This is a genomic window from Streptomyces sp. NPDC029138, assembly GCF_055564375.1.
Window position 1 is genome coordinate 65,396 of sequence record NZ_JBVHWM010000016.1, and the last position, 55,925, is coordinate 121,320.

General features: G+C 72.6%; 51 protein-coding genes and 1 pseudogene (1 of these 52 cut by a window edge). 27 read left to right on the forward strand and 25 right to left on the reverse strand.

Features of this window, described 5'->3' with window-relative positions; translation table 11 throughout:
• Positions 1-117 precede the first annotated feature (117 nt).
• Positions 118-1,026: a GNAT family N-acetyltransferase gene (locus tag ACZ4WH_RS16365; RefSeq protein ID WP_468180819.1), complete on the reverse strand. Its 909-nt coding sequence runs from the start codon at positions 1,024-1,026 to the stop codon at positions 118-120.
• Between the two features lie 261 nt (positions 1,027-1,287).
• Between ACZ4WH_RS16365 and ACZ4WH_RS16370 the strand changes: the two genes are divergently transcribed.
• Positions 1,288-2,394: a PP2C family protein-serine/threonine phosphatase gene (locus tag ACZ4WH_RS16370; protein WP_468180821.1), complete on the forward strand. Its 1,107-nt coding sequence runs from the start codon at positions 1,288-1,290 to the stop codon at positions 2,392-2,394.
• A gap of 38 nt (positions 2,395-2,432) precedes the next feature.
• On the opposite strand, the gene ACZ4WH_RS16375 is transcribed toward ACZ4WH_RS16370, so the two are convergent.
• Both ACZ4WH_RS16375 and ACZ4WH_RS16380 read right to left on the reverse strand, forming a co-directional pair.
• Entirely contained in the window at positions 2,433-2,873 is a 441-nt protein-coding gene (locus ACZ4WH_RS16375) for an Lrp/AsnC family transcriptional regulator (protein ID WP_468180823.1), read from the reverse strand.
• A gap of 27 nt (positions 2,874-2,900) precedes the next feature.
• The gene (locus ACZ4WH_RS16380; protein WP_468180825.1) at positions 2,901-4,250 is read right to left on the reverse strand and encodes a transaminase; all 1,350 of its coding nucleotides are present in this window, start codon (positions 4,248-4,250) and stop codon (positions 2,901-2,903) included.
• A gap of 339 nt (positions 4,251-4,589) precedes the next feature.
• On the opposite strand from ACZ4WH_RS16380, the gene ACZ4WH_RS16385 reads away from it, so the two are divergent.
• The gene (locus ACZ4WH_RS16385; protein WP_468180827.1) at positions 4,590-5,057 is read left to right on the forward strand and encodes a hypothetical protein; all 468 of its coding nucleotides are present in this window, start codon (positions 4,590-4,592) and stop codon (positions 5,055-5,057) included.
• A gap of 4 nt (positions 5,058-5,061) precedes the next feature.
• Here ACZ4WH_RS16385 and ACZ4WH_RS16390 read toward each other — a convergent pair whose 3' ends face one another.
• Positions 5,062-5,271: a hypothetical protein gene (locus ACZ4WH_RS16390; RefSeq protein ID WP_468180829.1), complete on the reverse strand. Its 210-nt coding sequence runs from the start codon at positions 5,269-5,271 to the stop codon at positions 5,062-5,064.
• A gap of 263 nt (positions 5,272-5,534) precedes the next feature.
• Between ACZ4WH_RS16390 and ACZ4WH_RS16395 the strand changes: the two genes are divergently transcribed.
• Positions 5,535-6,776: a serine hydrolase domain-containing protein gene (locus ACZ4WH_RS16395; protein ID WP_468180831.1), complete on the forward strand. Its 1,242-nt coding sequence runs from the start codon at positions 5,535-5,537 to the stop codon at positions 6,774-6,776.
• A 377-nt stretch (positions 6,777-7,153) separates the two neighbouring features.
• On the opposite strand, the gene ACZ4WH_RS16400 is transcribed toward ACZ4WH_RS16395, so the two are convergent.
• Both ACZ4WH_RS16400 and ACZ4WH_RS16405 read right to left on the reverse strand, forming a co-directional pair.
• Positions 7,154-8,752: an MFS transporter gene (locus ACZ4WH_RS16400; protein WP_468180833.1), complete on the reverse strand. Its 1,599-nt coding sequence runs from the start codon at positions 8,750-8,752 to the stop codon at positions 7,154-7,156.
• A gap of 172 nt (positions 8,753-8,924) precedes the next feature.
• A complete protein-coding gene (locus ACZ4WH_RS16405; RefSeq protein ID WP_468180918.1) occupies positions 8,925-9,398 on the reverse strand; it encodes a MarR family winged helix-turn-helix transcriptional regulator in 474 nt (157 codons plus the stop codon).
• Between the two features lie 103 nt (positions 9,399-9,501).
• Between ACZ4WH_RS16405 and ACZ4WH_RS16410 the strand changes: the two genes are divergently transcribed.
• The 3 genes from ACZ4WH_RS16410 (at position 9,502) to ACZ4WH_RS16420 (ending at position 12,864) form a co-directional block, all read left to right on the forward strand.
• Positions 9,502-10,122, forward strand: a complete 621-nt coding sequence (locus ACZ4WH_RS16410) for an L-threonylcarbamoyladenylate synthase (RefSeq protein WP_468180835.1) — start codon at positions 9,502-9,504, stop codon at positions 10,120-10,122.
• A 621-nt stretch (positions 10,123-10,743) separates the two neighbouring features.
• On the forward strand, positions 10,744-11,499 hold the full coding sequence (locus ACZ4WH_RS16415; RefSeq protein WP_468180837.1) for a dienelactone hydrolase family protein: 756 nt from the start codon (positions 10,744-10,746) through the stop codon (positions 11,497-11,499).
• 150 nt (positions 11,500-11,649) lie between these two features.
• Entirely contained in the window at positions 11,650-12,864 is a 1,215-nt protein-coding gene (locus ACZ4WH_RS16420; RefSeq protein WP_468180839.1) for a glycoside hydrolase family 64 protein, read from the forward strand.
• Between the two features lie 59 nt (positions 12,865-12,923).
• On the opposite strand, the gene ACZ4WH_RS16425 is transcribed toward ACZ4WH_RS16420, so the two are convergent.
• Positions 12,924-15,326: a M4 family metallopeptidase gene (locus tag ACZ4WH_RS16425; RefSeq protein ID WP_468180841.1), complete on the reverse strand. Its 2,403-nt coding sequence runs from the start codon at positions 15,324-15,326 to the stop codon at positions 12,924-12,926.
• Between the two features lie 292 nt (positions 15,327-15,618).
• Here ACZ4WH_RS16425 and ACZ4WH_RS16430 point away from each other — a divergent pair.
• Positions 15,619-16,433, forward strand: a pseudogene (locus ACZ4WH_RS16430) (SAM-dependent methyltransferase).
• A 26-nt stretch (positions 16,434-16,459) separates the two neighbouring features.
• Here the strand turns inward: ACZ4WH_RS16430 and ACZ4WH_RS16435 are convergent.
• The gene (locus ACZ4WH_RS16435; protein WP_468180843.1) at positions 16,460-16,747 is read right to left on the reverse strand and encodes a DUF1905 domain-containing protein; all 288 of its coding nucleotides are present in this window, start codon (positions 16,745-16,747) and stop codon (positions 16,460-16,462) included.
• A 138-nt stretch (positions 16,748-16,885) separates the two neighbouring features.
• Here ACZ4WH_RS16435 and ACZ4WH_RS16440 point away from each other — a divergent pair, with 138 nt between their 5' ends.
• Complete coding sequence (locus ACZ4WH_RS16440; protein WP_468180845.1) at positions 16,886-18,397, forward strand: metallophosphoesterase family protein; 1,512 nt, start codon at positions 16,886-16,888, stop codon at positions 18,395-18,397.
• A gap of 87 nt (positions 18,398-18,484) precedes the next feature.
• Positions 18,485-19,513 (forward strand): LLM class flavin-dependent oxidoreductase, encoded by a 1,029-nt coding sequence (locus ACZ4WH_RS16445; protein WP_468180847.1) that lies wholly within the window; start codon positions 18,485-18,487, stop codon positions 19,511-19,513.
• Position 19,514: 1 nt separating this feature from the next.
• Here the strand turns inward: ACZ4WH_RS16445 and ACZ4WH_RS16450 are convergent, their stop codons facing one another.
• Positions 19,515-20,489: a TauD/TfdA dioxygenase family protein gene (locus ACZ4WH_RS16450; RefSeq protein ID WP_468180849.1), complete on the reverse strand. Its 975-nt coding sequence runs from the start codon at positions 20,487-20,489 to the stop codon at positions 19,515-19,517.
• A gap of 27 nt (positions 20,490-20,516) precedes the next feature.
• On the reverse strand, positions 20,517-22,097 hold the full coding sequence (locus ACZ4WH_RS16455; RefSeq protein ID WP_468180850.1) for a glycoside hydrolase family 32 protein: 1,581 nt from the start codon (positions 22,095-22,097) through the stop codon (positions 20,517-20,519).
• 153 nt (positions 22,098-22,250) lie between these two features.
• Between ACZ4WH_RS16455 and ACZ4WH_RS16460 the strand changes: the two genes are divergently transcribed.
• The 4 genes from ACZ4WH_RS16460 to ACZ4WH_RS16475 are packed head-to-tail and all read left to right on the forward strand — an operon-like array spanning position 22,251 to position 26,876.
• A complete protein-coding gene (locus ACZ4WH_RS16460) occupies positions 22,251-23,660 on the forward strand; it encodes an extracellular solute-binding protein (RefSeq protein ID WP_468180852.1) in 1,410 nt (469 codons plus the stop codon).
• Complete coding sequence (locus ACZ4WH_RS16465; protein WP_468180854.1) at positions 23,657-24,607, forward strand: carbohydrate ABC transporter permease; 951 nt, start codon at positions 23,657-23,659, stop codon at positions 24,605-24,607. The genes ACZ4WH_RS16460 and ACZ4WH_RS16465 overlap by 4 nt, the downstream gene beginning before the upstream one ends.
• A gap of 14 nt (positions 24,608-24,621) precedes the next feature.
• Positions 24,622-25,476 (forward strand): carbohydrate ABC transporter permease, encoded by an 855-nt coding sequence (locus tag ACZ4WH_RS16470; RefSeq protein ID WP_468180856.1) that lies wholly within the window; start codon positions 24,622-24,624, stop codon positions 25,474-25,476.
• Positions 25,473-26,876, forward strand: coding sequence for a glycoside hydrolase family 32 protein (locus ACZ4WH_RS16475; protein WP_468180858.1), 1,404 nt, complete (start codon positions 25,473-25,475; stop codon positions 26,874-26,876). The genes ACZ4WH_RS16470 and ACZ4WH_RS16475 overlap by 4 nt, the downstream gene beginning before the upstream one ends.
• On the opposite strand, the gene ACZ4WH_RS16480 is transcribed toward ACZ4WH_RS16475, so the two are convergent.
• Positions 26,839-27,903 carry a LacI family DNA-binding transcriptional regulator gene (locus tag ACZ4WH_RS16480; RefSeq protein WP_468180920.1) on the reverse strand — a complete coding sequence of 355 codons (1,065 nt, stop codon included), beginning with the start codon at positions 27,901-27,903 and terminating at the stop codon, positions 26,839-26,841. The two genes, ACZ4WH_RS16475 and ACZ4WH_RS16480, sit on opposite strands and share 38 nt — an antisense overlap.
• Before the next feature lie 103 nt (positions 27,904-28,006).
• Between ACZ4WH_RS16480 and ACZ4WH_RS16485 the strand changes: the two genes are divergently transcribed.
• Entirely contained in the window at positions 28,007-28,837 is an 831-nt protein-coding gene (locus ACZ4WH_RS16485) for an aldo/keto reductase (RefSeq protein WP_468180860.1), read from the forward strand.
• 1 nt (position 28,838) lies between these two features.
• Here the strand turns inward: ACZ4WH_RS16485 and ACZ4WH_RS16490 are convergent, their stop codons facing one another.
• The gene (locus ACZ4WH_RS16490) at positions 28,839-29,717 is read right to left on the reverse strand and encodes a helix-turn-helix domain-containing protein (RefSeq protein WP_468180861.1); all 879 of its coding nucleotides are present in this window, start codon (positions 29,715-29,717) and stop codon (positions 28,839-28,841) included.
• Between the two features lie 155 nt (positions 29,718-29,872).
• On the opposite strand from ACZ4WH_RS16490, the gene ACZ4WH_RS16495 reads away from it, so the two are divergent.
• The 3 genes from ACZ4WH_RS16495 to ACZ4WH_RS16505 all read left to right on the forward strand — a co-directional run bounded on the left by ACZ4WH_RS16495 (position 29,873) and on the right by ACZ4WH_RS16505 (position 31,991).
• Complete coding sequence (locus ACZ4WH_RS16495; protein WP_468180863.1) at positions 29,873-30,736, forward strand: oxidoreductase; 864 nt, start codon at positions 29,873-29,875, stop codon at positions 30,734-30,736.
• A gap of 67 nt (positions 30,737-30,803) precedes the next feature.
• On the forward strand, positions 30,804-31,412 hold the full coding sequence (locus ACZ4WH_RS16500; RefSeq protein ID WP_468180865.1) for a DNA polymerase ligase N-terminal domain-containing protein: 609 nt from the start codon (positions 30,804-30,806) through the stop codon (positions 31,410-31,412).
• Positions 31,413-31,556: 144 nt separating this feature from the next.
• Positions 31,557-31,991: a cupin domain-containing protein gene (locus ACZ4WH_RS16505; RefSeq protein WP_468180867.1), complete on the forward strand. Its 435-nt coding sequence runs from the start codon at positions 31,557-31,559 to the stop codon at positions 31,989-31,991.
• On the opposite strand, the gene ACZ4WH_RS16510 is transcribed toward ACZ4WH_RS16505, so the two are convergent.
• The 4 genes from ACZ4WH_RS16510 to ACZ4WH_RS16525 form a co-directional block, all read right to left on the reverse strand.
• Positions 31,992-34,322: a SpoIIE family protein phosphatase gene (locus ACZ4WH_RS16510; RefSeq protein ID WP_468180869.1), complete on the reverse strand. Its 2,331-nt coding sequence runs from the start codon at positions 34,320-34,322 to the stop codon at positions 31,992-31,994. It lies immediately after the preceding gene.
• A 54-nt stretch (positions 34,323-34,376) separates the two neighbouring features.
• Positions 34,377-34,844 (reverse strand): peroxiredoxin, encoded by a 468-nt coding sequence (locus ACZ4WH_RS16515; protein ID WP_468180871.1) that lies wholly within the window; start codon positions 34,842-34,844, stop codon positions 34,377-34,379.
• On the reverse strand, positions 34,841-35,221 hold the full coding sequence (locus ACZ4WH_RS16520) for a DoxX family protein (protein ID WP_468180873.1): 381 nt from the start codon (positions 35,219-35,221) through the stop codon (positions 34,841-34,843). The genes ACZ4WH_RS16515 and ACZ4WH_RS16520 overlap by 4 nt, the downstream gene beginning before the upstream one ends.
• A 231-nt stretch (positions 35,222-35,452) precedes the next feature.
• A complete protein-coding gene (locus ACZ4WH_RS16525; protein WP_468180875.1) occupies positions 35,453-36,310 on the reverse strand; it encodes a LysR family transcriptional regulator in 858 nt (285 codons plus the stop codon).
• Positions 36,311-36,457: 147 nt separating this feature from the next.
• On the opposite strand from ACZ4WH_RS16525, the gene ACZ4WH_RS16530 reads away from it, so the two are divergent.
• The 3 genes from ACZ4WH_RS16530 (at position 36,458) to ACZ4WH_RS16540 (ending at position 39,546) form a co-directional block, all read left to right on the forward strand.
• Complete coding sequence (locus ACZ4WH_RS16530; RefSeq protein WP_468180922.1) at positions 36,458-37,267, forward strand: EamA family transporter; 810 nt, start codon at positions 36,458-36,460, stop codon at positions 37,265-37,267.
• Between the two features lie 174 nt (positions 37,268-37,441).
• Positions 37,442-38,200: an IclR family transcriptional regulator gene (locus ACZ4WH_RS16535; RefSeq protein WP_468180877.1), complete on the forward strand. Its 759-nt coding sequence runs from the start codon at positions 37,442-37,444 to the stop codon at positions 38,198-38,200.
• Between the two features lie 98 nt (positions 38,201-38,298).
• Entirely contained in the window at positions 38,299-39,546 is a 1,248-nt protein-coding gene (locus ACZ4WH_RS16540; protein ID WP_468180879.1) for a PP2C family protein-serine/threonine phosphatase, read from the forward strand.
• Here ACZ4WH_RS16540 and ACZ4WH_RS16545 read toward each other — a convergent pair.
• Positions 39,477-39,914, reverse strand: coding sequence for an ATP-binding protein (locus ACZ4WH_RS16545; RefSeq protein ID WP_468180881.1), 438 nt, complete (start codon positions 39,912-39,914; stop codon positions 39,477-39,479). The genes ACZ4WH_RS16540 and ACZ4WH_RS16545 overlap by 70 nt on opposite strands.
• Positions 39,915-40,099: 185 nt before the next feature.
• On the opposite strand from ACZ4WH_RS16545, the gene ACZ4WH_RS16550 reads away from it, so the two are divergent.
• A complete protein-coding gene (locus ACZ4WH_RS16550) occupies positions 40,100-40,867 on the forward strand; it encodes an IclR family transcriptional regulator (RefSeq protein ID WP_468180883.1) in 768 nt (255 codons plus the stop codon).
• Between the two features lie 44 nt (positions 40,868-40,911).
• Positions 40,912-42,426 (forward strand): glycerol kinase GlpK, encoded by a 1,515-nt coding sequence (gene glpK, locus ACZ4WH_RS16555; RefSeq protein WP_468180885.1) that lies wholly within the window; start codon positions 40,912-40,914, stop codon positions 42,424-42,426.
• A 19-nt stretch (positions 42,427-42,445) separates the two neighbouring features.
• Here glpK and ACZ4WH_RS16560 read toward each other — a convergent pair whose 3' ends face one another.
• Positions 42,446-43,096, reverse strand: a complete 651-nt coding sequence (locus tag ACZ4WH_RS16560) for a TetR/AcrR family transcriptional regulator (RefSeq protein ID WP_468180888.1) — start codon at positions 43,094-43,096, stop codon at positions 42,446-42,448.
• A gap of 243 nt (positions 43,097-43,339) precedes the next feature.
• Between ACZ4WH_RS16560 and ACZ4WH_RS16565 the strand changes: the two genes are divergently transcribed.
• From ACZ4WH_RS16565 to hemC, 3 genes are all read left to right on the forward strand, one after another.
• Positions 43,340-44,812: an MFS transporter gene (locus ACZ4WH_RS16565; RefSeq protein ID WP_468180890.1), complete on the forward strand. Its 1,473-nt coding sequence runs from the start codon at positions 43,340-43,342 to the stop codon at positions 44,810-44,812.
• A 1,205-nt stretch (positions 44,813-46,017) separates the two neighbouring features.
• The gene (locus ACZ4WH_RS16570) at positions 46,018-46,998 is read left to right on the forward strand and encodes an ATP-dependent DNA ligase (protein WP_468180924.1); all 981 of its coding nucleotides are present in this window, start codon (positions 46,018-46,020) and stop codon (positions 46,996-46,998) included.
• An 18-nt stretch (positions 46,999-47,016) separates the two neighbouring features.
• Positions 47,017-47,958: a hydroxymethylbilane synthase gene (gene hemC / locus ACZ4WH_RS16575; protein WP_468180892.1), complete on the forward strand. Its 942-nt coding sequence runs from the start codon at positions 47,017-47,019 to the stop codon at positions 47,956-47,958.
• A gap of 31 nt (positions 47,959-47,989) precedes the next feature.
• Here hemC and ACZ4WH_RS16580 read toward each other — a convergent pair whose 3' ends face one another.
• The 4 genes from ACZ4WH_RS16580 to ACZ4WH_RS16595 all read right to left on the reverse strand — a co-directional run bounded on the left by ACZ4WH_RS16580 (position 47,990) and on the right by ACZ4WH_RS16595 (position 50,879).
• Positions 47,990-48,514 (reverse strand): hypothetical protein, encoded by a 525-nt coding sequence (locus tag ACZ4WH_RS16580; protein WP_392057156.1) that lies wholly within the window; start codon positions 48,512-48,514, stop codon positions 47,990-47,992.
• A gap of 190 nt (positions 48,515-48,704) precedes the next feature.
• A complete protein-coding gene (locus ACZ4WH_RS16585) occupies positions 48,705-49,565 on the reverse strand; it encodes an ABC transporter permease (RefSeq protein ID WP_468180895.1) in 861 nt (286 codons plus the stop codon).
• Positions 49,525-50,427, reverse strand: a complete 903-nt coding sequence (locus tag ACZ4WH_RS16590; RefSeq protein WP_468180897.1) for an ABC transporter ATP-binding protein — start codon at positions 50,425-50,427, stop codon at positions 49,525-49,527. Before ACZ4WH_RS16590 ends, ACZ4WH_RS16585 begins: the two co-directional genes overlap by 41 nt.
• Positions 50,424-50,879 (reverse strand): MarR family winged helix-turn-helix transcriptional regulator, encoded by a 456-nt coding sequence (locus ACZ4WH_RS16595; RefSeq protein ID WP_468180899.1) that lies wholly within the window; start codon positions 50,877-50,879, stop codon positions 50,424-50,426. Before ACZ4WH_RS16595 ends, ACZ4WH_RS16590 begins: the two co-directional genes overlap by 4 nt.
• A 274-nt stretch (positions 50,880-51,153) precedes the next feature.
• Between ACZ4WH_RS16595 and ACZ4WH_RS16600 the strand changes: the two genes are divergently transcribed.
• A complete protein-coding gene (locus ACZ4WH_RS16600; protein ID WP_468180901.1) occupies positions 51,154-51,951 on the forward strand; it encodes an RNA polymerase sigma factor SigF in 798 nt (265 codons plus the stop codon).
• A 68-nt stretch (positions 51,952-52,019) separates the two neighbouring features.
• Here the strand turns inward: ACZ4WH_RS16600 and ACZ4WH_RS16605 are convergent, their stop codons facing one another.
• Positions 52,020-52,334: an ANTAR domain-containing protein gene (locus ACZ4WH_RS16605; RefSeq protein WP_468180903.1), complete on the reverse strand. Its 315-nt coding sequence runs from the start codon at positions 52,332-52,334 to the stop codon at positions 52,020-52,022.
• A gap of 128 nt (positions 52,335-52,462) precedes the next feature.
• Between ACZ4WH_RS16605 and ACZ4WH_RS16610 the strand changes: the two genes are divergently transcribed.
• Positions 52,463-53,272: a VOC family protein gene (locus tag ACZ4WH_RS16610; protein ID WP_468180905.1), complete on the forward strand. Its 810-nt coding sequence runs from the start codon at positions 52,463-52,465 to the stop codon at positions 53,270-53,272.
• On the opposite strand, the gene glgX is transcribed toward ACZ4WH_RS16610, so the two are convergent.
• Positions 53,244-55,430: a glycogen debranching protein GlgX gene (gene glgX, locus ACZ4WH_RS16615; protein WP_468180907.1), complete on the reverse strand. Its 2,187-nt coding sequence runs from the start codon at positions 55,428-55,430 to the stop codon at positions 53,244-53,246. The two genes, ACZ4WH_RS16610 and glgX, sit on opposite strands and share 29 nt — an antisense overlap.
• Positions 55,427-55,925 carry the 3' portion of a pep a2 gene (locus ACZ4WH_RS16620; protein WP_468180909.1) on the reverse strand. Its footprint extends 14 nt past the window's final position, so the window shows 499 of its 513 coding nt (coding positions 15-513); its start codon lies off the right edge, out of view; it ends in the stop codon at positions 55,427-55,429. The genes glgX and ACZ4WH_RS16620 overlap by 4 nt, the downstream gene beginning before the upstream one ends.

Below are 55,925 nucleotides of genomic sequence, written 5' to 3' on the forward strand. Positions count from 1 at the left end.
CGTGGGGGGCGATGGCAGGCTCGCGCACCCGACCCCCCCCCCCCCCCCCCCCCTGCCCCCCCCCCCCCCCCCCCCCCCCCCCCCCCCCCCCCCGCCGGTCACCGCGCCGTCAGCGCGTCACCCGGCCGAGACCTCATGGTCGGTCCAGTAGTTGACGCGTTCCCGTACGACGGGATAGCCGGCCTTGGCGAAGTGCGCGGCCATCGGGACGTTTCCCTGGTCGGTGGCGGCGGCGATGAACTCGGCGCCCTGTTCGACCAGGAAGTGGGTGCACTCGACGAGCAGGTCGTAGGCGTAGCCGTGGCCCCGGTGTTCCGGGACCACGCCGATGAAGGCGACGCACGGCCCGCCGGGGTTGCGCGCCGGGATGTGGATGCCGACCGGGTCGCCCTCCGGTGTGCGGGCGACCTGCCACCACTCGCGCGGCGACGGGAACCAGTGCAGGATCTCCAGGTCCTCCCGCGCCGCCTGGTCCACGCCTCCTTGCTCGATGGCCCGGCGGGCGTGGGCGTCGAGCGTGCCGGAGTTGATGCGGCGCAGCAGGTCGAGGAACACGGCGTCGTCCGGTTCGGCGGTGAACAGGAGCCGCGCGGGCCGCGCGGGCAGTCCCCGGTCCGGGGTCCAGCGGTAGAGGAAGCGTTCCACCAGGGGGGTGTAGCCGGCCTGGCGCGCGGCACTCTCCCGGACGGCCACCGCGGCCCGCCGCAGCGGGTCCTCGCGCCAGCCGGTGGGCAGGTCGAGTTCGAGTTCGGGTGTCTTCCAGGGCGCCGTCCGCAGCAGTTCGGCGCCCGCCTCCTCCTCGCCCTCGGCGACGTCGAACCAGTTGATCACCAGGGGCTCGGGGTCCTCGGGCCGGCCCCACCAGGCGGCGCGCGCCACGGTGCGGCCGTCGCGCAGGGCGACGCGCTGCCAGTCGGGTCGGTAATGGGTGCCCCGGTGCTTGTCGCTCAGGGCGAGCGGGTCGGGCATGGTGCGGAAAAGGTGAGCACTGCTCTCGTCGAGCGTGCGGATGACCACGTCGGTCAAGGAATCCTCCGGGATGCGTACGGTGTGCGCGCTCCCGGTCTGCTCAGACGTGACACGCCCGCGGCACGGGGAGGGGGGAGCGCTGGATGGGGATGATCCACATGACACTCGCCTCCTTGTCCGTCCGTCTCGGGCGTGGTGATCACAGGCTAGGGGGCCGGCCGACCGAGGTCCACCCCTTTTCTGAGGAGTGTTTGCGCACGGCGTTCCGCGGGTTCTTCCGCGCGGCGCGGTACGCCGGGGGCGGCGTAACTTGGGGATGTGGAATCGGTGCGCGGCCGGTCGTCGCGCGGGGACCGGGAGGATCGCGGCTGGCTGCGGGGCGCGCCGCCGCCGTGGTGGGTGCGGGTGCTGCCCGTGCTGCTGCTCGCGGCCGTCGGCTCGGCCACGATGGTCACGACCCATGCGCGCGATCTCGGTTTCCTGCTGGGCGCGATCCCGCCGCTGGCGGTCCTGTCCTACGGCCCGCTGATGACCGGTCTGCTGGGTGTGGGCGCGATCCTGGTGCTGAACCTCCCGGCCACCCATCTGAACCTCCCCGGCAACACGGATGTGCTCACCATCGCGTTCGTGGCCGCGCTGAGCGTGTTCGTGTCCTTCGTGCGCAGCCACCGGGACGCCCAGCTGGACACCGAGCGGGCGATCGGCGAGGCGGTGCAGCGGGCCGTGCTGCCGCCGCTGCCGGACCGGGTCGGTCAGGTCGGGTGCGCGGCGTTCTACCGGGCCGCGCAGGACGGGACGCTGGTGGGCGGCGACTTCTTCGACGTACGGAAGGGGCCGTGCGGCGTGCGCGCGGTGATGGGTGACGTGCAGGGGCACGGGCTGGCGGCGGTCGCGACGGTGGTGTCGCTGCTGGGGGCGTTCCGGGAGGCCGCCCTGGACCAGCCGGACCTGGAGTCGGTGGCCGCCCGGCTGGACCGCCGGCTCGCGGTGGACTCGGCGGACGTCCGGGACGGGGAGTTGTTCGCGACGGCCCTGCTGCTGGAGTTCGTGGCGGACACGGCCGCGGTCCGGCTGGTGGCCTGCGGTCATCCGGCGCCGGTGCTGCTGCACGAGGGACAGGCCCGGGAGGTGACCGTCGCGCCCGGTCCGCCGCTGGGCATCGGGCTCCTCGGGGTCGATCCGCCGAAGGAGGTCACCGTGCCGCTCGGTCCCGGCGACCGGCTCTTCCTGGCCTCCGACGGTGTGTGGGAGGCACGGGACGGCACCGGCACCTTCTACCCGCTGCCGGAGCGGCTGGCCGCCCTGGCCGGCACCCCGTCCGCCGAGCTGCCCGGCGCGGTGTGGGCGGACCTGGCACGGCGGCACTACGCGATCCGCGACGACGTCACCATGCTGGTGCTGACGCCCGGGCAATCGGCCGCATGACCTGGTCGTTCTCCGTCGGTCAGCCCACGTCCCGTCGATCAGCCCACGTCCCACAGGAAGCGATGGGTGTGGATGCCGAAGTACGGGAAGGACCGGATCTCGCGGACGCCCTCGATGGGGCGCACCACGTCGTTGACGAAGTCCAGCAGCGCCTTCGGGCCGGGAGCGACCACCTCGGCGAAGAGGTCGAAGCCGCCCGAGGTGAGCACCGAGTAGACGACCTCGGGGCGCTCGGCGAGGGTGTCGGCGACGGTCCGGGGGTCGCCGTCGACGCCGATCCCGAGCAGGGCCATGGCCTGGCCGCCCATGGCCATCGGGTCGGTGACGCCGACCACCTGGACCGCCTTGGAGTCCAGCAGCCGCTGGAGGCGCTGCCGGGCCGCCGAGGCGGACAGCCCGACCTTCGGACCGAGGTCGGCGTAGGCGATACGGCCGTCGGTCTGCAGCTCACGCAGGATGGCCCGGTCGATGTCGTCCATGTCCTTCATCTCGTCCGGCTCTCTTCCTCAGGCGGCCAGTTCGGCGAGCGCGGCGGCGAACACCTCGGTGTGGGTGTCGACGTCCCGCTCGGTGGTGTCCGGGCACATCAGCGCCATGTTGTGGAACGGGGTCAGCAGGATGCCCCGGTTGGCGAGGTAGAGGTGCAGGAAGTCCTCCAGCTCCGGGTCGGAGGCCGCCGCGGACTCGGTGCCGGTGCGGGGGGCCGGGGAGGTGAAGCGGTACTCGGTGCGGGCGCCGAGCCGGGTGACCGACCAGGGCAGCCGGTGTGCCTCGATGCCGGCCCGGACGCCCGTCTCGAAACGCTCGGCGAGGGCGGCCATCCGTGCGAACGCCTCCGCGGTCAGCACGTGCTCCAGGGTGGCGCGGGTGGCCGCGACCGACAGCGCGTTGCCCGCGAGTGTGCCGCCGACTCCGCCCATGTCGACGAGATCCAGGTCGCTACGGCCCAGCAGCCGGTCGGCGAGTTCGGCGGACAGCCCGTAGGCGCCGGCCGGGATGCCGCCGCCGATCGCCTTGCCGATGGTGAGCAGGTCGGGTTCCAGGTCCCAGGCGGCCGTGCAGCCGCCGGGCCCGGCGGAGAAGGTGTGCGTCTCGTCGTTGATGAGCAGGGCGCCGTACCGCCGGGTCAGCTCGCGGACGCCGGTGAGGTAGCCGGGTTCGGGCAGCACGATCCCGATGTTGGTGAGGGCGGGCTCCATCAGCACGGCGGCGACGTCACCGTGGGCCAGCTCCCGCTCCAGCCCGGCGAGGTCGTTGAACTCGGCGACCCTGCTGGTCAGTGTCACGTCGCAGGGCGCGCCCACGTTGCCGGGGCGGGCGGTGCCGGTGCCGTCGGGGCCGGTGACGATGAGCGACTCGTCCACGCTGCCGTGGTAGCAGTAGCTGTTGACCAGGATCTTCGGCCGGCCGGTGACGGCCCGGGCGAGCCGGATCGCCCAGCGGTTGGCGTCGGTCGCGGTGAGCGAGAAGCTCCAGCGGGCCAGGCCGAACCGCCGGGTCAGTTCGGCCCCGACCCACTCGGCGTCCTCGGTGGGCAGCATGGCGGTGGCCCCGCCCAGTTCGGCGTACCGGCGGTGCACCGCCTCGGTGACGGGGGCGGGCGAGTGACCGGCCATCGCGCCGGTGTCGCCGAGGCAGAAGTCGATGTACGCGTGCCCGTCGACGTCGGTGACCCGGGCGCCCCGCGCCCCGGCCAGGTAGCGCGGAAAGGCACCGGCGGTCTTGTTCATCCAGGTCATCGGCACCCGGCCGAAGAGGTGGTCGGCGCGCGCGTAGGCCGCCCGGGAGCGCGGGTTGCGGCGTTCGGCCTCGGCGCTCTCGCGGGCCAGAAGGGCGTGCAGACGCGTGCGGTCCATGGGACACCTCGACAGAGACGGCGACGAATGCGGTGAGCATACGACTGAAAAGAGGCCGATCTCAAGGTCTGACGATCGATTCAATTGCGCGTACGCCGGAATCGAGCGCGGCCTGATCACTCCATCCCCGGACGGGTGACGCGCCCCTGCCTCTCAACTGACGAACCGGCACGCGGAGTTCGAACGTGCCGCCTCAAACGCCAGGGCTCGCCACCCCTTCCGCCACGTAGAAATATCTACAACCATGCATATGCCGGGTCGGCGTGCGGACGCACGGAGTGCCCGGTCACGGTCGTTCCCTGCGCTCGGGCAGGCGAGCGAGGACACCCGGAGCGGTGCATGACGAACACGATGTGGATGCGGGGCGTCGAGTGGCTGGCGGCGGCGTCGGCCGACCCGCGCGCCTGCAAATGGGAATGGGACCACGGCGAGGGCATCGCGCTGCTGGAGGCGGGCCGCTTCTGGGACGTGCTGAGCGTCCCCGACCGGCTGGGACTGCTCACCCTGGACCTGCTGTGGCGGCCGGGCCTGCCGGTGCCCGGGCCGACGCTGGTGGACACGGCGGCGGGGCGGGTCGGGTTCTTCCTGCCGCCGGACCCGTCCGGCGGCTGGATCGGCGCCGGACTGCGCTACGCGACCAAGGGGTCCTGGGTCGCCGTTCCGCCGCCCTACCGGCCCGCGCGGTCCCTGGAGTGGCTCGTGCCGCCCGACGGCACCGGCGCGCTGCACGCGCCCGGCGCCCTGGAGGAGGCGCTGCAACAGGCCAACGGCAGGCTGGCGGTGCTCGCGCCGCTGCGCGGGCAGTAGCGGATCAGCGGCGCCCGGGCTCGCGCCGGGCGCCGAGGGTGCGGCCGGAGAGGGCGGCCCACAGCGCGTCCGGCTCGGCCGGGACGGTCCGCCCCTGCGCCCGCCACTCCGCGACGAGCCGGGCGTAGATCGGCTCCCCGGTACGGTCCACCTGGCGCAGCCGGCGCATCCGGTCCATGCGCTCCATCCGGTCCATCCAGTCCAAGCGGTTCATGCCGGGGCAACGCCCGGGGCCCGCCACCGGTACGCTCCGCGCCGCCCGCTCACCGGGTCGGGTGAGTCCATCGCCCGAACGAGGCCTTCCGCCCGTCGGACAAGCATCCCGTCGGTCAGGGCTGTCCTGGGGCTGGGCCGGGACCGAAGTGGGCGGGCCGCGCCCGGCGGGCGCCGTGTGCCGGGCGCTCCTATGCTGGGGAGGTCCGGGCTCCGACGTCCGCCCCCGCGCACGGTCGCCTCTCACGTGCTTGGAGTCAGCCCATGTCGCCTACCTCCGTACGCCTGCGCCGGGCAACCATGGCCGCCCTACTGGCGGGAACGCTGAGCGCGCCGCTCACGGCAGAGGCCGCGCCGGCCGCCGTACCGGCCGCGTTCGCCGCCGCGCCACCCAGCCCGTCGCCCTCGGAGCCGGACGTCCGCGACCTCTCCCCCGCCGTGACACGCCAACTCGACGCGTCCGTACGGCGGGTGATGCGCGAGGCGAACGTGCCGGGCGTGACCGTCGGCATCTGGACGCCGGGTCAGGAGAGTTACGTCCGCTCGTTCGGCGTCGCCGACAAGGCGAACGGCCGGAAGATGACGCCGGACCTCTACACGCGCATCGGCAGCGAGACGAAGACGTTCACCGTGACGGCGCTGCTGCAACTGGTGGACCAGGGCAAGGTCGGCCTCGACGACACGATCGGCGCGTACGTCGACGGCGTACCGAACGGCGACCGGATCACGCTGCGGCAGCTGGCCGGCATGCGCAGCGGGCTGTTCAACTACTCCGAGGACGACGACTTCTTCAAGGCGCTCACCTCCGACCCCCGACGCCCCTTCACGCCGCGGCAGTTGCTCGACTACGCCTTCAGGCATCCCGTGCTGTTCCGGCCGGGCGAGAAGTTCTCCTACAGCAACACGAATCTCATTCTGCTCGGCCTGGTCGTGGAGAAGGAGAGCGGTCAGCACCTCGGGGACTACATCCAGCGGCACATCCTCGCTCCGGCCGGCATGCGGCACACGCTGTTCCCGGACGGCGGCGAGTTCCCCACCCCGCACGCGCAGGGCTACACCGACCAGACCGCGAACGGGAAGGTCGCCGACACGGCCGGCTGGAACCCGTCCTGGGGATGGGCGGCCGGGGCGATGATCTCCACACTGGACGACCTGCGCGTCTGGGCGCCCACGGTCGCCACCGGTGAACTGCCCGACGGCGAACGGCTGATCAGCCCCGCCACGCAGAAACAGCGTCTCATCACCCCGGCGACCCCGATCCCGGGCGCCGGATACGGGCTGGGCATCTTCGACGTACAGGGCTGGATCGGCCACAACGGCTCCCTGCCCGGCTACGAGTCGCTGACCATCTACCTCCCGGCGACGCGCACGACCCTCGTCGTCCTCCTCAACACCGACATCGACCACGACGACGAAGAACCCAGCACGCTCTTCGGCCGGGCGATCACGGAGATCATCTCCCCACGGCACGTGTTCAACCTGCCGGCCGCACCGGCGGCCAGGTAGCAGTCGACTCGGTCAGTTCGTTTTCCGCCCGTACGCGCCGACGGACATGGCTCCGCCGGCGGCCTGGGGGGGGTGGCCGCCGGCGGAGACGCCGCGCCCCGGGCGGGGGGAAGGCCCTGGGCGACTCAGGGGTCGGATGCCCGGGAATCCGGGAAGTACGCACACGAATTCCGGCTGATTCCCAGATTCCCGCGAGACGGGACGCCGGCAGGCCAACCGCCCAGTCAGCCCCGGCACGCGGCAGGCCACCGCTCAGTCAGGCCCGGCACGCGCCAGGCCACCGCTCAGTCAGGCCCGACACGCGCCAGGCCACCGCTCAGTCAGGCTCCGGCACAGCCGGACCCGCCGCTGAAGCGCTCCCGGCGCCCGGCGCCCGCTCACTCCGCCTCGGTCGTCCCGCCGCCCCTCATCCCGGCCGCCGCCAGAGCCGCGCCCAGGAGGCAGAGCGTGCCGGTGACCATCGCGGCGGCGTGCAAGCCGTTCATGAAGGCCTCGGCGCTGCCCTCGGTCACGGCCGCCCGGAGGGGGTTCGGCAGGGTGCGGGAGACGGGGGCGACCCCCATCGCGACCGCGTCCTTGGCCTCGGCCAGCTGTCCGGCCAGGGCCTGCGGCACGCCCGCGCCGGTCAGCTCGGTCCGCAGCGTGGCCCCGACGCGGGCGCTGATGACGGAGACCAGCACCGAGGTGCCGAGGGCGCCGCCGATCTGCAAGGTGGTCGCCTGGAGTCCGCCGGCCACACCCCCGTCCCGTACGGGCGCGTTGCCGACGATCGCGTCGGAGGACGCGGAGAGCACCATGCCGACGCCGAGACCGAGCGCGACGAACGGCGGCCACATGGTGGCGTACGGCGAGTCGCCGGACCAGCTGAGCATGGTGAAGCAGGCCGCCGCCTGGAGCAGCATGCCGAGCGGCATGCAGAAGCGGGCGCCGAAGCGCTCGGTCAGGACGGCGCCGAGCGGGGAGGCGACGAGCGAGGCGAGGCTCAGCGGCAGGGTGTGCACGCCCGCCTGAACCGGCGTCAGACCGCGCACGTTCTGGAGGTAGAGCATGACGAAGAAGATCACACCCAGCATGACGAAGAAGTTCAGGGCGGTGATGACCGTACCGACCGTCAGGGCGCGGCTGCGGAAGAGCCGCATCGGCAGCAGCGGGTGCTCGACACGGGTCTCGTGGCGGCCGAACACGACGAGGAGCAGCAGGCCCGCGAGGATCGCGCCCCACGTGCCCGCCGACGCCCAGCCCCAGATCTCGCCCTTGACGACGCCGAAGACGACGCTCAGCAGGCCGAGCGCGAGCAGGACGACACCGGTGACGTCGAAGCGGTGGTGTCCGGTCGCGTTCCTCGACCGCGGCAGCACGAACGCGCTGAACGCGCAGGCGAGTACGCCGATGGGCAGGTTGATGTAGAAGACGGACTCCCAGCTGACGTTCTCCACCAGCAGGCCGCCGACGATCGGGCCGAGGGCGGTGGAGACGGCCGAGACCATCGCCCAGATGCCGACCGCCCTACCGAACCTGCGGGGCGGGAACACCGCCCGCAGCAGGCCGAGGGTGTTGGGCATGAGCAGGCCGCCGAAGACTCCCTGGAGCGCGCGGAAGGCGACGACGCCCGTGATGGAGCCGGACAGGCCGATGGCGACGGAGGAGAGCGCGAATCCGGCGACGCCGGCGAGATAGAAGCCGCGCCGGCCGAACCGGTCGCCGAGCTTGCCGCCGAGGATCAGGGTGGCGGCGAGGGCGAGCAGGTAGGCGTTGGTCACCCACTGCAACTGGACGGTGGACGCGTGCAGTTCGCGGCCGATCTCGGGGTTGGCGATCGCGACGACCGATCCGTCGAGCTGGACCATGAACAGGCCGAAGGCGACCGCGCAGAGGGTGAGCCAGGGGTTGGCGCGCCGCCGGGCGGCCGTGGCCGGCACCGCGGGCGAAGCGGGCGACGCGGGCACGGCGGAGTGATCCACGGAGGTGGACGGCATGGAGAAGCCTCGTCTGGTACGGGGATGGGTTACGGGGATGGGTGAGGAAGAAGACGCCCACGACGGCACACGCGCCCCCGGCGGCCGGGCGCCGGGACCGTACGGACCGCGACCGCACGACCAGGACCCGCGACGGCACACGAAGAGCGCGGGGGCCGGAAGGGTCTACGCGTCAGTGAGCGGCAGGATGGAGCCCGCGCGTCAGTGAACGCAGAGCACCGAGGGCCGAGCCCAGGGCGTCCATCTCGCCCTCGGTCAGCGAGAGCAGGACCTCCGTGAGATGGGAGACCTGTAGGGCGTGCACCTCGCCGAGGCGCCGCCGGGCGACCGGCGTGGGGTGCAGACGGACGACGCGCTTGTCGGCGCTGTCCTGCCGGCGCTCCAGCAGCCCCTGCTCGGTGAGCTGGGAGACCAGCGCGCTGACGTTGTTGGGCTTCATCAGCAGGGCGTCGGCGGCCTCGCGGACCGTGGCTCCCTCGTGCTCGGCGACGTGGCGCAACAGGTTGAGATGTCCCTCGGGCGGCTTAGGGAGGGCGTACTCCCGGGCGACCAGCCGGTCCAGGGCCCGGTGCAGCGCGGGCAGGGCGTCGGCGAGCGCCGAGGCGACGCGGTCGACGTCCCGCTGGGGAACGCTGGATCCGGACAGGGAGGACACGACCGCAACGATAGGTATGACTCCATACCCATGTCAAACAGATATGAGGTCATAGGTATCTCCCCCACGCCCCGCGACGGCATAAGCTCGGCAGATGGCGAAGTACTTCGACGTGCACCCCGACAACCCGCAGCCACGGAGCATCGGCCAGGTCGCCGACGCGGTCCGTTCGGGGGCACTCATCGCATATCCGACCGACTCCTGTTACGCGCTCGGCTGCCGGCTGGGCAGCCGTGACGGCATGGACCGGATCCGCTCCATCCGCCGGCTGGACAACCGGCACCACTTCACCCTGATGTGCCGGGACTTCGCGCAGCTCGGCCAGTTCGTCCGGGTGGACAACGACGTGTTCCGGGCCGTGAAGGCGTCGACGCCCGGCAGCTACACGTTCATCCTGCCGGCCACCCGCGAGGTGCCGCGCATGCTCCAGCACCCCAAGAAGAAGACCGTGGGCGTGCGCATCCCCGACCACGTGGTCACCCAGGCGCTGCTGGCGGAACTGGACGAGCCGCTGCTGTCCAGCACGCTGCTGCTGCCGGACGAGGAGGAGCCGCTGACCCAGGGCTGGGAGATCAAGGACCGGCTCGACCATGTGGTGGACGCCGTGGTCGACTCGGGCGACTGCGGCACCGAGCCGACGACGGTGGTCGACTTCTCCGGCGGCGAGGCGGAGATCGTCCGGCGCGGCGCCGGAGACACCAGCCGCTTCGAGTGAGCGTGGCGGATGTCCGGCCGAGCCGGATGAACGCATCGGACATCCCGCCCGGCCGGATGAACGCCTCGGACATCGCGCCGGGCCGCATGAGCGTCACGGACATCGCGCCGAGCCGGATGAACGTCTCGCACAACCCGTCGGGCCGCATGAGCGTCGCGGACGTCCCGCCGGGCCAGATGAGAACGTCTCGCACAACCCGTCGGGCCGTGTGAGCGTCGCGGACGTCCCGCCGGGCCAGATGTGAACGTCGCGGACGTCCCGCCGGGCCAGATGAGAACGTCTCGCACACCCCGCCCAGCCGAATGAACGTCTCGCACAACCCGTCGGGCCATGTGAACGTCGCGGACATCCCGCCGGGCCAGATGAGAACGTCTCGCACACCCCGCCCAGCCGAATGAACGCATCACACATCCCACCGAGCCGCGTGAGCGTCACGGACACCCCGCCGAGCCGGGTGACCGTCGCCGACATCCCGACGGCCGGGTGCGCACCGGCCGCCGCGCGTGAGCGCCGGGGCATCGGACGCGCCGGCGTGGATCTTGCGTGGCAGCATGGCCGTAGCCGCGGCGCCGGGCAGGCATCCGCCGCCCGCGCCCATCCCCGAGGGAGGGCCTTCTCACCATGACCGATGTCCGGGCGACCGCCGTCGACATCCCCACCGAGGACGGCGTCGCCGACGCCTACCTGGTCCATCCGGCCGACGGCCGCCCCCGTCCGGCCGTCCTCTTCTACCAGGACGCCTACGGTCTGCGGCCGTGTCTGCGGTCGATGGCCGACCGGCTGGCCGGCGCCGGTTACACGGTGCTGGTGCCGAACGTGTTCCACCGCCTGGGCCGGGCACCGGTCCTGGATCTGCCCGAGTTCATCGACCCGGACGCCGACCCGACCATCTGGGACCGTCTCGGCCCGATCGTCGCGGGGCTGACCCCCGACCAGGTCAGGCGGGACGCGGGCGCCTGTCTGCGCTGGCTGGCCGACAGTCCGGTCGCGGCCGGCGGCCCGGTCGCGCTGACCGGCTACTGCATGGGCGCCCGGCTCGTGCTGTGGACCGCGGGCGCCCATCCCGACCGGGTCGCGGCGGGGGCCGGCTTCCACGGCGGACGCCTGGCCACCGACGACCCGGACAGCCCGCACCTCCAGGCGCCGAACATCACCGCGGAGCTGTACTTCGGGCACGCCGACGAGGACCCGTCGCTGCCCCCGGCGCAGGTGGCGCGGTTCGAGGAGGCGCTGACCGCCGCCGGGGTGCGGCACACCTGCGAGGTGTACGCCGGCGCCCACCACGGTTACACACAGGCGGACACCCCGGCTTACGACCGGCAGGCCGACGAGCGGCACTGGGCGGCGCTGCTCGCTCTGCTCAAACGCACGTTCTGACGACGGGACCGGGGCCCGCCCGGCGGGTGGACGCCGGGCGGATCTCGTCCATGGCATTGACATGAACCCGTCCCGCCGGGAAATCTGAGAGCGCTCTCAAAGAGGTACGGACCAAGTCCGTACGACCCCGACCCCACACGGAGGTGGAGAGTGCCTCACAGGCTCACCCGCCGCGCGCTTCCCCGGCGCGCGCTTCCCCTGGCCGCCGCCGCGGCGCTGCTCGGCGGACTGCTCGGCCTCGGCGCACCGGAGCGCGCCGACGCCGCCGTCCCCGACACCATCCCCCTGAAGATCACCAACAACTCGGGCCGTTCCGAGCCGGTGTACATCTACGACCTCGGCACCCAGCTCTCCTCGGGACGGCAGGGCTGGGCCGACGCGAGCGGCGCCTTCCACGCCTGGCCGGCGGGCGGGAATCCGCCGACTCCCGCACCGGACGCGGCGATACCCGGCCCGGCCGCCGGGCAGTCCACGACCATCCGCATCCCGAAGTTCTCCGGCCGCATCTACTTCTCGTACGGCCAGAAGCTCGACTTCAGGCTCACCACGGGCGGGTTGGTGCAGCCGGCCGTGCAGAACCCGTCCGACCCCAACCGGAACATCCTCTTCAACTGGTCGGAGTACACGCTCAACGACTCCGGGCTGTGGCTCAACAGCACCCAGGTGGACATGTTCTCGGCGCCGTACGCGGTCGGGGTGCAGCGGGCCGACGGCAGCGTCAGCAGCACCGGACATCTGAAGTCCGGTGGCTGGAGCGGCTTCTTCAACGCACTGCGCGCACAGCCGGGCGGCTGGGCGGGCCTGATCCAGACCCGCTCCGACGGCACCGTGCTGCGCGCGTTGTCCCCGCTGTACGGCGTGGAGACCGGCGCGCTGCCGGCGAACGCGATGGACGACTACGTGGGCCGGGTCTGGCAGAAGTACGCGACGTCGACGCTGACCGTCACGCCGTTCGCGGACCAGCCGAACACCAAGTACTACGGCCGTGTCTCCGGGAACGTCATGAACTTCACCAACGCCTCCGGCGCGGTCGTCACCAGCTTCCAGAAGCCGGACGCGGCCAGCGTCTTCGGCTGCCACAAGCTGCTGGACGCGCCCAACGACCAGGTGCGCGGGCCCATCTCCCGTACGCTGTGCGCCGGTTTCAACCGGTCGACCCTGCTGGCGAACCCCGACCAGCCGGACACCACGACGGCGAACTTCTACCGGGACGCGGTGACCAACCACTACGCGCGCGCCATCCACGCGCAGATGGCCGACGGCAAGGCGTACGCGTTCGCCTTCGACGACGTCGGCAACCAGGAGTCACTGGTGCACGACGGCAGCCCGCAGCAGGCGTATCTGACACTGGATCCGCTGAGCTGACACACGAGCGGTCCCGCACCCGGACGGCCGGGTGCGGGACCGCTGTCGTCAGCGCCGGATCAGCCGGTCGTCAGGGCCGTGTCGTCCACGACGAAGCTGGTCTGGAGGGAGGAGTCCTCCACGCCGTTGAACTTGAGCGTGACCGTCGAGCCCGCCAGCGAGGACAGGTCGAAGGTCTTCTGGCTGTAGCCGGAGGCCGCGTTGAGGTTCGAGTAGGTGGCGAGGGTCTTCGAACCGGCGGTCACCGTCAGCTTGTCGTACTGGGTGCTGGTGGTGGTCTCGGCGGTGTCGATGTGCAGGTAGAAGGTCAGGGTGGCCTTGCAGCCGGCGGGGATGGTCACCGACTGGGACAGGGTGTCGGTGTGCGAGGAGCCGTACCCGTCCAGCCAGGCCTTGTAGGAGCCGCTGTGGGCCGCCTCACCGCTGTCGGTGGTGATGACGCCGCTGGTCGCGGTCCAGCCGGTGCCGCCCGACTCGAAGCCGGGGTTGCTCAGCAACTGGGTGGAGGTGCAGCCGCCGCCGGTCGCGCTGACCGTCCAGCCGAAGGTGGCGGTGCCGGTCGCGCCGGTGGAGTCCTTCACCGTGACGGTGGTGCTGGAGGTGCCCGCCGTGGTGGGCGTGCCGGTGATCAGACCGGTCGAGCTGTTGATCGACAGGCCGGCCGGCAGACCGGAGGCGCTGTACGTCAGGGCGCCGCTGTTGGTGCTGCTCGCCTGGATCTGAAGGCTCACGGCGGTGCCGACGGTGGCGGACTGGCTGCCCGGGTTGGTGACGGTCACGCCGCTGCTCGGCGGGTTGATGTGGCTGCCGACGTTGATGCCGGCGAAGGCGTTGCCCACTCCGGCGTACTGCGTGGAGTTGGTGCCGTACAGCGCGGCGGCGGCGTTGAGGGCGGCGGTGCGGGCGCCCGCGTAGTTGGTGCTGGACGTCATGTACGTCGTCAGCGCCTTGTACCAGATCTTCAGGGCGGCGTCGCGGCCGATGCCGGTGACGGCGACGCCGTCGGAGGTCGGGCTGTTGTAGGTGACGCCGTTGATGACCTTGGTGCCGCTGCCCTCGGACAGCAGGTAGAATATGTGGTTCGCCGGACCCGAGGAGTAGTGCACGTCCAGGTTGCCGACGCCGGAGTACCAGCTGTCCGCCGAACCGCCGTCCTTGCTCGGCTTGTCCATGTACCGCAGCGGCGAGCCGTCGCCGTTGATGTCGATCTTCTCGCCGATGAGGTAGTCGCCGACGTCCTTGGAGTTGTTCGCGTAGAACTCCACGCCGGTGCCGAAGATGTCGGAGGTCGCCTCGTTCAGGCCGCCCGACTCACCGCTGTACTCCAGGCCGGCGGTGTTGGAGGTGACGCCGTGGGTCATCTCGTGCCCGGCCACGTCCAGCGAGGTCAGGGCGTGGGTGTTGCCCGAGCCGTCGCCGTAGGTCATGCAGAAGCAGCTGTCGTCCCAGAAGGCGTTGACGTAGCCGCTGCTGTAGTGGACGCGGCTGTAGGCGGCGACGCCGTCGTTGCGGATGCCGCTGCGGCCGAAGGTGTTCTTGTAGAAGTCCCAGGTCTCCTGGGCGCCGTAGGCGGCGTCGGCGCCGGCGGTCTGGGTGTTGGAGCCGGTCCCGTCGCCCCAGACGTCGTCCGCGTCGGTCATCAGGGTGCCGGTGCCGGAGGTGCCCCTGTTGAGGTTGTACGTCTTGTGCCCGCCGCGCGTGGTGTCGTACAGCTGGTACGTCGAGCCCGACAGCGTGGTGTTCAGGGTGACACTGCCGCTGTACTGGGTGTTGCCGGTGCCGGTCTTGATCGCCTGGTACCGGTACAGCTCCTTGCCGCTGGTGGCGTCGGTGATGACGTGCAGCTGGCTGGGCGTGCCGTCGTCCTGGAGGCCGCCGATCACCGTCTCCCAGGCGAGCTTCGGGGTGCCGTCGCCGGCCCAGATCACCTTGCGGGCGCTGTCGGTGGTGGGCTTCTCGGCGTCGAGGGACCGCGCCGCCTTCAGGGCCTTGGTCTCGGCGGCGGCCTTGGTGAAGGTCGCGGTGGTGGAACGCACCGTGATCGCGCGCTTGTTGTTGAAGGTGGTGCTCACGGTCCCCGTGGCCCGGGAGGCGGGCGGGGTGTGCACGACGAGGTCGCCGCCGAGGACGGGCAGCCCGGCGTACGTGCGCTCGTACCGCGTGTGCAGGGTGCCGTCGTTGTCCTTGACGACGTCCCTGACGACCAGCTTCTCCTGGGCGCCGAGGCCGAGGGTGCGGGCGGTCGTGGCGGTCTGCTGCCGGGCGCTCTTGATCAGCGCCTGGTGCTGGGCCGGGCTGAGCTTGGCCTCCAGGCCGCCGGCGCGCAGCGGGCTGGGGTGGACAGCGGCCGGCGCGGCGGTCGCCGGAACCGCCTGGAGGCCGACGGCGAGGAAGGCCGCGGTGGAGACCAGGGCGGCTCCGACCGTGGCCCGCTTGTGGGGAAGGGGTCTGTGGGGTCTCACTCGTACTCCTCCTGCTGCGGCCGCCGGTCGGCGGCCGGTGACAGACGGGCAGACGGGTCTGCTGCCCGGGTGAGCTGAGCTGTGCGGGACCGTGATCCGTGAACGGGTGGGGTGGATCAGCGTGCTGAGGGAGAATGACAGCATTGACCGAGTCATGTCACCTCGCGGCGGGTCAATCGAGGGTTTTCCCTATCGGCCGGGAAGCGCGAACAGGGAGGTGGGGAGGGGCCTTTGGGGCGTAGGTTGTGCCGTGGCGGAACCCACGCCTCGGCTGAAAAGAGGGGCACGACTCATGACCGATCCGGCCACGCGCCCCCGTCGGCGGCGCACCAGCAGATCGACACGTCGGTGCCGCAGTCGGCCCGCATCTGGAACTACTGGCTCGGCGGCAAGGACAACTACCCGGTCGACGAGCGGGCCGGCGACGCGTACACCGCCGTCTTTCCCGGCATCGTCACCATCGCCCGCAGCAGCCGTGCCTTCCTGCGCCGCACCATCACCTACCTGGTCCGCGAGGCGGGCATCCGGCAGTTCCTGGACGTCGGCACCGGCCTGCCGACCGCCGAGAACACCCATGAGGTCGCCCAGCGGCTCGCGCCCGAGTCACGGATCGTCCACGTCGACAACGACCCGATGGTGCTGGCCCACGCCCGGGCGCTGCTCCACTCCTCGCCCGACGGCGCGACCGCCTACGTCGACGCCGATGTGACGGACCCGGACCGCATCCTCGCGACCGCCGCCGAGACGCTGGACCTCTCCCGGCCGACCGCGCTGATCCTCAGCAACATCCTGGGCCATGTCGCCGATCACGACCAGGCCCGCTCCATCGTCGGCCGGCTGATGGCCGCCCTGCCGCCGGGCAGCCACCTCTCCGTCAACGACGGGTCGTCGGGGATCGATCCGGTCTTCGAGCGGGCCCAGGAGGCCTACAACAACAGCGGCGCCGTCCCGTACAACCTGCGGACCGCCGAGGAGATCACCTCGTTCTTCGACGGCCTGGACCTCATCGACCCCGGGGTCGTACCGGTCACCCGGTGGCGCCCGGAGCCCGGTTCGCCCGCCCCGGAGATCATCGCCGAGCACGGGGGGCTCGCGCGGAAGCCGTGACCGTCCGGTGCCGAGCCCCGTGGCCGTCACAGGCGCACGGTCAGCTCCACGGCCACCTCGTCGCCCACCGAGAGCCGCTCCGACGTGCGCACGGCCTTCTTCAGCGGGAGCAGGTACGTGCCGTCCCTGGGGAAGAGCGAGGTGGTGAAGTCGGTTCCGCCGATCCTCGCCGTGACGGGGATCGCGCCCCAGCCGTAGGTGGCCTGGGCGGCCACCTCGCCGATGTCCGCGGATTCCTGGTCGGGCACGGCGACGAAGTAGTACGGCGACGGTCCCCGCCACTCGACGATCCGGCCGGCGAAGGAGAGCCGCATGCGATCCGTTTCCGTTCGGGAGGAGGGTTCACGCCGTCGCGCACAGCCTAGCGGGCACCGAACCGGCCGGCCCGGTGCGCACGTTGAGCGAGACCCCGGCATCGCACCGCTGACCGGCGCGTTGTTACCGTGCACCGCGTGTCTGACTCCTCACGCGATACCGCACAGGGCGCCGGCTGGGGCGCGGCCGAACCCGGCACCTACAAGCGGCTGATGCCGGACCACGTCGAGAAGCTGTCGTGGCTGGATCCGCGCGTTCTGTGGGCCGCCCGCAACGGCGTCCTGGCGTCCTGGTTCGGCGATCCGACCGGTCGTACCCGCAGCCGCTGGGTGGCCGCGCGGACGGCGGCGGGAGCGCCTGCGGACAAGGTGATCCGGCGAGACGTACCGGAACGATTCTCCTTCATGGTCATCGGGGACACCGGTGAGGGCGACGACTCCCAGTACGCCGTCGTGCCGGGGTTTCTGAAGGCGGGTCGGGACACCGACTTCGCGGTGATCGCCAGCGACGTCATCTATCCCGTCGGCAGCGCGGACGACTACGGCGACAAGTTCTTCCGGCCGTACCAGGACTATCCCGCGCCGATCTACGCGATCCCCGGCAACCACGACTGGTACGAGGATCTCGGCGCCTTCATGCGCGTCTTCTGCGCCGACACCCCGCCGCTCGGCCCGGAGCCCCGGCCCCGCCCGCTCACCCGCGCCTGGTGGCGCACTCTGCTGTGGCACCGGGCGCGCCCCGCCGACGAGCAACGGCTGGCCGGGGCTCGGACGTTGCGCTCCGCGCCGGGCCAACAGGCCGTGCAGCCGGGCCCGTACTGGGCGATCGACGCGGGCCCGGTGCGGATCGTCGGCATCGACACCGGTCTGCTGGGCACGGTCGACGCCGAACAGGGCGCCTGGCTGCGGGAGATGTCCCGGGGGCCCCGGCCGAAGATCCTCGTCACCGGATCACCCTTGTACGTCGACGGCGAGCGCCACCCCTGCCCCATCGAGGGCGGCGGCACGGTGGACGAGATCGTCCGGGCCCCGGAGCACCACTACGTGGCCGCGATCGGCGGCGACATCCACAACTACCAGCGGTACCCGGTCGACGTCGACGGCCGCACGATCCAGTACGTCGTCGCGGGCGGCGGCGGGGCGTTCACGCACGCCACGCACACCATCCCGCGCGTCTCGGTCGGCGGTGTCACCGAGCGCGACTTCCGCTGCTATCCGCTGCGCGGCGACTCGCTCGCCTTCTACAGCCGTCTGTACGGCCGCCGGCTCCGGCTGCCCCGCTTCTTCAGCCTCACCGAGGCGGAGGCCACGGCCGTGATCGCCGAACGGCTCGGCATCGAGCCGGCCCGCGCACCCGGCCCGGACACCCGGATCACCCGCCGTACCCGCCTGGTCGCGAGCCTCCTCGGGGCCGGCCGCCGCCCGGACCGGCCCGCCCGGTTCCGGCTGCCCGTGCGGAAGATCTACACCCAGCTGTTCTCGCCGTCCTCCGCCACCTACAGCCCGCCGTTCTTCAAGTGCTTCCTGCGGCTGGACGTCGGTCCCGACGCGATCCGGCTGCGCTGCTTCGCCGCGACCGGCAACCGCGCGCAGGAGGTCGATCCGCCGGTCGAGGACGAGGTGGTCATCCCGCTGCCCCGATCAACCTGATCAGGGGCCGGTCGAACTGATCACACGGTTGTCACACTCGCCTGCGAGAATCGGTGCGGAGCCGACGTACGACCGCTGGAGGAGCCCGTGCCGTCCACCTCTCGCCCGCTGCGCAAGCTGGGCTTCCTCACGATCGGCCTGTTCGACCCGGCGGACCCGGGCCGGGGCCACGAGTCCACCCTGGAGATCATCGAGCTGGGCGAGCGGCTCGGCTTCGACAGCGCCTGGGTCCGCCACCGGCATCTCCAGTACGGCATCTCGTCCCCGGTCGCCGTCCTGGCCGCCGCCTCGCAGCGCACCCACCGGATCGAGCTGGGCACCGCGGTGACACCGCTCGGCTGGGAGAACCCGCTGCGGCTCGCCGAGGACCTGGCGACGGTGGACGTGCTGTCCGGCGGCCGGCTGAACCCGGGCGTCAGCGTGGGCCCGCCGACGCACTACGACCAGGTCAAGGACGCCCTCTACCCGGACACCGCCGACGCGGAGGACTTCTCCTACGAGCGCGTACGGCGGCTGCTGGACCTGGTGCGCGGCAAGCCCGCCACCGACTTCAGCGGGGTGGAGGGCATCGAGGTGTTCAGCGATGTCGTCCAGCCGCACTCCCCCGGGCTCGGCCGGCGGCTGTGGTACGGCGGCGGCAGCCTCGGCTCGGCGCGCTGGGCCGGGGAGCACGGCATGAACCTCCTCACCAGCAGCGTCGTCAAGGCGGAGGACCCTCAGGCGCCACTGGACTTCGCGGAGATCCAGCTGTCCCACATCCGCGCGTTCCGCGCCCACCACCCCGACGGGGAGGCGGCCCGCGTCTCCCAGGGGCTGGTGGTGATCCCCACCGACTCGGCGACCTCGCGGCAGCGCGCCAGGTACGAGGCCTACGCGGCCCAGCGCCTGCCCCGTACGACCTCACCGCAGGGCCCGGCGCGGCTGCTGTTCGCGCCGGACCTGGTCGGCACCTCGGCGGAGATAGCCGAACGGCTGCACGCGCACGCCGCGTTCCGCGAGGTCGACGAGGTGGCGTTCGCGCTGCCGTTCACCTTCGAGCACGAGGACTACGTGCAGATCCTGACCGACATGGCGACGCGGCTGGGCCCGGCGCTGGGGTGGCGGCCGGGCGGCTGAGTCACCACCGGCCCGCTTCCGTGCCGGTGACCGGTTCGGACGGCCGCCCGTCCACCCCGACCGGCACCTCGCCCTGGAGCATCACCCGATGCATGATCCGCGGGGAGCCCACGTGCGCGTGGTCGCTGGGGGCCAGGTGCATGGTGGCCCGGTTGTCCCAGAAGGCGACACTGCCGGGCTCCCAGCGGAAGCGGACCGTGTACTCCGGACGCACCGCCTGCTCCACCAGCATCTCCAGCAGGGCCGCGCTCTCCGGCCGGGAGACTTCCACGATCTGCTCGACGTAGTAGCCGTTCACGAACAGCACCCGCTCCCCGGTCTCCGGGTGCACCCGGACCAGCGGGTGCACGGAGGCGACCTGGTGGTCCAGCAGGTGGCGGACGTAGGCGTCGTCGCCGGGCCGGGGCTGGTAGCCGACGCCGAGCCGGTGCTCGGCGCGCAGGCCGTCGACGAAGGCGCGGACCGGGGCGGACAGTCCGGCGTAGGCGGCGGCCAGGTTGGCCCAGGTGGTGTCGCCGCCGTAGGGCGGGACGGTCTCGGCGCGCAGGATGGTCGCGGCCGGCGGGTCGACGCGGGCGCCGTGGTCGCAGTGCCAGCCGCGCAGCAGGGTGTGCCGGCGCCGGCTCAGCCACTCGTCACGGTCCATGCCGTACCGTCCGCCCAGTTCCAGCCGGTCGGCGGTGGTCTCGATCTCGGGGAAGCCGGGCGGCGAGTGCGGTCCGCGTCGCGGGAGCGTGACCGGCTCGCCGAAGCGGCGCGCGAAGGCGATGTGCCCGGCGTGGTCCAGCCGCTGGCCACGGAAGAACACCACCTTCCAGCGCAGCACCGCGTCCCTGATGAGGGCGATCACCGTGTCGTCCAGCGGCTCGGCGAGGTCGACGCCGGTGATCTCGGCGCCGATGTGCCCGGCGACCGGCCTCACCTCCACGCCCGGGACGTGCCCCGTTCCGTCCGCGGTCGCCCTGTCCGTCGTCATGCGCCCTCCGGTGCTCGTCCGTGTCCGCTACCGGAGAGATCGTGACACTCCCTGCCCCGGGACGGCGAACTCCCGTATCACCGTGTTCCGGAAGACGGCGGTGCCGCCGACGGCGAACAGGGCCAGGCGGTCGTCGACCAGATAGGGGAAGACCTCGGCGGAGTGCACGTACCGGCCGTCGTCCACGAACATCTCGACGGACGTACGGTCCACGAGGACGCGCAGCCGCACGCGGCCGGCGGACCGGTCGAACGGGGTGCGGCTCTCCTGCCGGGTACCGCCGGTGTCCGGGTTGACCGTGCCGCGCCGGTTGAGGAAGGCGTAGTCGCCGTACACCCCGGCGTCGATGTGCCGTACGCCGTCCGGGGAACGGCGCAACTGGACGCCCGCGCCGGTGAGTTCGGACCAGGTGATCTCGGTGGTCAGCTCGTAGGAGATGCCTGTGTGGTCCAGCGTGCGGGTGCCGTCGACCGTCAGGTCGCCGAGGCGCACGGTGCGGGAGACGTACGCGTCGAGCGCGGAGACCGGGCGGGAGGCGAGGTAGTAGCCGCCGGAGGCGCCTTTCTTCAGGGTGATCTCGCGGACGATGGAGTCGGTGCCGTTGAAGCCGTCGCCGTCGAGGGTGGGCGTGGTGTGCGCGTAGGCCCAGTTGTTCAGCCAGCCGAGGGCGTGGCGGGTCGCCGGGTCCACCGTGCCGTCCGGGTTCCGCTTCTCGAAGGTGACGGCCGCGTACCAGTCCCAGCCGTGGTCGAGCCACTGCGGGTCGGCCGAGTCGGCGGTGAACGTGCCGCCGTCGAACGCACCCGTCCAGTAGGCGTAGGTGGGAGGCTGCCCGGAGCCGGTGCCGTCCGCGCTCACGCCCAGCACCCACTTCACGGTGCCGTCGTCGGCGGTGATGCGGAACAGGTCGGGGCATTCGAGGACGCCGAGGCCGTCCTTGACGAAACCGCCCGCGTACGTCCAGGACCTGAGGTCCGCCGAGTGGTAGAAGCCGACCTTGTTCCGTTCGGCGAGGGCCATCACCCAGCGGTCGTGGTCGTCGTCGCGGATCACCTTGGGGTCGCGGAAGTCGAGGACGCCCGGGTTGGGGAGAACGGGATCGGTGCCGTGGTGCGTGAACGTACGGCCGCCGTCCGTCGAGTAGTACAGGAACTGCTCCTGGTGGTCGGTGCCGCCGCCGGGTGACATGGTGACGACGGCGACGACCGCGCCCGCGCCGAAGCCGGCCGTGCCGCCGGTGTCGACCACCGCCGAGCCCGACCACACATCACCGTTGACGGTCGTGTCCTTGGGGACGGCGATGCCCCGGTCGGTGAAGGAGACGAGGTCGGTGCTCGTGGCCAGCCGCCACGCGGTGCCCTCGCGGCCGTCCAGGTAGTCGGCGTTGTAGAGGTAGTAGCAGTGGTACTCACCGTCGATCCAGACCGGTCGCTGCGGGTCGTTCTTCCACTGGTCGGGCACGGTGAAGTGGTAGTCGGCTCGGTAGCGGGCGCATCCGGCCACCGGCTCGGACCGCGGCTTCGCCCCGGCGGGCGCCGCGGGCACCAGCGCCGCGCCGGCACCGGCGGCGGTGGAGGCGAACAAGGCTCTTCTGCTCAGGCCACGCATCACTCACAGTCCCCTTCCTGACGGGCCATCGGCTCAAGGACTGTAGACCTAACTCGTTAAAGGTCAAGGGTTCCCGCGCCTTGACACCACCGTGGCCCGCTTCTCATCATCTGGGGCATCACCCCTCGACTAACACGAGTTAGGCACGCTTGGATGACCGACTCGCTCTTCTCCCGCCGCGCCCTGCTGCGGTACGGCGCCTACGGCGCGGGAGCCGCCGCGCTCGCCGGTACCGCCGCGAGCTGGGACCGGCTCACCGGGGCCGACATCCCGGGCCGCGACGACGGCTCCCTGGTCGTCGCCACCCTGGGTTCCGCGTTCGCCCCGGCCGGGGTCCGCGCCCTGGTCGACGGCTTCCGCCGGCTGCACCCCGACATCAAGGTCCGCGTCAACGCGGTGCAGGCCGTGGACTGGTCCGACTTCTTCGCCAAGATCCTCACGCAGATCGCGGCGGGCACCGCGCCCGACCTCGTCTATGTGGCCACCGAGGGCGTGCAGTTGTTCGCCCGCCACCTTGGCGTGCCCCTGGACCGCTGGGTGCGGCGGGACGCGGCCGAACTGCGGGAGTACTTCGCCGACGTCCATCCCTCACTGGTGGAGTCGATGATGTACGAGGGCAGCCTGTACCAGCTGCCGATCGAGTTCAACGCCGCCGACATGTACCTCAACACCCAGGTGCTGCGCCGCGCCGGCGCGGAGTTCCCGGCCGGGGACTGGACACGGGACGACTTCACCGCGCTGCTGCGCCGGATGAAGAAGGCGAGCGACTCCCACTTCACGCCGTACTTCTGGACCAACCGGCTGTGGGGCGGGGTGGTCCCCTGGCTGTTCGCGAACGGCACCAACCTGCTCGCCGAGTCCAAGGCGCCGGGCGGCTCGTGGCTGTGGGACGCCTTCTACCCGGCGAACCGGCGGCGGGGCCGCGGGGGCGGCTTCCGCTGGACGACCCCGCAGGCCACGGAGGACCGGGTGGTGGAGGCGTACGACTATCTCGCCGCCCTGGTCCACGACGGACTGTGCACCCGCCCCGAGGGCGGCAACGGCCAGAACCTCATCGGGGTGTTCTCCACCGGCCGCGTCGGGGTCACGCCGGCCGGCGGCTTCTGGGCGGGCGGCCTCCACCTGGCCGGGATGCGCGCCGACGGCTTCGACGTGCAGTACTTCCCGCGCCGGCACACCCAGCGGCACCAGTTCGGCGCGGCCGGCTACGCGCTGCTGCGCACCTCGAAGAAGCAGGACGCGGCCTGGGAGTTCATCAAGTACTCGGCCCGGCGCGACACCCTGAGCAAGCTGTTCACCACCAACCAGACGACCCCGGCCCGCCGTTCGATGCTGACCGCGGACCGGTACCGCGAGACCGGCCCGGCGCACTGGCGGGTCTTCTACGACACCCTCGACACGTTCCCCGACACCGGTCCCATCCCGGCTCCGCCGCAGGTCGCCGAGGTGACGCAGGTGCTGCTCAAGCACACCGGGACGGCGCTGTCGAGCCCGGGCGCGGTCGGGCCGGCGCTGCGCCGGATGCAGGGCGATCTGGAGAAGGCCATGGAGCGTGACGTATGACGGACACCCGGATGTCCCCCGTGCGGCCGCGTGCCGCGAGCCCGGTCGCGCCGGCCGTGCGACCGGGAGCGCGTGAGCGGGGGACGCGCCTGCTGGCGGCGGTGTTCCTGGCACCGACCGTGGTCGGGATCGTGATCTTCACGGTCGTACCGATCGTCGGTTCGGTCGTGCTGAGCCTCTTCCACTGGAACGTGATCGATTCGCCCGGTTTCGCCGGTACGGCCAACTACCGGGAGGTGTTCAGCGACGCGACCGTTCTGGTGTCCTTCCGCAACACGCTCGTCTTCATGATCTTCGCGGTCGCCGCGCAGCTGTTGATCGCGCTGGCGCTCGCGCTGACGCTGAACGGCCGAATGCCGGTATGGCTGCGATCGGTCTTCCGCTCGGCGTTCTTCTTCCCCCTCGTGCTCTCCGCCGCGTCCATCTCGGTCGTGATGAAGTACCTGTTCAACCAGGACTTCGGAGTGGTCAACTGGCTGATCGGCCTGTTCGGGATCGCTCCCGTGCCCTGGCTGACCTCCGAGCACGGTGCGATGGCCACGGTGGTCATCGTGTACGTGTGGCAGCAGTTCGGGTTCTCGTTCCTGCTGTTCGTGGGGGGACTGAACAACATCCCCAAGGAGATCCACGAGGCCGCCGCGCTCGACGGCGCGACCGGCGTGCGCAAGCACCTCGCCGTCACGCTCCCACTGCTCTCCCCCACCCTGCTGGTGGCCTCGGTGGTCGGCATCATCAACGCGCTCCAGGTCTTCGAGCAGCCGTACGTCCTCACCGACGGCGGCCCCGGCGACTCCACCCGCACGGTCGTGATGGTCATCTACGAGAAGGCCTTCGAGCAGCTGCGGTTCGGCGAGGCGTCCGCGGTGGGTGTGCTGCTGTTCGTGCTGATCATGGCGGTCACCGCCCTCCAGTTCCGGCTCAGCCGGCGTTTCGTCCACTACCAGTGAGCCGGGTGAGTCCCATGAGCCAAGCAACCCTGACCCTCAGCCGTGCCCGGTACGCGCTCGGGCCGTGGACGCGGATCGCCGGGCTGACGGTGTGCGCGCTGCTGACCCTCGGACCGGTCGTGTGGACCCTGTCCACCTCGCTGCGCACTCCGGCGGAGTCGTTCGACCTGCCGCCGCAGATCGTTCCCAAGCATCCCAGTACCGCCGCCTATCACGGCGTGTTCGAGCAGATCGACGTGTGGCTGCTCGCGCTCAACTCGACCCTCGTGACCGCGTTGATCGCGGTCGGCCAGATGATCACCGCGGGGCTCGCCGGTTACGCGTTCGCCCGGCTCGACTTCCGTTTCAAGAAACCGCTGTTCGGTCTGGTCCTGGCGACCATGATGGTCCCCTTGCAGGTCACGATCGTCCCGGTGTTCCTGGTGCTCAAGTCGATGGGCCTGACCGACACCCTGCTCGGTCTGATCGTTCCGGCGTTTCCGACCGCGTTCGGCACCTTCCTGATGCGCCAGTACTTCCTCGGCATGCCGAAGGACCTGGGCGAGGCGGCGATGCTGGACGGAGCCGGGCCCTGGCGGATCTTCCGGTCCGTGTACGCCCCGCTGGCCCGGCCGGGCCTCGCCATCGTCGGGGTACTCGCCTTCAACTACCACTGGAACGAGTTCTTCCGCCCGCTGATCCTGGAGACCTCCGGCCAGAACTACACCCTTCCGCTGGGGCTGGTCTCCCTCCAGGGCAACCTCGGCACCGGCTCCATCTCGGTGGTCCTCGCGGGTGTCGTCCTCTCCATGATCCCCGCCGTCGCCGTGTTCGTCGTCGGCCAGCGCCCTCTCCGCGAGGGCATCACCTCCGCAGGAGTCAACCGTTGAGCCTCGCCGCTCCCGCCCCGGACCCGGCCGCCCCCCGCTTCCGGGTCCGGCCGCCCGCCCACTGGATCAACGACCCCAACGGCCCCTTCCGCTGGCGTGGCCGCCACCACCTCTTCTACCAGCACAACCCGGCCGCTCCGGTGCACGCCGACATTCACTGGGGCCATGTCTCCAGCCCCGACCTGGTCCACTGGGAGCACCACCCGATCGCCCTGGCCCCGACCCCCGGCGGTCCCGACGAGGCCGGCTGCTGGTCGGGCTGTGTGGTGGACGACGGCGGTGTGCCCACGGCGGTGTACACCGGCGTCGACCACGCCCACACCGGGCTCGGCACCATCTGCCTGGCCCGCGCGGCCGACCCGGCCGACGACCGGCTCCTGTCCTGGCGGGCCCTGCCCGCGCCGGTGGTACCGGGACCGCCCCCGGGACTCGACGTGGTGATGTTCCGCGACCCGTTCGTCTTCCGGCACGCCGGCCGCCGCTGGGCCCTGGTCGGAGCGGGTCACGCCGACGGCACCCCGTCGGTGCTGCTGTACGGGTGCGACGAGCTGACCGACTGGCGGTTCGCGGGTGTCCTGCTCGACGGCCACGACCCCGTCGCCACCGACGCGTTCGGCGACAAGGCGGTCGGCTGGGAGTGCCCGCAGCTGTTCGAGACGTCCGGTGGCGACCACGCCCTGGTGGTGTCCCTGTGGGACGGAAATCCCCGGGCCACCGGCTGTCTGACAGGCGGTCTGCGAGTCGGCGGGCAAGGCGGGTTGGTGTTCGTCCCCCGGGCCGGCGGCCGGCTCGACCACGGCCGGGACTTCTACGCTCCGGCCGTCCTCCAGGAACCGGGCCGGGCCCTGATGTGGGGCTGGTCGTGGGAGGCACGGGAGGAGGCGGCGGTGCTGGCGGCGGGCTGGGCGGGCACGCTCACCGCGCCCCGGGTCGTCGACGCCCGTCCCGACGGCACCCTGCGTGTCGTACCGGCCCCGGAGCTGGAACTCCTGCGCGCCGACGAGCGGTTCGCGACCGGGCCGGGCCGGGCGGTGCCGCTTCCACCGGCCTACGACCTGACGGTGACGGCGTACGGCGCCACCAGCGTCACGCTGCTGCGGGCGGCGGACCGGGCGCTGACGGTCCGGCTGGACCCGGAGGCGGGCACCGTCGTCCTGGACCGCTCCGGGTGGCCCCGCGAGGGCGTCGGGGGATCGGCTCCGGTCACGGTGGCCGTGCCGCCGGGACGTGACCTCTCCGTGCGCCTCCTGGCCGACGGCTCACTGCTCGAACTGTTCGTGGCGGACCGGGCGACGGTGACCGAGCGGGTCTATCGCCGGGCGGGCGATGTCGCCGAGCTGCTGGTCGAGGGCGACGCCGAGGTCAGCGCGTGGGAGCAGGTCCCACCGAGGCACGGCTGACGACGGGACAGGCCAGCCGCCGTACGGTGGCGGGCGGGGTGCGGCCGGTGTCGATGGCGTCGAGCAGCAGCCGGGCCGCGGCCTCGCCCATCGCCCGGTGCGGCAGCGCGACGGTGGTGAGGGCCGGGGTGAGGAAGGCGGCCATGTGCTCCTGGTCGTCGTAGCCGACCACCGACAGGTCGCCGGGTACGGCGATCCCGAGCCGGGTCGCGGCGTGCAGCACGCCCGCCGCGACCCGGTCGTTGTAGCAGAAGATCCCGGTGGGCCGGTGCTGCGGGGCGGTGCCGTCCAGCAGCCGGGTGGCTCCCTCGTAGCCGCCGGTGATCTCGCCGCCGGTGCGCACGACCCACTCCTTGGGCACGGTGATGCCCTCGGCGCGCAGCGCGTCCCGGAAGCCGCGCAGCCGCTCCACCGAGGCGATGTCGTCCTGCCCGCCGACCAGGGCCACCCTGCGGTGCCCGGCCTCCAGCAGGAGGCGTGCGGCGGTACGGCCGCCGGCCCGCTCGGCGGGGATGACGGCGGGCAGCGAGTCGTCCTCGGGCAGGCAGTTGGCGAGGACGGAGTGGGTGCGGTGCAGGCCCTCGGGGACCCGGACCCGGCGCAGGGACATCGCGGCGTAGATGATGCCGTCCACGCGCCGGTCGAGGAGTTCGGCGACGGCCGCGTCCTCCTTCGCGGGGTCACCGCCGGAGTCCACGGTGAGGACCAGGTGGTCGCTGTCCCACGCGGTCTCCATGGCCCCGCGCAGCAGCCGCCCGGCGAACGGGGACGTGGCGATCTCGTCGGTGACCAGGCCGATCACGGCCGTACGGCGGCGGCGCAGGCCCCGGGCGACCGGGTCGGGCCGGTAGCCGAGCCGGGCGGCGGCCTGCCGGATGCGTTCCTGGGTGGCCGGCGACAGGTTGCCCTCGGCGCGGCCGTTGAAGACGAAGGAGACGGCGGTGTGCGAGACGCCGGCGAGCCGGGCGACATCCCGTGAGGTGGGCCGCCCGCTCCCCACGCCGTTCCTGTCCGCGCCGCCGCCCATGCCGTCCGATGCCCTCTTCCCGCCCGCCCGGTTGATCACCGCTCACCCTATCCGTGAGGCTGGAGACAGACACACAGGGAGACGATCGAGGGAAGGTCTCATCGTGAACGCTGTTCCGCTGTACACGCTCAACGACGGTACGACGATCCCCGCCATCGGCCTCGGCACCTGGCCGCTGGACGACGCGCAGGCCGAGCGGGCCGTGCGCGCGGCGCTGGAGGCGGGCTACCGGCTGGTCGACACCGCGACGAACTACCGCAACGAGACCGGCGTCGGCCGGGGCGTGGCGGGCAGCGGGGTGCCGCGCGAGGAGGTGGTGGTGACGACCAAGCTGCCGGGCCGGCACCACGGGTACGAGGAGACCCTGGCGTCCTTCGAGGAGTCCCGGCGGCGGCTGGGCCTGGAGTACGTGGACCTGTACCTGATCCACTGGCCGAACCCCCGGGTGGACAAGTACGTCGACGCGTGGAAGGCGATGATCAGGCTGCGCGAGGACGGTCTGGTCCGCTCGATCGGCGTCTCCAACTTCACGCCGGAGCACATCACGCGGCTGGAGAAGGAGACCGGGGTGCTGCCGTCGGTGAACCAGATCGAGCTGCACCCGCTGTTCCCGCAGGAGGAGCTGCGCGCCTTCCACGCGGAGAAGGGGATCGTGACGGAGAGCTGGAGCCCGCTGGGCCGGGGCAGCGATCTGCTGGACGACCCGGCGGTCGCCGAGGTGGCGCGGGCACACGGGGTCACGCCCGGGCAGGTGCTGCTGCGCTGGCATGTGCAGCAGGGCGCGCTGCCGGTCCCGAAGTCGGCGGACCCCGGGCGGCAGCGCGCCAACCTGGACGTCTTCGGTTTCGAGCTGGACGAGGAGCAGATGGCGGCCGTCGCCCGGCGCTCCCCGCGCCGGCTCGGCGGTGATCCCGAGAGGCACGAGGAGTTCTGAGCTACGGCTCCTCGATCGGCTCTTCCTCCCGTTCCTCGCTGTGCGCGCTCCCCCGTCCGGAGGCGGTGAGGCTGCCGAGGATGTCCAGCAGCTCGGCGCTGCGGCTGCCGGGTTCGGCGTGGAAGACGACCAGGGTGAGTCCGTCGGTGCCGTCCACGGACAGCTTGTTCGAGTGCAGGTCGAGGTCGCCGACCTGGGGGTGGCTGAGGTGGCTCACCCGGCCGCGCCGGGGGCGGACCTCGTGGCGGGCCCACAGGCTGCGGAAGCGTTCGCTGCGCAGGGACAGCTCGCCGACCAGGTCGCGCAGCCGGGGGTCGTGCGGGTCGGTCCCGGCCTCGGACCGCAGGGCGGCCACGCCCTCCGCGGTGAGGTCCATCCAGTCCCGGCGCAGGGCGCGCTCGGCGGGGTCGAGGAGCACGGCCCGCAGCAGGTTGACGCCGGGCGCGTAGTTCGGGGTGAGCGCGGTGGCGAGGGCGTTGGCGGCCAGGCAGTCGGTGTAGCGGTTCTGGAGGTAGGCGGGGGTGCGCGGCCAGCCGTCGATGAGCTGGAGCAGGCTGGCCGGGACCTGCTGCGCCCGGCGCCCGGAGCGCGCGCCGGGCGTGGGCCGCTCCTGGGCGAGCCCGACGAGGTGGGCGGTGGCGTCCCCGTCCAGCCGCAGCACGCGGGCGATGGCCTCCAGCACCTGCACGGAGGGGTTGCGGTCACGGCCCTGCTCCAGCCGCAGGTAGTAGTCGGAGCTGATGCCGGCCAGCATCGCGACCTCCTCGCGGCGCAGCCCCGGCACCCGGCGCAGGCCGCCGCCGGGCAGCCCCACCTCCTCGGGCCGTACCAGCGCCCGGCGGGCGCGCAGAAACTCACCGAGCGCGTTCGATCCGTCCACGCCACCACCGTACGGCCGGCCGGGCGGCGGTGACTGTCCCTGTCGCTCCCAGGATCGCGGGGGCACTGCCGTGCCGGGCGGATCGGGCGGACGGTAGAGGGCAGAGCGAGGCCACCGGGAACGTCCGGTGGCCGGGACATCCTGAGAGGTACGACATGACTGCACAGCTCGGTGGCACCGTCACCCCGGCCGACGGCCTGACCCTGACCCGCGTCGGGTACGGCGCCATGCAGCTGGCCGGACCGCACGTCTTCGGCCCGCCGCGGGACCGGGAGCGGGCGGTCGCGGTGCTGCGCGCGGTGGTGGAGGCGGGCATCACGCACATCGACACGGCCGACTTCTACGGGCCCGTCGTCGTCAACCAGATCATCAAGGAGGCCCTGCACCCCTACCCGGACGAGCTGCGCATCGTCACCAAGGTCGGGGCCCGGCGCGGAGTCGACGGCAGCTGGGTCATGTCCCGGCACCCCGAGGACCTGAAGGCGCAGGTGTACGACAACCTGCGGAACCTCGGCGTGGACGCGCTGGACGTGGTCAATCTGCGGCTCGGCGACATGGACACCCCGAACCAGGACTCGATCGCCGACCAGTTCGGCGCCCTGGCCGAGCTGCGCGAGCGCGGACTGATCCGGCATCTGGGGCTGAGCACGGCGTCCGCGGCGCAGCTGGACGAGGCCCGGACTATCGCGCCCGTGGTGACCGTGCAGAACCTGTACAACCTGGCGAACCGGCAGGACGACGCGCTGCTGGAGCGCACGGCGGCGGAGAACATCGCCTTCGTGCCGTACTTCCCGCTCGGCGGGTTCACCCCGCTCCAGTCGGACACGCTGGCGAAGGTGGCCGCCCGGCTGGAGGCGTCGCCGCAGCAGGTGGCGCTGGCCTGGCTGCTGCGCCGCTCGCCGAACATCGCGCTCATCCCCGGCACCTCCTCCCCCGGGCATCTGCGGGAGAACATCGCCGCGGCGAGCCTGGTACTGCCGGACGACGCGATGGCCGAGCTGAACGGCATCGCGGGCTGACCGGCCGGGTGCGGGGTACCCGGGGGCGCGTGAGGCGGTCGTAGGCGTCGTAGGAAGGGAGTCGCGGGTGGCGGCGGAGGACCGGCTGCGGACGTACCGCGGCAAGCGCGACTTCGAGCGGACCCGCGAGCCGTCGGGGCGGGCGGCCCGGGCGCGGGGCGATGAGCCACGGTTCGTGGTGCAGATCCACGACGCGCGGCGGATGCACTTCGACTTCCGGCTCCAGGTCGACGACGTCCTGAAGTCCTGGTCCGTGCCCAAGGGCCCGTCCACCGACCCCGGGGACAAGCGGCTGGCGGTGCCGACCGAGGACCATCCGCTGGAGTACGAGGACTTCGAGGGGGTCATCCCGAAGGGCGAGTACGGCGGCGGCACGGTGATCGTGTGGGACCGCGGGACGTACGAGCCGCTCAGCCACGACCGCCGGGGGCGCCCGGTGGACTTCGCGGAGTCCCTGGAGCGCGGGCACGCCACCTTCCGGCTGTACGGCGCCAAGCTGCACGGTGAGTACGCCCTCACCCGCTTCCGCGGCGGCGCGGACGAGGAGAAGGCCTGGCTGCTGGTGCGCAAGGGGCCGGCACGGTCGGACGGGCACGGCACGCCCGATCCCCGGCGGGCCCGCTCGGTGCGCAGCGGGCGCACCCTGGCCCAGGTCGCCGCCGCTGGTCAGGAGTGACACCGGCGGAGAAGCCCGGGTCACGAGTGAGACCAGCGGAGAAGCGCGCGGGCGCAGGAATGCGGATCACCGGGTTCCGGCCCCAGCCCCCCTTCTCGGCCTCTATGTTCGGGCGGTGTCCGCCCGCGCCCCTGGAGGCCCCGCATGCGCACCGCACTCCGTACCGCCGTCATCGGCGTCGTGACCGCCGCCGCCCTCGTCACCTGCGGCCCCCCCGGGGCGACCCCGGCGGGGTCCGGTGTGACGGCCCGAGTCCTCGCGCAGACCACCGTCGACGGCACCGACTACACCCTGCGGGAGATCACGATCCCGCCCGGCCAGAGCACCGGCTGGCACTACCACGACGGTCCGCTGTACGGCGTGGTGAAGCAGGGCACCCTCAGCCACTTCGACGCCACGTGCGGCTCGGACGGCGTGTACCGCACGGGCGCGACGATCCAGGAGCCGTCCGGCAGCGACCACGTCCACATCGGCCGCAACCTGGGAGACACACCGCTCGTCCTCGATGTGCTGTACGTGCTGCCGCACGGCTCGCCGTTCTCGGAGGACGCGCCGAACCCGGGCTGTGCGTTCCAGTGATCAGGTGCCGGGCAGCGGCTGTTCGGCCCAGATGGTCTTGCCGGCGCCGGTCTGCCGGCTGCCCCAGCGCTGGGTGAGCTGGGCGACGAGCAGCAGTCCCCGGCCGCCCTCGTCGTAGGCGTGCGCGCGGCGCAGGTGCGGGGAGGTGGAACTGGCGTCGGAGACCTCGCAGATGAGGGCGCGGTCGCGGATCAGGCGGAGCTGGATGGGCGGTTCGCCGTAACGGATGGCGTTGGTGACGAGTTCGCTGACGACGAGTTCGGTGACGAAGGCGGTGTCCGCCAGCCCCCAGACGGTCAGTTGCTCGGTGGCCGCCTGCCGCAGGACGGCGACCTGGGCGGGGTCGGGCGGTACGTCCCAGGTGGCGACCCGGTCGGCGCCGAGGGCCCGGGTGCGCGCGAGGAGCAGGGCGACGTCGTCGCCGGGCTGGTCGGGCAGGACGGCCTTCAGGACGTCGTCGGCGAGGACTTCGAGGGAGGCGGCGGGTGTGCTGAGGGCGCGGCGCAGTTCCTCGGCGGCGCCGTCCAGGTCCCGCTCGCGGTCCTCGATCAGGCCGTCGGTGTAGAGGGCGACGACCGAGCCCTCGGGCAGTTCCCGTTCCGTCGCCTCGAACGGCAGTCCGCCGACGCCGAGCGGCGGCCCGGCCGCGACGGGGAGGAACTCCGCGGTGCCGCCGGGCAGGACGACGGCCGGGGCGGGGTGGCCGGCGGCGGCCAGGGCGAGCCGGCGGGAGACGGGGTCGTAGACGGCGTACAGGCAGGTCGCGCCGAGTTCGGCGACCTCTTCGCCGCTGCCGTCGGCGGCGAGGTGGGTGACCAGGTCGTCGAGATGGGTGAGGAGTTCGTCGGGCGGCAGGTCGACGTCGGCGAGGGTGCGGACGGCCGTGCGCAGCCGGCCCATGGTGGCGGAGGACTGGATGCCGTGGCCGACCACGTCGCCCACGACCAGGCCGACCCGGCCGCCGGAGAGCGGGATGACGTCGAACCAGTCACCACCGATGCCGGCCAGGGATCCGCTCGGCAGATAACGGTGGGCGACGTCGACGGCGGCCTGTCCGGGCAGGCCGCGCGGGAGCAGGCTGTGCTGGAGCGTGAGGGCGGTGGCGCGTTCGCGGGTGAAGCGGCGGGCGTTGTCGATGCAGACGGCGGCGCGGCTGGCGAGTTCCTCCGCGAAGACGGCGTCGTCGGGGCCGTAGTCTTCGGGGTGGCCCATGCGGACGCAGACCGCGACGCCCAGCGTGGTGCCGCGGGCCCGGAGCGGCACCGCGATCATGGAGTGGGCGCCCAGCCGGAAGAGGCGACCCCCGGGCGAGCGCGCGTTGCGTTCCGCCAGCCACTGGACGAACTCGGGCTCGCCGGCCTGGCTGAGCACGGCGCGGCTCTCGTGCAGCGCGCGGGCGGGCGGGGAGGTCGGCTGGTAGACGTCGGTCTCGCCGAGGTGCAGGGCCGCCGCCGGGTCGCCGGGACGGTTGGAGCCGTGGGCCACGCGGCGCAGGACGACTCCGCCGTCGGGGAGCGTCGGCGGCTCGTCTGCGCCGAGCACCCAGTCGAGCAGGTCGACGCTGGCGAAGTCCGCGTACTGCGGGACCAGCAGTTCGATCATCTCCTCGGCGGTGCCGACCACGTCCAGGGTGGTGCCGATGCGGGTGGCGGCCTCGTTCAGCAGGGCGAGGCGGCGCCGGGCCCAGTACTGCTCGCTGCTGTCGAACGCGGCGAGCGCGACCGCGGCCGGTTCGCCGGAGGCGTCGCGCAGCGGCCACATCTCGATGCTCCAGGCGTGTTCCTGGTCGAGGGCGGGGGCACCGGTGTAGCTCTCGTAGCGGACCGGCAGGCCGGTCTCGGCGACCTCACGCAGATGGGCCAGAAAGCCACGGTTGTGCTCGGCGTCCTCGACGGTGTCCGGAAAGTACCGGCCGAGCAGCGCCTCCTCGGGAACGCCCATCACCTGGCAGGCGGCGGCGTTGACGCGCAGGTAGCGCTGCCGGAGGTCGAAGACCGACATGGACATGGACGCCTGTTCGAAGGTCTGGGCTGCCAGGGCGGTGCCGCCGGGCAGGGCCGTGACGACATAGCCGGCGGGCTGTCCGGCGGCGCCGGCGAGCGGGGAGACGGTGAGGGGCAGCACGAGGCGGTGGCCGTCGCGGTGGCGCACGATGACCGGGCCGGTGCGGGCGGTGAGGATGCCGCCGGGGACGTCCTCGGCCAGCAGGTCCCTGGCCGGCCGGCCCACGACCTCGTCGGCCCGGTGACCGGTGAGCAGCCGCGCGCCCTCGCTCCACCCGGTCACCGTGCCGAGCGCGTCGATGACCGCCACGGCGGCGACATCTTTCATATGCCCCAGGATGATCCGATTGTCCCGGAGCATCAAGCGGCGGGGGTGTCCGCTTCAGCCCTGGCGGGCGCGGAGGGCGGCGAGGGCCCGGTCGGCGTGGGCGCTCATGCGCAGTTCACTGCGGACGACCTCCAGGACGGTACGGTCCTGGGCGATCACGAAGGTGACCCGCTTGGTCGGGGCCAGGGAGAAGCCGCGCTTGACGCCGAACCGCTCGCGGACGGTGCCGTCGGCGTCGGAGAGGAGCGGCATGCCGAGGCCGTGCCGGCCGGCGAACTCCTGCTGCTTGTCGACGGTGTCCCCGCTGATCCCGACGGGCCGGGCGCCGACGGCGGCGAACTCGGCGGCGAGGTCACGGAAGTGGCAGGCCTCGGCGGTGCAGCCGGGGGTGAGGGCGGCGGGGTAGAAGAAGAGGACGACCGGGCCGTCGGCCAGCAGCTCGGTGAGCCGGCGGATGGTGCCGGTCTCGTCGGGCAGGGCGAAGTCCTCGGCCTTGTCCCCGATCTCGACGCGCTCGGTCACGACCGCTCCTCCCCGCCCCGGGCGATTCCGCGTGCCCACAGCACCAGCGGCAGCTGGAGGGGCAGCCGGGTGAGGGCGGCCGCCCTGAGCGGCGCGGGCCGGTCGCACCAGTCCACGGCCATCTGGACGTTGGCCGGGAAGACGCCGACGAAGAAGGCGGCTGCCGCCTTCGCGGCGAGTGCGCGGGTGCGGGGCGCCGCGATCCCGGCCGCGAGGGCCAGCTCGACGGCCCCGCTGCCGTACGTCCAGGCCCTGGGCGAGCCCGGCAGCGCACGGGGGACGATCGCGTCGAACTGCCGCGGGGCGGCGAAGTGGGCCACTCCGGCCGCTGCCAGCAGACCGGCGAGCAGCAGGGGTGAGCGTGGGGACCGGGGCACGGTACCTCCTCTGGTGTCCTGCCGCCGGATATTACTGGACGGTAGGCGCGGGGGCGGCCGTTCCCGCCGGATACGCACGGGATAGGCACCTGGCCGACAGCGGGAGCGGGGTGGCCGTTCCTCACCGGACCCGCACCGGACCGCCGACGCGCGCACCCGGAGACGGGGCATACCCGCAAGATTGTCACCAATTTTCTTCGCAGTGATTGCGCCCGTGGCCGCGCCCCCGGATCACCCGGCGCGGTACAGCTCCGTGAGCAGTTCGAGCACCGCCTGGAGGGCCGGGTGCGGGTCGTCGCGCCACCAGGCCAGCCGTACGGCGACGGGCTCGGCGTCGCGCACCGGCCGGTAGACGATGCCGGGCCTCGGGTACTGGTTCGCGGTGGACTCGGCGGTCACCCCGATCCCGCGTCCGGCGGCGATCACGGTCAGCCAGTCGTCGACGTCATGCGTCTCCTCGGTGACCGGCCGGGCGTCCGGCGGCCACAGGTCGGGGGTGGACGTGCCGGTACGGCGGTCCACCAGCAGCACCCGGTCGGCGAGGTCGGCGAGCCGCACCGAACGGCGCCGGGCGAGCGGATCGTCGGCGGCGAGCGCGCACAGCCGCCGCTCCAGCCCGACGAGGGCGGTGTCGAAGCGCCGGTCGTCCAGCGGCCTGCGGACGACGGCGAGGTCGCAGGCGCCCTCGGCGAGCCCGGCGGAGGGCGAGTTGACGCGGACCAGGTGCAGGTCGGTGTCGTGGTGGGCCGCGCCCCAGCGCCGCTGGAAGGCGACCGTGTGGCGGCCCAGCGCCGACCAGGCGTAGCCGACGCGCAGCCGGGTGTGCCCCGAGGTGGCCTCCCGGACCAGGTCGGACACGTCGGCGAGGACGCGCCGGGCCTGGGCCACCACGCGCACGCCGGTGGCGGTGGGGGTCACCTCGCGGGAGGTGCGCCTCAGGAGCCGTACGCCCAGTGCGCGTTCGAGGGAGGCGAGGGTGCGGGAGACGGCGGCCTGGGAGACGCCCAGGGCGATCGCCGCGTCCGTGAACGTGCCTTCGTCGACGATGGCCACGAGACAGCGCAATTGGCGCAGATCGATGTCCTGCATACGTTGAGCGTATAGATCGACCCGAGGATGCATTTTGCGAAAGCGTGCCGCGGGCGCACGATCCCGGGCATGCGACCAGCGCTCGAAGACCCCACCGCCACCGGGCCTTTGTCCTCGGCCGCGCCCTCGCCCCGGCGGCTGGCCGGAGTGGCCGCCATGGCCGGCAGCGGGCTGTCCAACCAGACCGGCGCCGCCGTCGGCGCCCTCGCCTTCCCCGTCCTCGGCCCCCTCGGCGTGGTGGCGGTACGGCAGTACGTCGCCGCGCTCGTCCTGCTCGCCGTCGCCCGCCCCCGGCTGCGCGGATTCACCTGGCGGCAGTGGTGGCCGGTGCTGCTCCTCGGCGGGGTGTTCGGCACGATGAACCTCAGCCTGTACAGCGCCGTCGACCGGATCGGCCTGGGCCTCGCCGTCACCCTGGAGTTCCTGGGGCCGCTGACGATCGCGCTCGCCGCGTCCCGGCGCCGGCTGGACGCCGGGTGCGCGGTGCTGGCCGGGGCCGGGGTCGTGGTCCTGATGCGGCCGCGGCCCTCCGCCGACTACACCGGGATGGCGCTCGGCCTGGCCGCCGCGTGCTGCTGGGCCTCGTACATCCTGCTCAACCGGGTCGTCGGACGGCGCGTCCCCGGAGCGCAGGGCGCGGCGGCGGCCTCGGCCGTGTCCGCCCTGGCCTTCCTGCCCGTCGGCATCGCGGTCGCGCTCGGCCACCCGCCGACGGCCGGGGCCGTCCTGTGCGCCGTCGCCGCCGGGGTCCTCTCCTCCGCCGTGCCGTACCTCACCGACCTGCTGACACTGCGCCACGTACCGGCACAGACATTCGGCCTCTTCATGAGCGTCAACCCGGTCCTCGCGGCCCTGGTGGGCCGGCTGATCCTGGACCAGGGCCTCGGCACCGTGGAGTGGGCGGGCATGGGCGCGGTGGTGACGGCGAACGCCTTGAGCCTCGCCACGCGGCACTGACGGGGAAGGTCCTCGGCGCCGCACCACGGGCGGCAGTCCGGGGTCCCGCACGCGGGAGGCGCGGCCCGTGTACGCGTGTCACGCGGACGAGCAGCGCGTGTCATGCCGCCGAGCAGGACCCGCCCCTTGATCCCGGCCTTGCCCGGGCCAGGTCGGCGGGGCAGCCTGGTAGCTATGGGTGCTCAGGACGGTCCCACCCTGATCGGTTCCGTGCAGCGGGCCTTCCGGCTGCTGGAGGCGGTGAGTGCGCACGAGAACGGCGCGCCGGCGAAGCAGCTGGCGCGCGAGACGCAGCTGCCCCTGGCCACCGCGTACCACCTGCTGCGCACCCTGGTGCACGACGGATACGTGCGGAAACTGGACGACGGCGCCTTCGTCCTCGGCGACCGGCTGATCTCGTTGCACGCGGCCGGCCGCACCCAGACGCTGCTCAGCCGCGTGCGGCCGACGCTGGCCGCCCTGCGGGACGAGCTGTCCAGCGCCGCCTACCTCACGTTCTACGAGGACGGCGAGATCCGGGTGGCCGAGATCGTCGACGGGCCCCGTACGCCCCGGGTGGATCTGTGGGTGGGGTTCGAGGACGCCGGACACGCCACCGCGCTGGGCAAGTCCGTGCTGCGCGAGCTGGACCACGAGGACCGCCGGGACTACCTGTCCAGGCACCATCTCGCCGATCTCACGCCCCGCACGATCACCAGCCTCCCCGAGCTGCTCCGCAGGATCGAGTCGCCCCCGATGGCACCGGCCGTGACGGACCTGGAGGAGTACGCGCTCGGCACCGTGTGCGTCGCCGTACCCGTCTATCGCGGCACCACGCCCGGGTCGCTCGGCGTCTCCCTGCCGGTGGAGCGGCGGGACCGGCTCCAGGAGATCCGGGCCCGGCTGCTGCCGATCGCGAACCGGGTGACCCGGAGCCTCTCGCTCACTATCTGAAATTCCGCTCCTTGTGGCGGCCCAGCCCCGGCCCGTTTGCTGGACGAAACGGACGATACGGGTGTGCACCCCCTACAGGCGAGGACTGCGGACGAGACATGAGCCAGGCTCCACACCACGGCGGCGCCCCCAGAACGACCCGGCGGTTCGGCAACCGTGCGGCCGGCGCCTGGGGATCGGTGCACCGGCGCGCCGGCGGGCTGCCGGCCACGGTCGTGCACGGGCTGCCGCTGCTGGTCGTCGCCGTCGTCGTGCTCGTCGGCGTCACCGGCGGAAGGGGGACGACCTGGCTGCCGCTGCTGGCGGCCGGACCCGCCCTGGCGGCCACCACCAACGGCCCGCGCGGTGTGCTCTGCGCCGGTCTCCTCGCAGCGGCGACGGGCTCGGCGCTGGCCCTCGGGCACGGGGTTCCCGCACGCGAGCTGGCGGCCGTCCTGTGCGCCCTGCTGGCCGTCACCGCGGCGAGCGGCCTGGCCAGCGCGCTGCGCGGCCACCGGGAACGGGTCCTCGCGGCCGTCCGCTCGGTCGCCGAGGCCGCCCAGCAGGCCCTGCTCCAGCCCGTCCCCGAGACGGTGGGCCCCTTCCAGGTGGCCGTCCGCTACAGCGCCGCCGCGGCGGAGGCCCGGATCGGCGGGGACCTCTACGCCCTGGTGCCCACCCCGCACGGCGTCCGGCTGATCGTCGGCGATGTGCGGGGCAAGGGGCTGCCCGCCGTGGGGACCGCCGCACTCGTGCTCGGGGTGTTCCGCGAGGCCGCCCACGACGAGCCCGACCTGCTCGCCGTCGTGAGCCGGATCGAGCGGAGCCTGGCGCGCAACCTCGGACCGGACGACTTCGTCACCGCGGTCGTCGCCGGCTGCCCCCGGTCGGGGCACCTGGAGGTGGTGAACTGCGGACACGCGCCTCCGCTGCTGATATCGGCGTCCGGAGAGGTCGCGGCGGTGGAGCCCACCCATCCCGCGCCGCCCCTCGGGCTGCGTGCCCTCTCGGGCCAGGTGCCCCGCCTCCAGCGGCTGCCCTTCACGGTGGGCGACCAGCTGCTGCTCTACACCGACGGGGTCACCGAGGCCCGCGATCACGCGCGCGCGTTCTATCCGCTGGCCGAGCGCGTGGCCCGCCATGTGTGCGACGAGCCGGCCCGCACGCTCACCGCGCTCCACGACGAGCTGCTGGCGCACGTGGGCGGCCGGCTGCACGACGACGCCGCCCTGCTCCTGCTGCGCAGGCAGACCGCGCAGGAGCCGGTCTCCGTGCCGGCCGTACCGCAGGCGGCGCCTCAGACGCCTCGGACCGCGACGAGCTCCGCCCACCGGGTGACCTCGCCGCGATGGACGCGTATGCCGTGACGCGTCGCCAGGGCGTGCACGATCGCCTCGCCCCGGCCGTGCTCGTCCGGATCGATCCCGCCGAGCGGCTGCCCCGCCGGACGCGCGGGGCCCGCGTCGGTGACCTCTACGCACAGCGTGCCACCGCTGTCGCTCGCCTCCCAGGACAGCCGCAGCTCGGCCGGGGGCCGGGCGTGGATGATCGCGTTGGTGGCCAGCTCCGACACCACCAGCAGCGCGTCCTCGACAATCTCCGGAGACACGCTCCAGTCGGCGAGGGCCGTCGCCGCACGCCGGCGTACGGCCGAGACGGCGCCGGCGACAGGCGGGACCGGACACACGAGTTCGTATGCCGCCGCCCGTAGCAGCGTATTGAGCTGTGCCGCCATGTTCTCTCCCGATGGTGTGCTGCCGGTCGGACGCGCGGCTCGGCGCCTTTCCGGGCTTCAAAGCAAGTTATGGAGACAAATCGGGCTGGGTCAATGAACAGCGGTCGGCATTACCGAACGCGCGGGCCCGCGGCCCGGCTCCCGCCCGCGAAGCGAAGCGTCCGCAGCGGTAATAGGCTCGCTTCATGGCCGGCCCAGTCCAGTCGATCGAACGGGCGGCGGCGATCCTGCGCCTGCTCGCCGGTGGGCCCCGCCGACTCGGTCTCGGCGAGGTGGCGGCGTCACTCGGGCTGGCGAAGGGCACCGCCCACGGCATCCTGCGCACGCTCCAGCACGTGGACTTCGTGGAGCAGGACGCGACCACCGGGAAGTACCAGCTGGGCGCCGCCCTGCTGCACCTCGGCACCAGCTACCTGGACGTCAACGAACTGCGCTCGCGCTCTCTCAACTGGGCCGACGCCCTGGCCGCCCGCAGCGGGGAGGCGGTACGGCTGGGGACTCCTCTGGAGGGCAGCGTCCTCATCGTCCACCACGTGTTCCGGCCGGACGACACCTTCCAGACCCTGGACGTCGGCGCGCTGCTGCCCCTGCACGCGTCCTCGCTCGGCAAGGTCCTGCTGGCCTTCGGCACCGCGACCGTCGAGCCGGTCCGGGCGCCCGGGCTGGAGGCGTACACCCGGCACACGCTGGTCGATCCCGAGCGGCTCGCCCGGGCCCTCGCCGAGGTCAGGGAACTCGGCTGGGCCGCCGAGATCCAGGAGATGAGCATGGGCGAGGCCGGGCTCGCCGCGCCGATCCGGGGGCACGGGGGCCTCGTCGTCGGCGCCATCGGGCTGTCCGGGCCGGTCGAGCGGCTCTGCGACAGCCAGAGCCGGCCCCGCCCGCATCTGGTCAGCCTGATCCGGGAAGCCGCGCGGGCGATCTCCAGGGACCTCGGAGCCGCCCGCTGGTAGGACAGGACAGCCGCCCCTCGATCCGTCGGAAGGCAGACCCGATCATGGTTGAACGGTACGTGATGTCCGTCGATCAGGGCACCAACTCGACCCGCTGCATCCTGTTCGACCACCGTGGGCGGCTGGTCTCGGTCGCGCAGAAGGAGCATCAGCAGCACTTCCCGAAGCCCGGTTGGGTCGAGCACGACGCCGTCGAGATCTGGCAGAACCTGCGGCGCGTGATGCCGGAGGCCCTGTCGGACGCCGGTGTGGACGAGGGGCAGATCGCGGCGATCGGCCTGGCCAACCAGCGGGAGACGACGGTGCTGTGGGACCGGCGGACCGGTGCACCGCTGGGCCGGGCGATCGTCTGGCAGGACACCCGCACGGGGCCGCTCGTCGACGACCTCGCGGATGACCCCGGGGAGGCGTTCTTCCTCGACCGGTGCGGCCTGCCGCCGTCGACCTACTTCTCGGCGCTGCGCATCCGGTGGCTGTTCGACCACGTCAAGGGGATCGAGCAGCGCGCCCGGGACGGCGAGGTGCTGTTCGGCACGATGGAGAGCTGGCTGATCTGGAACCTCACCGGCGGCGCCCACGGCGGTCTGCACATCACCGACGCCACCAACGCCAGCCGCACGATGCTGATGAACATCCGCAAGCTCGCCTGGGACGACGAGCTGCTGGACTTCTTCGGGGTGCCCCGTTCGATGCTGCCCGAGATCAGGCCGTCCGCCGAGCCGTACGGCGAGGCCCGCTCGCTGCTGCCGGGCGTCTCCATCACGGCCGCGCTCGGCGACCAGCAGGCCGCCCTGTTCGGCCAGACGTGCTTCTCCCCCGGCGACGCCAAGTGCACCTACGGGACCGGCAGCTTCCTGCTGCTCAACACCGGAACCGACCTGGTGCGGTCTCGGCACGGGCTCCTCACGACGGTCGCCTACAAGATCGGGGACCAGCAGCCGGCCTACGCCCTGGAAGGGTCGATCGCCGTCACCGGCGCGCTCGTCCAGTGGTTCCGCGACCGCCTGGGGCTGATCAGCAGCGCGCCGGAGATCGAGACCCTCGCGCGGACGGTCGAGGACAACGGCGGCTGCTACATCGTCCCCGCCTTCTCGGGCCTGTTCGCGCCGCGCTGGCGCAGCGACGCGCGCGGGGTCATCGTCGGGCTCACCTCGTACATCACCAAGGGACACCTGGCGCGGGCCGTGCTGGAGGCCACCGGATGGCAGACCCGGGAGGTCGTCGACGCCATGAACGCCGACTCCTCGGTCCCCCTCCAGCAGCTCAAGGTGGACGGGGGCATGACCGCGGACAACCTGCTCATGCAGTTCGTGGCCGACGTGCTCGACGTGCCCGTGGTACGGCCCATGGTCGCCGAGACGGTCTCCCTCGGCGCCGCCTACGCGGCCGGGCTCGCCGCCGGTTACTGGTCCGACCTGGAGGTGCTGCGCCGCAACTGGCACAAGGCCGGCCAGTGGCTGCCCGCCATGGACCCCGAGCTGCGGGCGGCGGAGTACGACAACTGGCAGCGGGCCGTCGAGCGCTCCCTGGGGTGGGTGGGACCGCCACGGTCCCACTGACGCGAGGCGGCCCGGAAAGTCACCGTCGCATGCCGACGGGGGCCAGCCACAGGCCTACGATCGCGTCCGCCAGGCCCGTCGCCACCTCGTCCCAGCTGGCGCGCGGGGTCGGCGTGCCCTCGGCCAGGGCCCGCTCCCGCTCGGCGCAGGTGTGCAGGATCAGCAGCCGGACCATCTGACCGCGTTCGGCGCGCACCTCGGGCGGCAGCTCCGGCAGGGTGCGGTTCAGGCCCTCGACCGCCTCGCGCAGCGCCGGTGAGGTCAGGGACTCCTCGACCATGATCTCGTGCAGGGCCGGGTCGGTCATGACCTGGGCGCAGAACCGGGCGTACCAGGTGGGGCTGCCGAGGCTCGCCAGGTGCTCGGTCACCGGCCGGACCAGGCAGTCGACCCAGTCGCGTACGTCCGTGGAGTCACCGGCCGCCGCGAGGGCCCGCTCGCGCAGTGTCTCGATGTGCTCGGCGTGCCGCCGGGCGACCGCGCGGACCAGGTCGGCCTTGGTGCCGAAGTGATAGCCGACCGCGGCGTTGTTGCCCTGCCCCGCGGCCTCGCTGACCTGGCGGTTGGAGACGGCGTACACGCCGTGCTCGGCGAACAGCCGCTCCGCCGCGGTCAGGATCGCCTCCCGGGTCGCGCTCACCTGCTCGGCCCGCGCCGTCCTGCGCGCCATGCTCACCACCGCTCCGGGACTGCGCACCGCCCTGGGCCGGCCCGTCCCGCGCTCCGTCCCAGGTCCTCGACCGGGGCGGCGAGGTCCAGCCAGGGCAGCCTACGGGCCCGCCCGCACCGGCGGGGACAGGCCCCCGCCCGCCGCCGCCCCGTACCGCTACAGTAAGTCAAGCAGTTGACTTAAAGAAGCCCGGTCGTCCTGTCCGGCTCTTCCGCGCTCCCTTGTTCCCCGGAAGGTTCTCCTATGTCCGACGCCCCCGCCCGGCCCGCCGAGGCCGGCCGCTCCGCTCCGGCCCGGCCGGGTGCCGTGGTCGCGGTGCTGGCCCTGGCCGGTATCACCGTGTCGCTGATGCAGACCCTGGTGATCCCGATCGTCCCGGAGCTGCCCGGCTATCTGCACGCCTCGGCGTCCGACGCCGCGTGGGCGGTCACGGCCACGCTGCTGGCCGCCGCCGTCGCCACCCCGGTGGCCGGCCGGCTCGGCGACATGTTCGGCAAGCGGCGCCTGCTGCTGGTCAGCCTCGTGCTGCTGGTGGCCGGCTCGGTGGTGTGCGCGCTCAGCGACGCGCTCGTCCCGATGATCGTCGGCCGTTCGCTCCAGGGGCTCGCCGCCGCCGTGGTGCCGCTGGGCATCAGCATCATGCGCGACGAGCTGCCGCCGGAGAAGCTGGCCGGCTCCACCGCGCTGATGAGCGCCTCGCTGGGCGTCGGCGGCGCGCTCGGGCTGCCCGCCGCGGCCTTCATCGCGGACCACTTCGACTGGCATGTGCTGTTCTGGACGTCCGCGAGCCTCGGCGTCGTCGCGTTCCTGTGCGTGCTGAGCCTGGTGCCGGAGTCCAGCGTGCGCACCGGTGGGCGCTTCGACCTGGCCGGCGCGCTCGGCATGGCCGTCGGTCTGGTCTCCCTGCTGCTGGCCGTCTCCAAGGGGGCCGACTGGGGCTGGGGCAGCGGCACCACCCTGGGTCTGTTCGCGCTCGCCGTCGTGGTCCTGCTGGCGTGGGGCCTGTTCGAACTGCGCACTGCCCAGCCGCTGGTCGACCTGCGCACCACGGCCCGCCGCCAGGTGCTGTTCACCAACCTGGCCTCCATCGCGTTCGGCTTCTCGATGTTCGCGATGTCCCTGGTGCTGCCGCAGCTCCTCCAGCTGCCGACGCAGACGGGCTACGGGCTCGGCAGGTCCATGCTCACCGTCGGCCTGGTGATGGCCCCGCAGGGCCTGGTGATGATGGCCATGGCGCCCGTCTCCGCCATGATCACCAAGTCCCGGGGGCCGAAGATCACGCTCATGATCGGAGCGGTCATCGTCGCCGCCGGGTACGCGCTCAACATCGCGCTGATGAGCGAGGTCTGGCACCTGGTCCTGGTCTCCTGCGTCATCGGCGCGGGCGTCGGCTTCGCCTACGGCGCCATGCCCGCGCTGATCATGGGCGCGGTCCCGCCGTCGGAGACGGCCGCCGCGAACAGCCTGAACACGCTGATGCGGTCCATCGGCACGTCGGTGGCCAGCGCGGTCGCGGGCGTGATCCTGGCCCAGATGACGATCAGCCTGGGCGGCCACGCGCTGCCGTCCGAGAACGGCTTCAAGGCGGTCATGGCACTCGGCGCGGGCGCGGCGGCCCTCGCCTTCGTCCTCGCCTCGTTCCTCCCCCGCCACCGCCCCGACACGCCGATCCCGACACCGGCAACCCCGGAACCGTCGGCCGAACGGGTCGCCTGAACGGAACTCCACCGGCCGAGCGGACCACATCGCCCGGCTGAGCCGGCCTCGTCACCCGCCCGGCAGCCCGGAAACCATCGCCCGAACGGGTCACCTGGGCGGGACTCCATCGGCCGAGCGGACCCCGTCGGCCGGACGAGCCGACTGAGCGGACCCCGTCACCCCGCCCAGCGGCCCCGGAACCGTCGCCCGAACGGGTCACCTGGGCGGGACCCCGTCGGCCGAGCGGACCCCTCGGCCGAACCGCTCGCCTGGGCGGGACCCGCCGTCCCGCCCGGCAGCCCCCGTCCGGGACGACCCTCAACGGCCCCACCCGCCGCACCGGACCGGCCCCATGCCGTAAAAAACCGCCCACCCAGCCGACACTGGGCCCGCACAGCGCGGGCCCAGTGCGGCACACCGGCCCGTCCCGACCGACGCGCCCCCACCCCGCCGACCAAACGGCTCGGCCCAGCCGCCACCGGCTGCGCGCGGCGCCCGCCCGGCGCCCCCTAGACGCCCCATCCCGGCCGACGGCGGACCCCACCGCGCCAACCCGGTGCCGCACACCGCCCGTCCCAACCGGTACGCCCCCCCCCACACCGCCCCATACGGCCGCCGGACCCGCATCGCACCGGCACGTGCCATCCGACCATCACGGCCGGCACACCTCCCGCCGTTCCCACCCAGCGCCCCATCCCGGCCGACACGGGTCCCACCGCGCCGCCCCAGTGCCGCGCCCCGGCCCATGCCGCACGCCCCCGCCGCGCCGACCAAGCGCCCCGTCCAGCCGACACGGCCCGCACCGCCCCGCCCCAGTGCCGCGCGCCCGGCCCATCCGGCTGCCCCCACCGCGCCGACCCAGCACCCCATCCCCGCCCACACGGGCCCGCACCGGCCCCACCCGGTGCCGCACCCCGCCCATCCCAGCCAGCGCACGCCCCCACCGCACCGACCCAGCACCCCATCCCCGCCCACACGGGCCCGCACCGGCCCCACCCAGTGCCGCACCCCGCCCATCCCAGCCAGCGCACGCCCCCACCGCACCGACCCAGCACCCCATCCCCGCCCACACGGGCCCGCACCGGCCCCACCCGGTGCCGCACCCCGCCCGTCCCGGCCGGGTAGACCCCCGTGCCGCCCCCGTCGCGGGACCGTTCAGGGGAACCCGGGGTGAAAGGGGCGTGGCGGTGGTGGGGGTGGTCGAGATTTCTGCCGTGACCGCCGTGACCCTGCCGCTCATCCCGCCGATGCTGGCGACGCCCGGCACGCTGCCGCCCGCCGCGCAGGACGCGCGGTGGGCGTACGAGACCAAGCAGGACGGACAGCGGGTCATGGTCTACCTCCCCGGTGACGGCACCGTTCTGCTGCGTGCCCGCTCGGGGGAGGACATCACCGGGGCCTACCCCGAGCTACGGCCGCTCGGCGGGGCGCTCGGCACCACCCCCGCCGTGCTGGACGGCGAGGTGCTGGCCCTGGACGAGCATGGCCGGGCCGACTTCCAGCTCCTCCAGAGCCGGATGGGCCTCGCGCACGCCCCCGCGCGGGCGGCGCGCCGGGCCGCCCAGGTCCCGGTGCACCTGGTGCTGTTCGACCTGCCCTATCTGGAGGAGCCCCTGGTCCGGCTGCCGTACGTACGGCGGCGGGCCCGGTTGGAGGAGCTGGGGCTCGCCGGTCCGTACTGGTCGACGCCGGGCGCGGTGACCGGGCACGGCGCCGAGGCGCTCGCCGCGACCAGGGAACACCGCCTGGAGGGCCTGGTGTGCAAGCGGCTGGACTCGGTGTACGAGCCCGGCGTGCGCTCCCGCGCCTGGATCAAGATCCGGAACATGCGGGCCGAGGACGTGATCGTCGGCGGCTGGCTGCCCGGCAAGGGGCGGCTGACCGGACTGCCCGGCGCGGTGCTGGTCGGCCAGCGCGACCCGGACGGCCGGCTGCGCTACGTCGGCGGGGTCGGCACCGGCTGGAGCGAGACCGAGCGCAGCCAGCTCGCGGAGCTGCTGCGGGACGCTGCGAGCGACCGGTGCCCCTTCGATCCCGTGCCGCGCGTCCCCGGCGCCCGCTGGGTGCTGCCCCGGCTGGTGGGCGAGGTCAGCTACAGCACCCGCACCCGGAACGGCATGCTGCGCCAGCCTTCCTGGCTGCGGCTGCGCCCGGATCTCACCCCGGAGGAGTCGGCGGCGGACCTGCCCGAGGAATTCGGCTGAGGCCGGTGGGTCTATCGTGTGCGCATGCCGGTTCCCGAACTGATCCGAATCGTCTCCCGCGACTCTCCCATGGCCCTGGCGCAAGTCGAGCGGGTCCGCGCCGAGTTGGCGGTGCTGCACCCGGGCGTGCGCACCGCGGTCGTACCGGTGAAGACCACCGGTGACAAGTGGCTCGGCGATCTCTCCCAGGTCGAGGGCAAGGGGGCGTTCACCAAGGAGGTGGACGCCGCCCTGCTGGCCGGGGAGGCGGATCTCGCGGTGCACTGCGTCAAGGACGTGCCCGCCGACCGGCCGCTGCCGGCCGGGACCGTGTTCGCCGCGTTCCTCAAGCGGGACGACATCCGGGACGCGCTGGTGCACCCGGACGGGCTCACCCTGGACGAGCTGCCGGCCGGCACCCGGATCGGCACCTCCGCGGTGCGCCGCATCGCCCAACTGGCCGCCACCCATCCGCATCTGGAGTGCGTGCCCTTCCGGGGCAACGCCAACCGCCGGCTGGAGAAGCTGGCCGCCGGCGAGGCGGACGCGCTGCTGCTGGCGGTGTCCGGCCTGGAGCGCATCGGGCGGACGGACGTGATCAGCGAGGTGCTGTCCCCGGAGACGATGATGCCGCCGATCGGCGCGGGCATCCTCGCCCTACAGTGCCGGGAGGACGACAGCGAGCTGATCGACGCGGTCAGCGGGCTCGGCGACCCGGCCACCCACCGGGAGGCGACGGCCGAGCGGATGTTCCTGCATGTGCTCCAGGGACACTGCAACAGCCCCATCGCCGGGTACGCGCGCGTGGACCGGAGCGGCGAACTCTCCCTGCGGGCCTGCGTCTTCACCCCGGACGGCAAGACCCGGCTGAACGCCCACGAGTGGGCGGGCCGGCTCGATCCGGCCACGCTCGGCACCTCGGTCGCGGTGGCGCTGCTGCGGCAGGGCGCACGCGAGATCATCGACGGCATCCCGCACTGAGCGTCGTACGACGCCCCACGCGGGGCGCTCGTCAGGCGGAACCGGGCTCGGTCTGGTCCCTCAGGAACGCGCTGACCTGGTGGGCCAGGCTGCCCTGCCCGGTGCCGGCGGGTGCGGCCGGCGCGGTCGGCTCCACGATGCCGATGCCGCCCGCCCACAGCCGGCGGTCGGCCCACTCGTCCTCCACCCGCAGCTGCACCTGCACGTCCACGTGTGTGAGGGCGGCCTCGGGTGCGGCGGCGTAGAGGACGGCGGTGGCCCGGCGCAGCGGGTAGACGTCGAAGCCCTCGATGAACTGGGAGTTGCGCCAGTCGATGAAGGCGCCCTCGCCGTCCGGGCCGACGCGGACGTCGATCTGACCGTCCTCCAGATGGATGCCGTAGTGCCGCGCGCCGCGGTTCTCCACGGTCACCCGGACGCTGAAGTACGTCAGCCCGGCGGCGGCGTCGTCCCGTCCGCGCGGCGGCTCGGCCGGCTCCAGGCGGTGGACGCGGACCCGCAGACCGGCATGCTCCTCGTACTCCTGCCAGTCCCCGACCACGTTCGGCTCGTACACAGTGCCCCTCTCGACCTTCGAGAGCTGCTGTCTATCTGTGCGCTCAGCGCACTGTCAAATGAGCGGAATGCGCTGTGGCCAGGGGATTCGCCCGCTTTGATCGGTGATCAAGCGCTGCCCAGGAAGAATCCGTATCCGGCCCCTCCCGGCCGGGTACGCGCGCGTGCCGCACATCACGTCCGCGGCAAGATCAGCGGGCCAGCCGGCCGAGCAACGCGGAGGCCGCGGTGATGCCCAGGGCGGCGGCCACCGCCAGCACCCCGAAGTCGGCGGCGAGATGCGCGGGCGTACCGAGCAGCAGACCCCGCAGCGCGTCGACTTGATAGCTCAGCGGGTTGACCTTGCTGACGGCCTGCAAACAGCCCGGCATCACCGACACGGGGTAGAGGGCGTTGGAGCCGAAGAACAGCGGCATGGTGATCGCCTGCCCGAAGCCCATCAGCCGGTCGCGGCTGAGCACGATCCCGGCGATGGTCATCGACAGGCAGGAGAAGAACACGGAGGCCAGGACCACCGCGAGGGCGACGCCGAGCAGCTTCAGCGGGTTCCAGGTGAGGGCGACGCCGAACAGCGCGGCGATCACGATCACGACGACCGCCTGGACCAGCGACTTCACCCCGGCCGCGAACGCCTTGCCGGTGATCAGGGCCGAGCGCGGGGTCGGGGTGACGAGCAGCTTGTTCAGGATGCCCGCGTCCCGCTCCCAGATGATCTGGATGCCGTAGAAGATCGCGATGAACATCGCCGACTGGGCGATGATGCCGGGCGCCAGATAGTCGATGTACGGGACCCCGCCGGTGGGTATCGCCCGGATGCGGGTGAAGGTCTGGCCGAAGATCAGCAGCCACAGGGCGGGCTGGACGGCGCGGGTGTACAGCTCGGTCCGGTCGTGGCGCAGCTTCTGGAGTTCGACGGCGCACAGGGCGATCACCCGGGCGGGCAGCAGCCGCCAGCCGGCGCGCGGCACGGGCGGGGTGAGCAGCAGGGCGGTGCCCTCTCCGGGAGTGGCGTCAGCCGACGCGGTGGGCGGTGCGGCGGGTGCTTCGGACATCGCGGAAACCTCCTCCGGAGTGGTCGTCGAGGCCACTGCCGGCGACGTCGCGGAAGACGTCCTCCAGCGTGGGCAGGCGGTCGGTGCCCTGCCGCTCGGCGAGGCCCCGGCGCAGCGCCGCCGGGGTGCCGAGGGCGCGGACCCGGCCGCGGTGCATGAGGCCGACCCGGTCGCAGTACTGGTCGGCCTCGTCCATGTAATGGGTGGTGACCAGGACGGTCATGCCGGTGGCGGCGCGTACGGCGTTGATGTGCTCCCAGACGCCGGTGCGGGCGATCGGGTCCAGGCCGATGGTGGGCTCGTCGAGGATCAGCAGGCGAGGCGCGCTGACCAGGGCCTGGGCGAGTTCGAGGCGGCGGACCATGCCGCCGGAGTAGGTGCCGGCCAGCCGGTCGGCGGCGTCGGTGAGACCGACGGCGGCGAGGGCCTGGGTGACGCGTGCGGCGCGCTCGCGGCGCGGCACGTCGAAGACCCGGGCGAACAGGGCGACGTTCTCCCGGCCGGTGAGCCCACTGTCGGCGGAGAGCTGCTGCGGGACGTAGCCGAGCAGCCGGCGCACCGCCATGCGCTCCTTGGCGGCGTCGTGCCCGAACACGCGGACCATGCCGGCGGGGACGGGGAGAAGTGTGGTGATGCACCGGATGGCGGTGGTCTTGCCGGCCCCGTTGGGCCCGAGCAACCCGAACACCTCGCCCTTCCGGACGGCCAGATCGAGTCCGTCGACGGCACGGGTCTCGCCGAAGGCGTAGGCGAGCCCGGTACAGGAGACGGCTTCGACGGAGCCGCAGGCTTCGGCGTCGGATGTGCCAGTGGTCTCCGACGTGCTGGGCGTCTGCGATGCGTCGGGCATGTCGCTCGTCATGTCTCCTCGGCCTCCTCATGCAGCATGACGGCCAGCCTGCGCAGGGCCGGAAGGGCCGTGCGCAGGGCCTCGCGGTCGGCCTCGCCGAGCCGGGAGACGTGCCGGCCGACGAGTTCCGTCCGGCGGCGCCGCCAGTCCGCGAGCCGCCGCTCGGCGGCCCCGGTCAGCAGCAGGCGGGCGGCCCGCCGGTCGGCCGGGTCGGTCTCGCGGACCAGATAGCCGTCCCGGACGAGCTGGTTGACCAGGGTCGACACGGAATTGCCTGCCAGGTGCAGCTGACGGGCCGCGTCCGAGATGCCGATGCCGGGCCGGGACTCGACCAGCCGCAGCAGTTCGACCTCGGCTCCGCGCAGCCGGGGGGCTGTGAGCCCGCCGCGCAGCCGGCGCCGGGTCAGCCGCTGGATGCGCACCAGCGCGTCGGCCAGTTCCTCCGGAAAGGTGTCGGCGTCCACGTTCGGAGATTACCTCTGTTACAGAGGTATCGCTTCCCAAGCGACGGTCAAGAACACCTCGGCCAGCTGGTCAGGAACACCTCGACCAACTCCACCTATATGTACTTATTTGTTTTGAGATGTCCGTCAGCGGGAATGGGCACATCAGTGCTTCGGACAGGAGGCACGTCCGTGGGAGCCGGCTCTCGCCGGACGCCCCGGTGTCCTATCCATGGTCCGAGCGCACCTCCCACGGTGTCTGTCCATCCAGCACCTGCTGAGAGAGGTGCGCGCGATGCGTGTCACTGGCAGCACGAAACCCCATCCACACGATGACGCCCCGGACACCAGCAGCGCTTTCGAGCGGCTCGCCGGGCTGCCCGACGGTCCCGAGCGCCAGGCGCTGCGGGACGAGCTGGTCCGGTTGTGGCTGCCCATGGCCGAGCGGATCGCCGTACGGTTCCGCGGCCGTGGCGAGGCCCTGGAGGACCTGTACCAGGTGGCCGCGCTGGGCCTGGTCAAGGCCGTCGACCACTACGACCCCGAGCGCGGCCGGGCCTTCGAGGCGTACGCGGTGCCCACGATCACCGGGGAGATCAAGCGCCACTTCCGCGACCACATGTGGACCCTGCATGTGCCGCGCCGGGTGCAGGACCTGCGCAACCGGGTCCGCGCCGCCACGAAGGAGCTGGCGCAGACCACGCCGGGCCGGGCACCCACCGTCGCCGAGATCGCCGCGTTCACACGGCTCAGCGAGGACGAGGTGCGCACCGGCATGGAGGCGCTGGAGTGTTTCTCCGCGCTGTCCCTGGACGCCGAGGTGGCCGGCACGGACGGCTACGCCCTCGGCGACTCGCTGGGCTGCCCGGACCCGGGGTACGACCTCGTCGTGGACCGGGCCGCGGTCAGGCCGTGTCTGGAGGCGCTGCCCGAGCGTGAACGCACCATCCTCTACCTGCGGTTCTTCCGCGGTATGACGCAGAGCCGGATCGCCCAGCAGCTGGGTATCTCGCAGATGCACGTCTCGCGGCTGCTCAGCGGCTGCTTCGACCGGCTGCGCGAGGAACTCCTCGCGGAGGCCCGCGCCCGCTGACGGCCCGCGCCCGCTGACGAACCCCTTGATCCCGGGCCCGGGAAACACTGTTCCCCGGGCCCGGGAGCCTACTGTTCCTCGGACCCCGGCACCTGGGTGGGGCCGTACCGGTCCAGCGCGTCCTCCAGCTCCGCCCTGATCTCGGCGGGGATGTCGCCGCGCCGCCCCCAGATCAGGATCAGCTCCGCGATGTTGCGCAGCTTGATGTTGGTGTGCTGGGAGACCTCCTTCAGCACCTGCCATCCCTGGTCCGGGGTCACCCGGGCGAGGGCCACGACCATCCCGATCGCCTGGTCGACCACCGCGTGGGAGGTCACGGCCTCCTTCAGCTGGTCGACCTCCGCCTGTAGCGCGGCGATCCGGTCCGGCTCGATCTCTCCCATCCCTCCATCGTGCGCAGGGGGCTGGACCCCCGCCACCCGGGGTACCCGACAGGCAGCCCACCCGCTTCCGGTTGGACACTGGTGCCAGACCGGTGGCCGCCCGGCCCCGAGAGCAGGACGCGACTGCCATGAACCACGACACCCTCACCGGCGGCGAACCACGCAGAAAAGAAGTCGTCTCCACCCACTCCGTCTTCGGGGCGCCGTGCTGGGTGAGCCTGACCAGCCGCGATCTCCAGGCCACCCAGGACTTCTACGCGGCCGTCCTCGGCTGGCGCTGGCGAGGCGCCAAGCTCGGCGAGCATTTCCGGGTCGCCCTGGCGAACGGGGTCCCGGTGGCCGGGATCGCCGCCGTCGCCTCCATGTGGCAGATGGCGGTGGCCTGGACGCCGTACTTCGCCGTGCCGGACGCGGACGTGGCCGTGTCCCGGGTCCGGGAGCGCGGCGGCACGTCGGCGGTCGGGCCGCTGTCCTTCCCGCCGGGCCGGGCGGCGCTCCTCGCCGACCGGGACGGGGCCACCTTCGGGATCTGGCAGGGCGAACTCGTCGGCAACTGGGAGGCGTGGCGGCAGGCGGCACCGACCTTCGTCCGGCTGCACACCCGGGACGCCTTCGACGCCGCGATCTTCTACGGCGAGGTCCTGGACTGGGCGAGCGGGCTGCCGGGCTGCTGCGAGGTGGAGTACAAGGGTGGCGAGGTGGTGCTGCGCAGCCGCGGTGACATCGTGGCGCGCATCGACTCGGGCGCGGTGGAGGCGGCCCCGGACCCGTCGGTACGGCCGCACTGGCAGATCCACTTCGCGGTGAGCGATGTGCCGGGCTGCGCCCGCGCGGCGGAGAAACACGGCGGCAGCGTGCTGCGCGAGGAGGACACCGAGGCGATCCTGCGCGACCCGGACGGTGCGCAGTTCACGGTGACGTCCCGCCGGAGCCGGTGAAGCCGACCCCCTGGAAGCCGGCGGCACGCGAGGGACGCGACAGCAGGACCAGGCCGCGCGCCTCGACGCGCACCTTCGTGCCCGCCTTGCGTTCGCGTTCGTCCGGGAGGCCCTCGGGGTCGGCGGTGTCGATGAGGGTGGTCCAGCGTTCGCCGAAGGAGTCGTCGGGCAGGCGGAAGACGACCGGCTCCCAGTAAGCGTTGACGAGCAGCAGGAACGAGTCGTCGACCATCCGCCGGCCGTAGGAGTCGCGCTCGGCGATGGCGTCCCCGTTGAGGAACACGCCGACCGTGTGCGCGTCGCCGCGCTGCCAGTCCCGGTCGGTCATCTCGCGGGCGTCGGGCCGCAGCCACATCAGGTCGGGCAGCGGCTGCTTGGCGCGGGTCGCGGTCTCGCCGCGGAAGAAGCGGCGCCGGCGCAGCACCGGGTGCGCGGCCCGCAGGGCGATCAGACGCCGGGTGAACTCGGCGAGGGCGCGCTGCTCGTCGGTCAGGTCCCAGTCCACCCAGGAGATCTCGTTGTCCTGACAGTAGGCGTTGTTGTTCCCCCGCTGGGTGCGGCCGAGTTCGTCGCCGTGACAGAGCATCGGGATGCCCTGCGAGAGCAGCAGTGTGGCCAGCAGGTTGCGCTGCTGACGGGCGCGCAGTTCGAGTACGGCCGGGTCGTCGGTATCGCCCTCCACCCCGCAGTTCCAGGACCGGTTGTGGCTCTCGCCGTCCCGGTTCTCCTCTCCGTTCGCCTCGTTGTGCTTGTCGTTGTACGACACCAGGTCGCGCAGGGTGAAACCGTCGTGCGCGGTGACGAAGTTGACGCTCGCGCGCGGCCGGCGCCGGCTGTGCTGGTAGAGGTCGGAGGAGCCGGTGAGCCGGGAGGCGAACTCGCCGAGCGAGCCGGGCTCGGCCCGCCAGAAGTCCCGTACGGCGTCCCGGTACTTGCCGTTCCACTCCGACCACAGCGGCGGGAAGTTCCCCACCTGGTAGCCGCCCTCGCCGACGTCCCAGGGCTCGGCGATGAGCTTGACCCGGCTGATGACGGGGTCCTGCTGGATCAGGTCGAAGAACGCCGAGAGCCGGTCCACCTCGTGGAACTGCCGGGCCAGCGTGGCCGCGAGGTCGAAGCGGAAGCCGTCGACGTGCATCTCGGTGACCCAGTACCGCAGCGAGTCCATGATCAGCTGAAGGACGTAGGGGTGCCGCATCAGCAGGCTGTTGCCGGTGCCGGTGGTGTCGTAGTAGTGCGCCCAGTCGCCGTCGACCAGACGGTAGTAGGAGGCGTTGTCGATGCCCCGGAAGGACAGCGTGGGGCCCCGTTCGTTGCCCTCGGCGGTGTGGTTGTAGACCACGTCCAGGATGACTTCGAGCCCGGCCGCGTGCAGTGCCTTCACCATGGCCTTGAACTCGTTGACCTGCTGGCCGCGGCTGCCGAAGGCGGCGTAGGCGTTGTGCGGGGCGAAGAAGCCGATGGTGTTGTAGCCCCAGTAGTTGGACAGGCCGCGGTCCTGGAGCACGCCGTCCTGGACGAACTGGTGCACCGGCATCAGCTCGACGGCGGTCACGCCGAGCGAGGTGAGGTGCTCGATCACGGCGGGGTGCGCGAGGCCCGCGTAGGTGCCGCGCAGCCGCTCGGGGACGTCCGGGTGGGTCATGGTCAGGCCGCGCACATGGGCCTCGTAGATCACCGAGTCGGCGTACGGCGTCCGGGGCGGGCGGTCGTCGCCCCAGTCGAAGAACGGGTCGGTGACCACACCCAGCATGGAGTGACCCGCGCTGTCGGCCGGGGCGGGGCCGTCCGGGGCGCGCTCGTACAGGGAGGCGTGGTTGTCGATCTGGCCGTCCACGGCGCGGGCGTACGGGTCGAGCAGCAGCTTGGCCGGATTGCAGCGGTGGCCGAGCGCCGGCTGCCAGGGGCCGTGCACCCGGTAGCCGTAGCGCTGGCCGGGGCCCACACCCGGCAGGTAGGCGTGCCACACGAAGCCGTCGACCTCGTGCAGCGGGACGGGGGTCATGGTGCCGGCGTCGTCGACGAGGATCAGCTCCACGCGCTCGGCGACCTCGCTGAACAGGGCGAAGTTGGTGCCCTGTCCGTCGAACGCGGCACCCAACGGGTAGGGGTGCCCGCTCCACACGGGCACCCCTTTGCGGCTCTTGCGGGCGGTCACCGGCTGCCCTCCAGGGCGTCGTCCCTGGCGGGCGCCGGCCCGGCCAGCACGGCCACGGGCTCCTCGCGCGGCACCGTGAGGCCCTCCCGGAGAGTGGGCGCGGGGGCGGTGGGCACCAGCGGGACGCGCTGGCCGGCGCGGGCGCGCTGCGAGAACCAGATGATCTTGCTGCCGGTGTCCGAGGCGCAGCAGCCCCAGCCGTCGCTCATCGCGGCGATGTCCGCCAGGCAGGACCGCAGGTCCAGGTCCGGGCGCAGATCCGGGTCGTCGTCACCGAAGGCGGTGATGAGGTGCTGGCCGTTCCACCACATCTCGATCGAGGTGTGCTTGTCCGTCGCGTGCTCGTCGATCGCCCGCAGCAGCAGTTCGGCGCCGCGGCAGACGGGGTCCACCAGGTTCTCGAGGTCCCAGTAGCGGAGATGGGCGGCCAGGATGCGGCTGACCTGTCCCACCCGTTCCGGGCTGACTTCCACGTCGAGGTGGTAGTAGCAGGGC

What these genes read in the sequence shown, in the direction of transcription:
- ACZ4WH_RS16375 (WP_468180823.1), bottom strand. Translation starts at nt 2,873, where the DNA reads ATGGACGACATCGACCGGGCCATCCTGCGTGAGCTGCAGACCGACGGC.
- ACZ4WH_RS16380 (WP_468180825.1), bottom strand. Translation starts at nt 4,250, where the DNA reads ATGGACCGCACGCGTCTGCACGCCCTTCTGGCCCGCGAGAGCGCCGAG.
- ACZ4WH_RS16385 (WP_468180827.1), top strand. Translation starts at nt 4,590, where the DNA reads ATGACGAACACGATGTGGATGCGGGGCGTCGAGTGGCTGGCGGCGGCG.
- ACZ4WH_RS16390 (WP_468180829.1), bottom strand. Translation starts at nt 5,271, where the DNA reads ATGAACCGCTTGGACTGGATGGACCGGATGGAGCGCATGGACCGGATG.
- ACZ4WH_RS16395 (WP_468180831.1), top strand. Translation starts at nt 5,535, where the DNA reads ATGTCGCCTACCTCCGTACGCCTGCGCCGGGCAACCATGGCCGCCCTA.
- ACZ4WH_RS16400 (WP_468180833.1), bottom strand. Translation starts at nt 8,752, where the DNA reads ATGCCGTCCACCTCCGTGGATCACTCCGCCGTGCCCGCGTCGCCCGCT.
- ACZ4WH_RS16410 (WP_468180835.1), top strand. Translation starts at nt 9,502, where the DNA reads ATGGCGAAGTACTTCGACGTGCACCCCGACAACCCGCAGCCACGGAGC.
- ACZ4WH_RS16415 (WP_468180837.1), top strand. Translation starts at nt 10,744, where the DNA reads ATGACCGATGTCCGGGCGACCGCCGTCGACATCCCCACCGAGGACGGC.
- ACZ4WH_RS16435 (WP_468180843.1), bottom strand. Translation starts at nt 16,747, where the DNA reads ATGCGGCTCTCCTTCGCCGGCCGGATCGTCGAGTGGCGGGGACCGTCG.
- ACZ4WH_RS16450 (WP_468180849.1), bottom strand. Translation starts at nt 20,489, where the DNA reads ATGACGACGGACAGGGCGACCGCGGACGGAACGGGGCACGTCCCGGGC.
- ACZ4WH_RS16455 (WP_468180850.1), bottom strand. Translation starts at nt 22,097, where the DNA reads ATGCGTGGCCTGAGCAGAAGAGCCTTGTTCGCCTCCACCGCCGCCGGT.
- ACZ4WH_RS16460 (WP_468180852.1), top strand. Translation starts at nt 22,251, where the DNA reads ATGACCGACTCGCTCTTCTCCCGCCGCGCCCTGCTGCGGTACGGCGCC.
- ACZ4WH_RS16465 (WP_468180854.1), top strand. Translation starts at nt 23,657, where the DNA reads ATGACGGACACCCGGATGTCCCCCGTGCGGCCGCGTGCCGCGAGCCCG.
- ACZ4WH_RS16470 (WP_468180856.1), top strand. Translation starts at nt 24,622, where the DNA reads ATGAGCCAAGCAACCCTGACCCTCAGCCGTGCCCGGTACGCGCTCGGG.
- ACZ4WH_RS16480 (WP_468180920.1), bottom strand. Translation starts at nt 27,903, where the DNA reads ATGGGCGGCGGCGCGGACAGGAACGGCGTGGGGAGCGGGCGGCCCACC.
- ACZ4WH_RS16495 (WP_468180863.1), top strand. Translation starts at nt 29,873, where the DNA reads ATGACTGCACAGCTCGGTGGCACCGTCACCCCGGCCGACGGCCTGACC.
- ACZ4WH_RS16505 (WP_468180867.1), top strand. Translation starts at nt 31,557, where the DNA reads ATGCGCACCGCACTCCGTACCGCCGTCATCGGCGTCGTGACCGCCGCC.
- ACZ4WH_RS16510 (WP_468180869.1), bottom strand. Translation starts at nt 34,322, where the DNA reads ATGAAAGATGTCGCCGCCGTGGCGGTCATCGACGCGCTCGGCACGGTG.
- ACZ4WH_RS16525 (WP_468180875.1), bottom strand. Translation starts at nt 36,310, where the DNA reads ATGCAGGACATCGATCTGCGCCAATTGCGCTGTCTCGTGGCCATCGTC.
- ACZ4WH_RS16535 (WP_468180877.1), top strand. Translation starts at nt 37,442, where the DNA reads ATGGGTGCTCAGGACGGTCCCACCCTGATCGGTTCCGTGCAGCGGGCC.
- ACZ4WH_RS16540 (WP_468180879.1), top strand. Translation starts at nt 38,299, where the DNA reads ATGAGCCAGGCTCCACACCACGGCGGCGCCCCCAGAACGACCCGGCGG.
- ACZ4WH_RS16545 (WP_468180881.1), bottom strand. Translation starts at nt 39,914, where the DNA reads ATGGCGGCACAGCTCAATACGCTGCTACGGGCGGCGGCATACGAACTC.
- ACZ4WH_RS16550 (WP_468180883.1), top strand. Translation starts at nt 40,100, where the DNA reads ATGGCCGGCCCAGTCCAGTCGATCGAACGGGCGGCGGCGATCCTGCGC.
- glpK (WP_468180885.1), top strand. Translation starts at nt 40,912, where the DNA reads ATGGTTGAACGGTACGTGATGTCCGTCGATCAGGGCACCAACTCGACC.
- ACZ4WH_RS16560 (WP_468180888.1), bottom strand. Translation starts at nt 43,096, where the DNA reads ATGGCGCGCAGGACGGCGCGGGCCGAGCAGGTGAGCGCGACCCGGGAG.
- ACZ4WH_RS16565 (WP_468180890.1), top strand. Translation starts at nt 43,340, where the DNA reads ATGTCCGACGCCCCCGCCCGGCCCGCCGAGGCCGGCCGCTCCGCTCCG.
- ACZ4WH_RS16585 (WP_468180895.1), bottom strand. Translation starts at nt 49,565, where the DNA reads ATGTCCGAAGCACCCGCCGCACCGCCCACCGCGTCGGCTGACGCCACT.
- ACZ4WH_RS16590 (WP_468180897.1), bottom strand. Translation starts at nt 50,427, where the DNA reads ATGACGAGCGACATGCCCGACGCATCGCAGACGCCCAGCACGTCGGAG.
- ACZ4WH_RS16600 (WP_468180901.1), top strand. Translation starts at nt 51,154, where the DNA reads ATGCGTGTCACTGGCAGCACGAAACCCCATCCACACGATGACGCCCCG.
- ACZ4WH_RS16605 (WP_468180903.1), bottom strand. Translation starts at nt 52,334, where the DNA reads ATGGGAGAGATCGAGCCGGACCGGATCGCCGCGCTACAGGCGGAGGTC.
- ACZ4WH_RS16610 (WP_468180905.1), top strand. Translation starts at nt 52,463, where the DNA reads ATGAACCACGACACCCTCACCGGCGGCGAACCACGCAGAAAAGAAGTC.